This is a genomic window from Streptomyces endophyticus (assembly GCF_035798155.1).
GTDB lineage: Bacteria > Actinomycetota > Actinomycetes > Streptomycetales > Streptomycetaceae > Streptomyces > Streptomyces endophyticus.
On record NZ_JAOZYC010000108.1, the window covers coordinates 1 to 54,804 of the forward strand.

Here is a 54,804-nt window from a genome sequence, read left to right on the forward strand (position 1 = left end):
GCGGGCATCGCGATCGCCTCCGCCGGGCCCGGCCGGGAGCTGGCGCTCGGCGCGATCGAGGAGGTGCTGCTCCTGGCCACCGGGTCCACCGCCGCCGCGGGCCGGGCCGCCGCGGCGCCGCACGATCCACGCATGCGACAGGCCGACGCGATCATCGCCGCGGACCCCGGCGGCCCGCACACGGTCCGCTCCCTCGCGCGCCAAGTCACCCTGTCGCCCTCACGGTTCGCGCACCTCTACGCCGAGCAGACCGGCCGTACGCCGATGCAGGCCGTGCGCGCCGCGCGCCTCGGCCACGCGCAGCGGCTCCTGGACGCCACCGACCTGGACATCGGCCAGGTCGCGCGGGCCTCGGGCTTCGCGAGCCCCTTCCACTTCAGCCGGGCCTTCCGGGAGCGCTTCGGGGTGCCGCCGAGCGGGTACCGGGCGGGCGCTTCGGTGACACTGCCCGAGTGAACCGGCCCGCCTCGCCGCCCCTCACACCGACGCCCCCGCCCGCAGCCCCTCCAGCACCGCCTCCTCCACCGACCGTGGACTCACGCAGTCGCCGATCGGCACAGCGCCCGGGTGGTCCGTGAGGTCCGTGACGGGGGTGTGGCCCTGGGCCAGGACGACGGCCGCGATGTCGTCGAGGACCACGGGCTCCTCCGTGAGGGTGTGCTGGAGGTAGGCCGTGTCGTTGTCGGCGCCGTAGAGGCGGACGTTGGGGACGACCTCGATCTTCGCGCGCACCGCCGCCGTGAGCATGGCCGCGCGCACGTACTGCTGCAGGTGCTCGCCCGCGGCGAAGCCCGTGACGCCCAGGGTCACACGGCGGCCCTGCTGGGCCAGGAGGAGTGCCACGCCCAGGCCGACCCAGTCGCCGCGCCAGTCCGCGACGAGGATGCGGCCGCGCGGGGTGCGGGCCCCCTGGATGACCTGCCAGGCGTCGAGGACGACCGGGTCGTCCAGGCGCTCCAGTTCGGGGCGCAGTGGTGTCGCGCCGGTCGCCAGGATCACCGCGTCGGGGGCGGCGTCGGCCAGGAGTGCGTGGTCGACGCGGGTGTCGGTGACGATGCGGGCCCCGGCACGCCGTGCCTCGCCCTCCAGGTTGGTGGCCGCTCCCCCGAACTCCGCCCGGCCGGGCAGTTCCTGGGCGAGCAGGACCTGGCCGCCGGGGCGTCGGCCGGCCTCGTACAGGGTCACGTCGTGTCCGCGCCCCGCCGCGACCGCCGCCGCCTTCAGGCCCGCCGGGCCGCCTCCGACGACCACGACGCGCTTGCGCCGGGTGATCAGCGGCAGGGTGCCGAAGCGCAACTCGCGACCGGTTTCCGGGTGTTGGATGCAGGAGATGGGGTGGCCCGACTGGAAGTGGCCGATGCAGGCCTGGTTGCAGCCGATGCAGGCGCGGATCTCCTCGGTGTCACCGCGTTCGGCCTTGCCGGGCATGCGGGGGTCGCAGATCAGGGCGCGGGTCATGGCGCAGGCGTCGGCCTGGCCCTTGGCGATGATGGTGTCCGCTTCCTGGGGCTGGTTGATGCGGCCCGCGACCATGACCGGCACGCCCACCACCTCCCGTACGCGGGCGGCCATCGGTGCGGTGTAGCCGGCCGCATGGGCCATGGGCGGCGCGATGTGCTGGGCTGCCGACAGTGTCGCCGAGCTCCCGGCGCACACGGACACGTAGTCGACGAGTCCTTCCGCGTCGAGCCGGGCGGCGACGTCGCACACCAGCTCCGGGGTGAGCCCGTCGTGGGCGAGTTCGTCGCCGGAGATGCGCAGGCCGATGACGAAGTCGTCGGCGGCGTGCCGGCGTGCGGCCGCGAGGGATTCGCGCAGGAAGCGCAGTCGGGCGTCCGCGCTGCCGCCGTAGCCGTCGGTGCGCTGGTTGACCTGCGGGTTGAGGAACTGGGCGGGCAAGTAGCCGTGGCTCGCGACGACTTCGACGCCGTCAAGGCCCGCGGCGCGCAACCGGCGTGCCGCCTCCCCGTAGCCCTCGATCACCTCGGTGATCTCCTCGCCGGTCATCGCGCGCGGCATCACATGGAAGCGCTCGCTGGGCACGGCCGAGGGTGCCCAGGCGACGGGTGCGCTGCCGTCGGGTGACTCCAGGATCTCGCGGCCCGGGTGGAAGATCTGGCCGAAGACGGTGGCGCCGTGCCGGTGCGCGGCCTCGGCGAGGCGGGCGTATCCCTCGACGCACGCGTCGTCGTCGGCCATGAGGACGTGTGAGGTGTAGTGCGCGCTCTCGTGCACGCCGCCGACCTGTACGACGATCAGGCCCACGCCGCCCTCGGCGCGCGCCGCGTGGTAGGCGACGAGCTCGTCGGTGACCTTGCCGTCGCGGACCAGGACGGTGTCGTGCCCGGATGACACGACACGGTTCTTCACCCGTACGCCTCCGATCCGCAGCGGGCTGAACAGATGCGGGAACTGCGACTGCGACTCCATGCGGCTTCTCCGTCCCGGCGCACCGCGGCGCGCTCCAACTACCTTGCTGTTACGCCCTGTTCACTGCTCACCGCGTCCGGACGCCGAACAGCGCGCGGGCCGTGCCGAGCAGCAGATCCGCGTACCGCTGCGGCGTCATGCCGCCCCCGGCCGCCACTGCCATGTCGCAGCCGTCGACCAGCGCGGCGACGGAGGCGATCACCGTATCCACGGGGAGCACGGGCACGAAGTACCCCTGGGCGACGCCGTCTTCGACGATGCCGGTCAGCAGCGCGAGCCACTCCTCGTGCACGGACCGCACCCCGTCGCGCAGCCCGGGGTGACGGGCGGCGCTCGCGCAGAACTCCGTCCATGTCGCACACCGGCGCTCCAACTCCGGGTCGCCGGTGAGGGCTTGGACGAGCAGCTCGAAGCGGTGCCACGGGTCCGGTTCGTCCGCCGCCGAGGCGCGCCAGCGGGCGATCAGCTGCTCGATGGACCACTCGAAGGCCTCACGGAACAGCTCGTCGCGCGTGTCGAAGTGATGTTGCAGCGCGCCGATGGAGACACCCGCGGCGCGGGCGACATCCCGCAACCGGGCGGCGTCCAGGCCGCGTTCGGCCAGCACGCGGGCCGCCGCCCGCAACACATCCTCACGGTCGACCACAGGCCCTCCCCGACGTTCACGAATATCACTGTGCCCCACACCTTGCCACAGAATAATAACGCATTATTGTGAGCTGCCGCACAGTCCTCGCCTCCCCAACTTCCCTCAGAGGTGGTCCTCTTGGACGGGCACAACGCTTCAGAGTCGCTGCGCAAGACGCTCACCTGGCGCGACGGTTTCGCGATCGCCCTCGTCATCCCGAACGGCCTGCTCCTGACGGTGGGCTACGCGATCGGCGCGATCGGAGCGTGGACGGCGATCGCCATCTGGGTGGGCGGCGCGCTCGTCGGCCTGCTGCAGAACATGCTGTTCTCCGAGACCGCCGCGATGTTCCCCGGCATGTCCGGTGGTGTCAGCCGGTACGCGATCGAGGGCTGGAAGCGCTACTTCGCCCCGCTGGGGGCCGTGGCCTCCTTCGGCTACTGGATCGGCTGGTCGTTCAGCATCGCCGTGAACGGCGCGGCCATCGGCACCCTCGTCACCACGCAGTGGCTGCCCGGCCTGCCGTCGTTCCCGCTGCTGGGCCACGAGGTCGGCGGCACCGAGATGATCGCGGTCCTCGCCATCGCCGCCGGCTGGGCCTGCAACTACTTCGGGGCGCGCCTGACCGCCGTCACCAGCAAGGTGGTCAGCGCGGTGGTCCTGTGCGGTCTGGTCGTGGTCGTCGCGGCTCCGCTCGTGCGCTCGGCGAGCTGGGACGTCGACCGGCTGACGTGGTTCCACGGCGGGTCCTGGATGACCATCGTGGTCTGGTACTACGTGACGTGCTGGACGACGTACGGGACGGAGATCTGCGCCTCCTTCGCGCCGGAGTACCGCGACACCGTGCGCGACACCGCCAAGGCGCTGCGCGCCACCTCGCTCGTGTCCCTGGGGCTGTTCCTCGTCGTGCCGCTCGCGATGACGGGGTCGGTCGGCGAGAAGGCCATCGCGGCCGACCCGGTGGGCGCCTTCGCGCTCGCCTTCGAGAAGGCGCTGGGTGGCATGGCCCCTCTCGGGGTGGGCATTCTCGTGGTCTCGATGTTCCTGGGCATGGTCGCCACGACGGCCGACGGCGGGCGCGCGCTGTACGGGCTCGCCCGCGAGGGCATGACGCTGCGCCAGTTGGACCGGCTCAACCGCTGGGGCGTGCCCGGTCGCGCGCTCACGCTGGACGCCGTGGTCAACGCCGCGATCGTGCTGCTGCTCGGCGAGCCCCTGAGCATCCTGCTGGCCAGCAACTTCGGCTATCTGACGGCCGTCACGCTCGCCATCGCCGCGTTCCTGCTGCTGCGCCGCGACCGCCCGAACTGGACCCGGCCGATCCGCCGGCGGCGTGCCTGGATCCCCGTGGCGTGGGGGCTGCTCGCTCTGAACGTCTTCGTGGTCGCCATCGGTGTGACACATCCCTCGCTCGCGGGGTACGGCGGGATCGGGGACACGCTGGTCGGTGTCGCCATCCTCCTCATCTCCGTGGGTCTGTACGGGTATCGCTGCCTGGTGCAGGACCGTCGCCCCATCGCCTGGCGCATCGAGACGCCGGACATGCCGGTGTCGCGCACAGACGAACCGATTCGCACCAAGTGACCCGACACATCACACATGCCGGGTCGGGTAACTCACAGTAGGACGGGGCGAGTTGTGCGCGGCGCGCACCGGGCGGGCACACGGCGACCACAGCGCCTACGATGTTCGGCCGTGCCCCGCACCCGATTGTGAAGGACCCGCATGGCGCCCCCGCCCCGAGGCCCCGCCGGAAAGCGGCGCAAGCCGCGCACCTCGCCCGCCGCGTGGCTGTCCGCGCGCGCGTCCGGCGGCAGGGAGCGTACGCGAGGCGCCCTGGCCGGCCGCCGCACCGGTGCGTTCGTGGCCGGTGGCGCGGTACTGGTCGCGGCCACGGTGGGCGGCGTCCTGCTGGCCACGGGCGGCGACGAACCGGCGTCGCTGACCGCCCGCTACCAGGGCACGGCCACCTCGCAGAGCGCCTTCACCGGCCGCTACGTGATCCACAACGGCAGCGAATCCGCGTCCTCCGACTGGAAGTTGTCCTTCACGCTGCCGAAGAACGCAACCCTCTCCTCGCTGTCGCACGCCCACTACGCGGTGCAGGGCCGGCATGTGACCGCCGAGGCCCGCCGGGGCGACGCCCCGCTCGCCGCCGGGGAGTCGGTCACCCTCACCCTCAAGGCCCGCTCGACGTCCGGCGCGCGCCCCACCGACTGCTCCGTCGACGGCGCCCCGTGCACGATCGGCGCGATCCCCGCTCCGAGCCCCGGCAAGGACACCCCGCCGCCGAAGAAGCACACACCAAAGCCGAAACCGACACACTCCACGGCCCCGCCGAGGCCGGTCTCGTTCGCCCCGTACGTCGACACCTCCCTCTCCCCCGCCTTCGACCTGACGCGGGCCGCCCACCGTACGGGCGTGAAGAACTACACCCTCGCCTTCGTGAAGCCCAAGGGCGACTGCACCCCGCAGTGGGGCAAGTCGACGCTCGACAGCGACCCGGTCGCCGCCAGGATCGGGGCACTGCGCTCCGCGGGCGGCGACGTACGTGTCTCCTTCGGCGGGCAGAGCGGCAACGAACTCGCCCGCACCTGCACGTCGGCGTCACGACTCACCTCCGCGTACGAGCAGGTCATCGACCGCTACAAGCTGACCAAGGTCGACTTCGACATCGAGGGCGACGCGTTGACCGACCGCGCGAGCGTGGACCGGCGCAACCGGGTCGTCGCGGCGCTGCAGCGCCAACACCCCGGCCTGGACGTGTCGTTCACGCTGCCGGCACTGCCCCGCGGCATCACCGCCGACGGCCTCACCCTGCTGCGCAACGCCAAGAAGCATGGCGTCGACATCGGCTCCGTCAACGCCATGGCCATGAACTTCGGCTCCTCCCCCGCGCCCCACCCGCGCGGCCGGATGGGCAAGTACGCCATCGACACCGCCGAGTCCACCCATGCCCAGCTGAAGGCCATCATCGGCGGCTCGGACAGCGCGGTGTGGAACCGCGTCGCCGTCACCCCGATGATCGGTGTCAACGACATCGACGAAGAGGTCTTCACGCTCTCCGACGCCGCCGAGCTCGGCACGTTCGCCAAGTCCAAGGGCATGGCCTGGCTCTCCCTGTGGTCGGCGACCCGCGACCGGGCGTGCCCCGACGGCCCGGGCGGCCCGGCGGCGGCGACGTGCAGCGGGGTGGGCCAGTCGGCCGACGGGTTCATGAAGGCGTTCACGGCACACACTCGCTGACGAAGCCGCCGCTCGCTCTCGGTCCGGCGGCTCGCGCGCTGTCGACCGGGGCGTACCCGCCCGAAGTCGCCCTACTTGATGGACCCCCCGGTGATCCCCGCGGCGATGTACTTCTGGGCGAGGACGAGCAGCACGGCGGCCGGGATCGCCGACAGGACGGACGCGGCCATGACGGAGCCCCAGTCGCCGACGTGCGCGCCGATGTACTGGTAGATGCCGAGCGTGACGGGCTTGACCTCGTCGGTGGTGTTCAGCGTGAGCGCGAACATGAAGTCGCTCCACGCGTACAGGAAGGAGAAGAGGCCGGCCGTGATCAGGGAGTTGCGGCTCATCGGCAGCACGACCTGGACGAAGGTGCGCAGCTTGCCCGCGCCGTCGGCCTCGGCCGCCTCGATGACCTCCTTCGGGATCGACACCATGAAGGAGCGCATGAGGACGATGGCGAAAGGGATGCCGAGCGAGGCGTCGGCGAGCATCAGGCCGAAGTAGGAGTTGACCAGGCCGAGATCGACGTACGCGCTGTACAGGGCGTTGGCGATGACGATGCCCGGCACCATCTGCGTGATGAGGGTGCCGAAGACGATGGTGCGGCTGCCGCGCAGCCGGAACTGGGCGAGCCCGTACGCGGCGGGCGCGGCGACGGCCAGGCAGATGGCGACGGCGCCGAGCGCGACCGCGAGCGAGGTGAGCAGGTGGCCGCCCTGCTCGCTGATCGCGGAGGTGAAGCCGGACAGGTCCAACGAGTCCGGCACGGGCGAGACTTCGAGCAGACCCGACTCCGGCTGCAGCGCCGTGTTGATCATCCAGTACAGCGGGAACAGCATCACGCCGAGGATGACGATCCCGGCGACGGTGGCGCCCCAGCGGCGCCCGGACGTGGTGGTGGCGTCGGCCATGCCGGTCACTTCCCCTCGGAGCGGTTGGCCCGCAGGTAGAACACCGCGAAGACGGCGGAGATGAGGATGAGGACGTTGCCGACGACGGCGCCCGCGCCGAAGTCGAGCTGGACGAAGGAGTTCTGGTACGTGAGGGTGCCGAGCGTCTGGGTGGAGTCCGCGGGGCCGCCGTCGGTGAGGGCGAGGATCAGGTCGAGGATCTTGACCGTCGACATGAAGCCCAGGACGAGCACGACCGTGATGACGGGCTTGAGCAGCGGCAGTGTGATCGAGCGGAAGGTGCGCCAGGCGGACGCGCCGTCCAGGGAGGACGCCTCGTACAGCTCCTTGGGGATCTCCTGGAGTCCGCCGTAGAGGATCACCATGTTGAACGGGATGCCGATCCAGATGTTCACCATGATCACGGAGAACAGGGCCATGCCGGGGCTGGTCAGCCAGGGGGTGTGGCCTCCGAGTCCGATCACTTCGGCGAAGGAGTTGAGGACGCCCGTGTCCTGGTCGAGGATGCGGCGCCACACGATGCCCGAGACGACCATGGGGACAAGCCAGGGCAGCAGGATCAGCGAGCGCAGGAACCCGTTCAGCGGGAACCGCTTGGTGAAGAAGGCGGCGAGGGCCAGGCCGATGCCGAACTGGCCGATCAGCGAGCCGATCGTGAAGACGATGGTGTGCCACAGCGCCTTGCCGAAGAGGTCGTCGTGGAAGACCTTGCTCCAGTTGTCGGCACCGTTGAAGGGGGACTTGCCGTCGAAGAACGTGGACGGCGAGAAGTCCTGGAAGCTCATCACGACGTTGCGGACGAGCGGGTAGCCGAAGAACAGCAGCATGAAGACGACGGCGGGGGCGATGAATCCCCACTGGCCCAGTCTGCGGCGGCGGCGCGCGCGTGCCGGGTCGGTCCTCTTCTGAACTGCCGTGCGCTGGACGGCGGGTGCGGTGGCCGTGGTGGTCGACATGGTGGTGAGTCCCCCTCAGTTCCCGCTCGTGGCGCGGCTCTGCGCCTTCTTCAGCGCGGCCTCGCTGGACTGCCCGGTCAGCGCCGACTGGAAGGCGCTCTGGAGGGCGAGCGACACGGACGACCAGCGCGCTCCGACCTTCGCGGTGCGGGAGCGGGCGGTGGCCACCTGGTCGGCGAGCGCGTCGAGTTCGGGCACTTCCTTGCGCCAGGTCGCGGCGGCCTTCTCGTTGGCCGGGACCATCCAGCTGTTGCGGGCGTAGGTGATCTGCTCGCGCTCGGAGGACATACATCGGATGATCTTTGCCGCGGTCTTCTGGCGCCCGGTGTCCTCGGTCTTGGGGACGGTGAGGACGGCGCCGCCGAGTGGGCCGACGGATGCGTCGCCCGTGTTCGGGACCGGGATCTGGGCGATGCCCCAGTGCAGGTTCTTCTTGGTGTTCAGCGTCTCCACCTGCCACGGGCCGTTGATCATCATCGCGGCGTTGCCTGCCATGAACTGGTCGTTGACGTCGGCCTGCGTCCAGTTGACGGTCGACCTGGACAGCGAGCGGTCCTTGATGAGGCCCTTCCAGTAGTCGAGGGCGCCCGCGACCTTCGGCCCGGCGAGGTCCGTCTCGTCGCCGCCGTTGGACCACATGAACGGCGCGAACTGGAAGACACCGTCCTCCGCGCCGCCCGCGCTCAGCGCGATGCCGTACTGGCTGCCCCGGGTGAGCTTCTTGGCGCTCTGCCGCATCTCGTCCCAGGTGGTGGGTACGTCGAGCCCGGCCTTCTTCAGGATGTCCTTGTTGTAGAAGAGGGCGAGGGTGTTCACCGTGCGTGCGGCCCCGTAGTACGTCCCCTTGTACGAGCCGAAGTCGACGATGCCCTTCGGGATGTCCTTCGTGGACAGGTCCAGGGAGCGCAGGTCGACCAGGCCGCCCGCCTCCGCGAACGTCGGCATCTCGGAGGCGTCGAACTGGATGACGTCGGGGAGCGACTTCGACGAGGCCATGCGCAGCGACTTCTGCATGACCTGTGCGGCGGGCACGCTCTGCTGCTCGATGGTGAGGCCCAGCTCTGCGCTGCAGCGCTTCAGCGTGGCGGCGTCCCAGCCGTGGTAGGAGGCGTCGGTCGAGGAGTTGAGAACGGTGAAGACACCGGGGTCGCGTCCCGCGCCGCAGCCGGTGAGCGCCGCACCGGCGACGAGTGCGGAACAGGCGGTGAGTGCCGCGGTGGTGCTTCGGCCGCGGCGGCCGCGCCGGGGGCGCGGCACGTCCGGTGGAAGTGCTGCTGTCACGGTGGATACCCAAGCCTTGAAGGGGTGGCCGGCCCCGGCGGAACTCCCGTGTCCCGGCGAGGTGTTCGCATCGCGCGCTGCGGCTCCGGCCCGCGCCGCACGCGCAGAGCGCGTTTTTGTTTTCCGCCATGACTAATACGTCATCAAGCGCTTCGACACCAGACCTTGCGGCCGACTTCATTACTCGTGCACAGCCTGCTACACCACGCTGTGATCGAATCGAAGCGCTTCGATGATTCCGGGTCTCGACCTCTTGATCTTTCGATGCGCGTGAGCTCAAATGCGGTGTAGAGGCGCCTTGCCCCCGCACATTGCCCACCCCGAGGAAGATGATGAAGTTCACCGACGGCTTCTGGCTGATGCGCGACGGGGTCGAGGCCTCGTACGCCACCGAGGTCCGTGACGTCCGCGTCGACGCCGACCGCTTCACCGCGTTCGCGGCGGCCCAGCGGATCGAGCGGCGCGGCGACACCCTCAACTCCCCCTTGCTGACCGTCGATTGCTTCACCCCCGCCGAGGGCGTCATCGGGGTCCGCGTCACCCACCACGCGGGAAAGCGGCGCCTGGGTCCCGACTTCCTGCTGCCCGGAGAGGACGCCGGCACGGGTGCGGTGCGCCGCGACGGCACCCGGGTCGAACTGTCCAGCGGGCCGCTGTCCGTGTGCCTCGACGAGGCGGCGCCCTGGCAGTTGTCCTTCCGTGATGCCGACGGCCGCGAGGTCACTTCCTCGGGCCGCAAGGGCACCGCCTTCTTCCACACGGGCGACGGGGCGCACCACATGGCCGCGCAGCTGTCACTCGGCGTCGGCGAGCAGGTCTACGGCCTCGGCGAGCGCTTCACCCCGTTCGTCAGGAACGGCCAGGTCGTCGACATGTGGCAGGCCGACGGCGGCACGAGCAGCGAACAGGCCTACAAGAACGTCCCGTTCAGCCTGCACGTCTCCCCCGCGGGCGCCTACGGCGTGTTCGTCGCGCACCCGGGAAGGGTCAGTTACGAGATCGGCTCCGAGTCGGTCGGCCAGATGCAGTTCAGCGTCGAGGACCAGTCGGTCGAGTACTACGTCGTCGCCGGCCCCACCCCCAAGGACGTGCTGCGCCGCTACACCGCGCTCACCGGCCGCCCGGCGCTGCCGCCCGCGTGGTCCTTCGGCCTGTGGCTGACGACGTCGTTCACCACCCAGTACGACGAGGAGACGGTGACGTCGTTCGTCGACGGGATGGCGGAGCGCGACATCCCGCTGAGCGTCTTCCACTTCGACTGTTTCTGGATGCGCGAGTACCAGTGGTCGGACTTCGAGTGGGACCCGGCGGTCTTCCCCGATCCGGAGGGCATGCTGGCCCGCCTCAAGGAACGCGGCCTGCGCGTCTCCGTGTGGATCAACCCGTACATCGCCCAGAAGTCGGCGCTGTTCGAAGAGGCCGCCGCGCAGGGCTACTTGGTGAAGCGGGCCAACGGCGACATCTGGCAGTGGGACCTGTGGCAGGCGGGCATGGCGCTCGTGGACTTCACGAACCCGGAGGCCTGCGCCTGGTTCCGCGCGAAGCTCAAGGTGCTGCTCGACCAGGGTGTCGACTGCTTCAAGACGGACTTCGGCGAGCGCATCCCCACCGACGTCGTCTGGCACGACGGCTCCGACCCGGAGCGCATGCACAACTACTACACGCACCTGTACAACCAGGTCGTCTTCGACCTGCTGGAGAAGGAGCGCGGCCGCGGCGAGTCCGTCCTCTTCGCCCGTTCGGCAACGGCGGGCGGGCAGCAGTTTCCTGTGCACTGGGGCGGCGACTGCTTCTCCTCGTTCGGCGCGATGGCGGAGTCGCTGCGCGGCGGCCTGTCCCTCTCCCTGTCCGGCTTCGGCTTCTGGTCCCACGACATCGGCGGCTTCGAGGGCACCCCCGACGCGGCGGTCTTCAAGCGCTGGCTGGCCTTCGGTCTCCTCTCCTCCCACAGCCGCCTGCACGGCTCGTCCTCGTACCGGGTGCCGTGGGAGTTCGGCGACGAAGCGGTCAACGTGGCGAGGAGCTTCACCCGCCTCAAGCACCGTCTGATGCCGTATCTGTACGGTGCCGCGGCCGAGGCGCACACGACGGGCGTGCCGCTGATGCGCCCGATGCTGCTCGACTTCCCCGACGACCCCACGGCGCGCGCCCTCGACCGCCAGTACATGCTCGGCCCCGACCTCCTGGTGGCGCCGGTGTTCTCCGCGGACGGCGACGTCGAGTTCTACGTCCCCGAGGGCACGTGGACCCATCTCCTCACCGGCGAGCGGGTCGAGGGCCCGGCCTGGCGGCGCGAACGGCACGGCTTCGACAGCCTGCCGCTGTACGTACGTCCTGGCGCGGTCCTGCCGATGGGCGCGGACGCCTCACGCCCGGACGGCGACTGGCTCACGGGGCTCACGCTGCTGGCCACCCCGGACGCGCAGGATGTGACGGTGACGGTGCCCGATCTGCACGGAGGCGTGGCCGCGACGTACCGGGTGGTGCGGGACGGCGCGCGCGGGGAGGCGACGGTCGCGGAGGGGCACGGTGGCGGCGAGGTGACGGTGCGGAACCTCTGACGCCCGGCGGGGGCCTGCCTAGGGCCTGTCGTCAAACTCCCGTCGTCGCCCGAAGGGCGGCGCCGCGGCGTCTGGTGCGTGCGATCGCAAGGCGCCGGAAGGTTCTAGTAGCGGAGCTACTCGGACTTTTCGGCAACGCCGCGAGCGTGCGTGCCAGACGTCGCGGCGCAGACGGGAGTTTGACGACAGGCCCTAGTGCAGCGCCAGGAACGGTGCCGACGCCAGGAGGAAGGCCACCATGGCGTACTTCAGGCGTCGGGCCGGGAGGGCGTGGGCGATGCGCCAGCCGATGAGTACGCCGGCCAGCTCCGGGATGCCCACCAGGGCCGCGAGCCGCCAGTCGACGGATCCGTGCAGCACATACGCCACCGTGCCCACGCTCGCGATCACGATCGACTGGGCCTGGGCCGCGGCCAGCGACGACAGGACCGGCAGCCCGGCCACCACGAGCAGTGGCACGCTCAGCATGGGGCCGCCGAGCCCGAAGAGGCCCGCCACGACCGCGACCACGAAGCCGATCAGGACGGTGCGGCCCAGCGGGATGTGCGCGCGCTCGGCGCCGTCCGGTGCGCGCCGGTCGCGCACCCACACCAGGATGCCGGTCACGACGACCGCGCAGGCCAGCAGGATCCCGAAGCCGCGTCCCGCGACCAGGGTGTTGCACAGCACGCCCAGCGGCGCTCCCACGAGGGCGACGCCCGCGAGTGCGGCGGCGCAGCGCCGGGTTCCGGGGTCGCGGAGCTGGCCCGAGCGCGCGTACGCCGCCGTGCCGAGCAGGCCCGTGGCGACGTGGGTGACGATCGCGGTGCCCGCCACGCCCGCGGGCGTGAGGCCCGAGAACAGGAACAGGCCGATCGTGGGCAGCACTCCGCCGGGTCCGATGGCGGTGATCCCGATGCCGCCGAGCAGCCCGGCCACCGCCAGGAGGACGAGGTGTGTCGTGTCCAGATTCATGTTCGCTCCCGCCGGCGCTGCCGGTCTCTTGGTCGTTCGCTTCGCATGTACCGCTCCTTCAGTCCCTCGGCAGGACGGCCCGCAGGGCGAACCGGTCCGCGCGCACCCGCAGTGACTCGGCGTCGACCGGGCGGCCGTCCGCGAGCCGGGTCAGCCGGTCGATGGTGAAGAGCGCGGCGCCCTCCGCCACGTCCAGCAGGCGCGCGGTGTCCGGGTCCGCGGTGACGGCGTGCACGGTCACCTCGGCGCTGCCGAGCCGCGTACCGCTGGTCTCCTCGATGAGCGCGAACAGATCGCGGCCCGCGAGGTGGCGGTCGAGCAGCGGGCGGCCGATGTCGGGGGCGAGCCAGGTCGAGTCCAGGGAGAGCGGCTCCGCGTCGAGGGATCTCAGGCGCTCGATGTAGACCGCCTCGGAGCGCTCAGGGAGGCCGAGGCGCTGGGTGATCGCGGGTGGGGCGTGCGGCACGACACGTGCCTCGCGCACCTCGTTGGTGACCGTGCCGTACGCCGTCAACTCCTCGGCGAGACCGACCAGTCGGGCGAGGCCGTGCCCGGCCTTCTGCCCGGTCACCAGGGTGCCGATGCCGCGCCGCCGGGTGACGACACCCTCGTCCCGCAGCATGTTCAGCGCCTCACGTACGACGTTGCGGGTGGCGCCGAGGGACCGGCCGAGGGTGCGCTCGTCCGGCAGCACCTCCTCGTACGCGCCGTCGACGATGCGCTGGCGCAGCACGTCGGCGACGCGGCGTGCCCGGTCGGCCCGCGATCCGTCACGGTCTTCCATGCCCGTCCCTTCTCCGTGGTGCATGTGACGGCAGACCGTACGCCCTGTGATGTTTCGCGGGTGTTACGCCACCCCGTCCGACCTGCACAAACGCCTGACCTGCAAGGGAGCGGCAGCCCTCGGCGGCAACGCCGGTCGCCGGCGTCACACCCACCACGCGCCCGCCGGCCCGGCCACCGCCGCGCACACCGGGCGGCCCCGCACCGCGCCGACGCATCAACTCCCGCATGGAATACCCTGGTTGACGCATGATCCACGGCGACCCATCGACCTTTCGGAGCGACTCGTGCCCCAGGACCGTCCGCTGATCGACAGCGAAGCACCGCACTCGGCCCGCATCTGGAACTACTGGCTCGGCGGCAAGGACTGCTACGAGGTCGACCGCCAGGTCGGCGACGCCATTCAGCAGGTCAACGCGGAGATCGTGCACGTGGCCCGGGCCCAGCGCGCCTTCCTCGCCCGTACCGTCTCCCACCTCGTACGGGACGTGGGCATCGACCAGTTCCTCGACATCGGCACCGGACTGCCCACCATCGACAACACCCACGACGTGGCGCAGCGCCACGACCCGACGGCGCGCATCGTGTACGTCGACCACGACCCGGTCGTGCTGCGGCACGCGGAGGCCCTGCTGACCAGCACTCCGCAGGGAGCCACCGACTACATCGAGGCCGATCTGACCGACCCCGCCGACATCCTCCGGCAGGCCGCGGACACGCTGGACTTCAGCCGTCCCGTCGCCCTGATGCTGCTCGGGGTCGTCGCCCATGTCACCGACGACCGCGCCTACACGATCGTCGAGGAGCTCAAGAGCGCGCTGCCCGGCGGCAGTCACCTGGTCCTGTGCGACAGCACCGAGGTGTACCACCCCGAGGCCACCCGTGCGATGGTCGAGCAGTGGAACAGCACGAGTGACAACCCGCGGACCAATCGCACGCCCGAGCAGATCGGCCGCTTCTTCGAGGGACTTGAGCTGGTCGAACCGGGTCTGACCTCGGTTTCTCAGTGGCGCCCCGAGAGTGACGCGGGCGAACTCCCGGACCCCGTCAGCAGCTTCGGTGGCATCGGGCGCAAGCCCTAGTCGGCGTCAACACGCCAACTCCCGTACCGTAAAAGGAGACCGATCTGTGCTGACGTGCCACGCAATGGGCACCCGGGTGAGTAGCATCCGGCCCTACAGCACACACGTACACACCGACGGATCACTCCTTGCCACGAAAGCGAGCCACCATGTCGGACACCACGCCCCGGACCGAACTCAAGTCCCGTTACGCGGACCGGATCCAGGACGACATCGCGCACAACGAGAGCGAACTGAAGCGGATCAGCGAGGAAATCTCCTCTCTGCAGGCCGAGTTGGGCACCCTCGAGGAGAACCGCACGCTGCTGGAGAGCATGCTGAAGTCCCTCGGCAGCGGCGGCGTCCTGCCGCCCCTCCCGGCGCCTGCCGCCGAGAAGACGGCCGGCAAGGCGGCGGGCAAGGTTCCGCGCCAGAAGGCACGGGACACGACGGCCGCGAAGCCCGCGCAGGCCAAGAAGACCCGCGAGACGCCCGCCGCCCCCGCGAAGGCGGCCAAGTCCGCGAAGCCCGCCAAGGCCGCGGCAGCCACCAAGCCCGCCGCCCCCGCCGCCGAGAAGACCGAGCCGCAGGGCTCCACGCTGGTCGAGCTCATCGTGTCCCAGCTGGGCTCCGAGACCAGCCCGCGCTCGGCCGCCGAGATCACCTCGACGCTGCAAAAGACGCACCCCAAGCGGGAGTTCAGCACCAAGGTCGTCCGCAACACGCTGGAGGCCCTGGTCGCCAAGGCCCGCGCCGAGCGCACCCGGCAGCAGCGCTCGGTGTTCTACGTCGCCCTGCCCGGTACCGGCACGCCCGCGAAGGCAGCCGCGGACACCAAGACCGGGGCTGACAAGGCGGTGGACAGCAAGGCGGGAGCCAAGGACGGCGCCGCGTGACACCCCGCCCGGCACCTGCGCGATGAGTTTCGTTCGCCGTGGCAGTCTCACAGTTGTCGATCACGTAGGAGGAACCCCGTGAAACAGCAACTGCTGAAGGTCCAGAATTTCAACGTGTCCGCGGACGGTTTCGGCGCTGGTCAGGGCCAGAGCCTGGAGCGGCCGTTCGGTCACGCCGACCCGGGGCAGATGTTCGCCTGGGCCGGGGCCACGGCGAGCTGGCCCACTCGCACGGACCCGGGAGGCTCCCGCGGGATCGACGACTATCTGACGCGGGACTTCTCCCACAACATCGGCGCCGAGATCATGGGGCGCGGGAAGTTCGGGCCCCAGCACGGGCCCTGGCAGGACCACGAGTGGCGCGGGTGGTGGGGCGAGGAGCCGCCGTTCCACACCCCGGTGTTCGTCATGACCCACCACACGCGCCCGTCGATCACACTCTCGGACACCACGTTCCACTTCGTCGACGCCGACCCGGGCACCGTCCTCAAGCAGGCCAGGGTGGCAGCTGAGGGCAAGGACATCCGGCTGGGCGGCGGGGCCACCGTCGTCCGCGAGTTCCTTGAGGCGGACCTCGTCGACACGCTGCACGTGGCGGTCGCGGACGGCGTCACGCTCGGCTCGGGATCCAAGCTCTGGGACTCCCCCGACGAGCTCCTCGACCGCTTCCACCTCGATGTCGTGCCGAGCCCGACGGGCGCGGTGCGGCACCACTTGTTCTGGCGGAAGTGACGCGCGGCGCGCGTGGAGTCACGTACTCAGTTGCCTCGCGCGTGGAAGGGTTCCGGCTCGATCAGGACACACCGCGTTCCGGTGTAGATGGTGGGCATGCAGCGGTTGCAGTGGATGCACAGTGAGTGCGTGGGCCGGTCCGCGGCGCGGTCCTCGGCGAAGCGGTTGACGAGGTCGGGTTCGCGCAGCAGCGCGCGGCCCATCGCGACGAACTCGAAGCCCTCGGTCATGGCCTGTTCGGCGGTCTCGCGGTCCGCGATGCCGCCGAGCAGGATCAGCGGCAGTTTCAGCGCGGCCCTGAACTGGCGGGCCGAGGGGAGCAGGAACGCCTCCTCGTAGGGGTAGGCGCGGATGAACTTCCTTCCGAAGCGCTCGATGCCGAACCGCTGGGGCTGGGGGAACGTCGCCGCGAACTGGCGCACGGGCGCGCCGCCGCGGAACAGGTACATCGGGTTCAGCAGGGAGCTGCCCGCGGTGAGTTCGAGGGCGTCGACGCTGCCGTCGGCCTCCAGCCAGGCGGCGGTGCGCAGGCTCTCGTCGAGCCAGATGCCGCCGGACACACCGTCGTCCATGTTGAGCTTGGCGGTGATCGCGATCTCGTCGCCGACCTCGTCGCGGACCGCGCGCGCCACGCCCCGGGCGACCTTGGCGCGGTTGGCGAGGGTGCCGCCGTACTCGTCCTTGCGCTTGTTGAGCTTCGGGCTGAGGAAGGAGCTGGCGAAGTAGTTGTGGCCGAGGTGGATCTCCACCGCGTCGAATCCGGCCTCGACGGCGGTGCGGGCCGCGCGGGCGTGGTCGCGGGTGACGCGCGCGATGTCCTCGCGGGTGGCCGGGCGGGCGAAGCGGAAGGACTGCAGGTTCAGGAAGCGGCTGGGCGCGAGCGCGGGCAGCCCGTTGGAGACGGGGTCGGCGACGGGTCCCGCGTGGCCGATCTGCGCGGAGATCGCGGCGCCCGTCGCGTGCACGGCCTCGGTGAGTCGGCGCAGGCCGGGTACGGCCTCGGGCCGCATGTGGATCTGGTCGCGTTCGGTACGTCCCTCGGGGGCGACGGCGCAGTACGCGACGGTGGTCATGCCGACGCCGCCGGCCGCGGGTCGCCGGTGGTACTCGATGAGTCGGTCGCTGACCAGCGCGTCCCGGGTGACACCTTCGAAGGTGGCCGCCTTGATCACGCGGTTGCGCAGGGTGAGGGGGCCGAGGCGCGCGGGGGCGAGCAGGTCGGGTGCGGGGCCGGTGGTGTCGCGGGTGGAGTCTGCTGTGCTCATGGCTGTGCAACTCCTCAACTGTCGGTTCACGGACGGGCGTTCAGGCCCGCCGAGACGAAGGCGATGACCGTGTCCGCCGGAGGGCGGGGCGTGCCGCCCAGCTCGGCGGTGGCCAACTGCGGCTCCCCGTAGAGCTGGAGCAGGAGGTCGAACGTCATGCGCAGTCGGTGCCCGGCCTCCGCCCGGGAGAGGTCGGGCCGTGCGGCGCACAGCAGCTCGCGCCACGGCCGGCGCCCGAACCATCGGTCGTCGAACGGGAGTTGACGGCGGCTCAGGACAACGCGGGCGAGCAGATGCAGCAGCATGCGGCCGTGCGGGGTCCGGGCCAGTTCGTCGAGCGGCCGCACGAGTACGTCGACGAACTCCTCGACGCGCGGTGCCCTCCCGTCGGCCGTCCCGCGCTCCACGTCGGCGAGCGGCTGCGCCCACAGCGGGCCGAGGCGGCTCTGCAGCAGCGCGGCGACCAGGTCTTCCTTGGTGCCGAAGTGGTAGTTGACCGCGGCCGGGTTCATGCCCGCCGCCGCGTTGACCGCGCGGACCGACACCTGCTCGTACCCCTTGGCGAGGAAGAGCCGTTCGGCGGCGTCGAGCAGTGCCGCCCGTGTGGTGTTGGTGGGCATGGGCACAGGACAGCACGGCGCGGCACACTTTTCAATCAGTGATGGAATACCAGGTGCAGACGGTCGATCGTGCCGAACAGACACGTCGAAACTGTTAGAACTCCGGATGATCGGGGACGCAGTGGACATGGAGATCGGATACACCTTGATGACCGAGCAGGCGGGGCCCCGCGAGCTGGTGGGCCACGCGGTCGGGGCCGAGGAGGCGGGCTTCGACTTCTCGGTGACCAGCGACCACTACTTCCCCTGGCTGCGTTCCCAGGGCCACTCCCCATATGCCTGGAGCGTGCTCGGAGCCGTCGCGCAGGCGACGTCGCGGCTGCCGCTGATGACGTACGTGACCTGCCCGACCTTCCGCTACCACCCCGCGGTGGTGGCCCAGAAGGCGGCGACCGTACAGCTGCTGTCCGAAGGGCGGTTCCGCCTCGGGCTCGGCTCCGGGGAGAACCTCAACGAACACGTGGTGGGCCGCGGCTGGCCGGCGGTGGACGTGCGGCACGAGATGCTGGAGGAGGCCGTCACGATCATCAGCGCCCTGTTCGAGGGCGGGCACGTCACCCACCACGGCACGTACTACGACGTCGACTCGGCGCGCCTGTGGGACCTGCCCGGGACCACCCCGCCGATCGGTATCGCCGTATCGGGCGAGCGGTCCTGCGAGCTGGCGGGCCGGCTCGCCGACCTGCTCATCGCCACCGAGCCCAAGGCGGAGCTGCTGACCGCCTTCGACCGGCACGGCGGCGAGGGCAAGCCCCGCATCGGGCAGCTGCCGGTCTCCTACGACCCCGACCGCGGGGCCGCCGTCGCCCGTGCGCACGATCAGTTCCGCTGGTTCGGCGGCGGTTGGAAGGTCAACTCCGAGCTTCCGCACCCCGGCTCGTTCGAGGGCGCGACCCGGTTCGTGCGGCCAGAGGACGTCGCGGAGTCGATCCCCTGCGGCGCCGACGTGGACGCGTTCGTGCAGGCCGCGCGCCCCTTCGCCGATGCCGGGTTCACCGGTCTCGCCCTGGTCCAGATCGGCGGCGACCAGCAGCACGGTTTCCTGGAGTGGTCTGCCAGGAAACTGCTGCCCGCCCTGCGCGAAACCTTCGGATGACCGGGCGATGACCGAGCGCACACCGGCACCCGCACCGTCGACCGAGGGCTCGGCGCTCGTCGTGATCGACATGATCAACACGTACGACCACGACGACGCGGAGCTCCTGCTGCCCGCGTCCCGCGCCGTCGTCCCCGCGGTCGTGGAACTGCTCGACCGGGCGCGCACGGCCGGCGTTCCGGTGATCTACGTCAACGACAACTTCGGCGAATGGCGCTCGCACCACGGCGAGTTGGTGGACACGGCGCTGGCCGGGCCGCACGCCGATCTGGTGGAACCGCTACGGCCCGACGGAGACTCCCTCTTCGTCGTCAAGGCCCGCCACTCGATCTTCTACGAGACCCCGCTCTCGTATCTGCTGTGGGAGCTGGGCGTCGGACACATCGTGCTGTGCGGCCAGGTCACCGAGCAGTGCGTGCTCTACTCCGCGCTCGACGCGCACATCCGTCATCTGCGGACCACGGTGCCGCACGACGCGGTGGCGGCCATCCATCCGGAACTCGCGCACGCCGCGCTGGAGATGATGCGGCGCAACATGGGCGCACACATCGTGGCGGCCTCGGACGTGACGTTCGAGGACCGGGCCTGAGCGCGGGGTGAGCGCCCTCATCGACGGCGTGCGCGCGTGCGCCGAGGGTCAGCGCACGAGGGCGTACACGACCCAGCCGAGGAGGAACAGCACCACGATCCCGGTCAAGATCGCGGTGCCCTTCCCCGGCCCCGCCGCGCGCAACTCCCGCTCGAGCTCCTTCTCCTTGATGAAGGCCTTGGTGTCTTCCTCGGTGCGTGTGCGCACCCATCCGTTTCCAGGACCGAACATTCCCCGTGCCTCCCCGTTTTGACTGAATCTTGCTTCTTACCGAATGAGGCGCGGGCAAACGTCCGCTCGTCCGCTTCAGGTCCCGGCGCCGCGCAGTTGGGCCAGTGACGCCGCGTTCAGCGGGCGCGGCGCGGAGTCCGTGCCGGTGCCGACGAGGACGACCGTGCACGCGCAGGCGTGGGTGAGGGCGGTGGTGAAGCTGCCGTCGGCGAACTGGGTGAGCGGGCCGCGCGGCGAGTTCCCGACGGCTACGACGCGGGCGCCGACGTCCGCCGCGTGCCGGGCCAGCGCGCGGCCGGCGGCGGCGTGGTCCCCGACGCTGTTCAGCACCTGTCCGGTGGCGGCCGCCCCCTGACCCGCGAGCCGGTCGAGATGGTCCTTCACGGCGGCGCGGGCCTGCGCCAGGTCCTCGGCGTCGGCGGCCTGGTCGTCGACCACGGCGGTCTGCCGGACGTGCACGACCTCCAGCGGGCTGGAGGTGTCCCGGGCGAGGCGCGCGGCCGCGTCGACGATGGCGGGCGCCCGGTCGTGGTCGCCGACGGCGACGACGACGCGCGGCTCGCCGCTCGGGGCCACGGCTCCCACGGGCGTGAGCGACGGCTGCACCGGCTCGCCCTCGTCCAGGTTCGCCTCGGCCTGCCGCAGCAGCCGGTGCCCGCTGGCGAGGACCGGGATGGCCAGGATGAAGGTGAGCGCGGCCAGGTAGAAGGGCACGCTCAGGTCCATGGCGTCGGCCAGCTTGCCCGCGGCGTACGGTGCGAGGCCGCCGCCGATGAACCGCAGGAAGCCGTACGCGGACGAGGCGACGGGCCGTTCCACGGGCGAGACCAGCATGACGGCCTGCGTGGTGAGCGTGTTGTTGATGCCGATGAAGGCGCCGCTGACGATGACCGCGACGATCACCACGGTCGGCGTCGAGACCCCGGCGGCGATGACCGCCATCACGACGCCGAGGCAGAACAGATTCGCGTACAGGACGGCCGCGGTGCCGTAGCGCGCCTGGAGGCGCGGCGCGAAGTACACGCTGAACAGGGCGACCAGGAGCCCCCAGCCGGTGAAGACGAGGCCGAGTTCGTGGGCGTCGAGCTCCATGGGGTACGGCGCGTACCCGAGCATCGTGAAGAAGCCCCAGTTGTAGAGCAGCGCCATGATGCCCATGGTCAGCAGGCCGCGGTGGCGCAGCGCCTTGAGCGGGGCGAGCGGTGACGTGATCTTTTTGGGCCTGGGCAGATCGGGGACGAGGGCGATGGTGGCGATCAGCGCGATGGCCATCAGGACGGCGACGCCGAAGAACGGCCCGCGCCAGCTGATCGCCCCCAACTCGCCGCCGAGCAGCGGCCCGACGGCGATCCCGAGGCCGAGCGCGGTCTCGTAGAGGATGATCGCGCCGCCGAATCCGCCGCTCGCCGACGCGACGATGACGGCCAGGGAGGTGGCGATGAACAGCGCGTTGCCGAGACCCCAGCCGGCGCGGAAGCCCACGATGCCGTTGATGGAGCCGGTGGCTCCGGCGAGCGCCGAGAAGACGACGATGACGCTCAGGCCTATGACGAGGGTGCGCTTGGCGCCGAAGCGGCTGGAGAACCAGCCGACGACGAGCATCGCGACCGCGGTGACGATCAGATAGCTGCTGAACAGCAGGGACACCTGGCTCGGTGTGGCATGCAGGCTGTCGGCCAGAGCGGGCAGGATCGGGTCCACGAGACCGATGCCCATGAACGAGATGACGCAGGCGAACGCGACGGCCCAGACGGCCTTGGGCTGCTTGAAGGGGCTCGTGGTCTTCGACTCCCGCTTATGCATGCAGCCATCATGTATTTACGTGTACACGGAAACAAGATGCCTGCGGGCGCCACTCCCCCGCAGGGAGTGACGCCCGCACGGTGAACGCTCAGGCGGCCCGCTTCGGCAGCTTCCAGTTCGGCCGCGGGAAGTGGCAGGTGTACCCCTCGGGGTACCGCTCCAGATAGTCCTGGTGCTCCGGCTCGGCCTCCCAGAAGTCGCCGACCGGCTCCACCTCGGTCACGACCTTCCCGGGCCACAGGCCGCTCGCCTCGACGTCCGCGATGGTGTCAAGGGCGACCTGGCGCTGCGCATCGTCCACGTAGTAGATCGCGGACCGGTAGCTGCGCCCCAGGTCGTTGCCCTGGCGGTCCTTCGTGGTCGGGTCGTGGACCTGGAAGAAGAACTCCAGCAGGTCCCGGTAGGTGACCACCGAGGGGTCATAGACGATCTCGATGGCCTCGGCGTGGTCGCCGTGGTTACGGTATGTGGCGTTCGGCGTGTCACCGCCGGAGTACCCCACACGCGTCGACAGCACGCCCGGCCGCACGCGGATCAGGTCCTGCATTCCCCAGAAGCAGCCGCCTGCCAGCACTGCCCTCTCGGTTACCTCCGACATACGTCACTCCCTGTGCTACCTGATGACACGACGAGCAGATCCAACAGGTCCAACAGACCGCGACCCACAGATCTTCCAGTTTAGGCCGAGCTCCTCAAGCGAAGCTATCGACCCCCATAAGGCAGCCTTATGTGCCCATAGACCGGACCCGCCTACTTTCTAAGGCTTGCCTTACTTTAGGCTTCCCCTCAAGCACTCGTGGCCCGACCAGCACGTACGGACCACGGGAACCACTCGAAGGGAACCTGAACCATGCCTCGCCCCCTGAGGGTCGCCATCGTCGGAGCCGGCCCCGCCGGCATCTACGCCGCCGACGCCCTGCTCAAGTCCGAAACGGCCTCCGAGCCGGGGGTGTCCATCGACCTCTTCGAGCGCATGCCGGCCCCGTTCGGTCTGATCCGCTACGGCGTCGCGCCGGACCACCCGCGCATCAAGGGCATCGTGAAGGCCCTCCACCAGGTGCTCGACAAGCCGCAGATCCGCCTGTTCGGCAACGTCGACTACCCGCGCGACATCGACCTCGACGACCTGCGTGCCTTCTACGACGCGATCGTCTTCTCCACCGGCGCCACGGCCGACCGGGCGCTCGACATCCCGGGCATCGAGCTCGACGGCTCCTACGGCGCCGCGGACTTCGTGTCCTGGTACGACGGCCACCCCGACGTCCCGCGCACCTGGCCGCTGGAGGCCGAGAAGGTCGCGGTCCTCGGTGTCGGCAACGTCGCGCTCGACGTCGCGCGCGTGCTGGCGAAGACGGCGGACGAGCTGCTGCCGACCGAGATCCCGGCCAACGTCCACGAGGGCCTGAAGGCGAACAAGGCCCTGGAGGTCCACGTCTTCGGCCGTCGCGGCCCCGCGCAGGCGAAGTTCAGCCCGATGGAGCTGCGCGAGCTCGACCACTCCCCGTCCATCGAGGTCATCGTGAACCCCGAGGACATCGACTACGACGAGGGCTCGATCGCCGCCCGCCGCAGCGAGAAGCAGACCGACATGGTCGCCAAGACGCTGGAGAACTGGGCGATCCGCGACGAGGGCGACCGCCCGCACAAGCTGTTCCTGCACTTCTTCGAGTCGCCGACCGAGATCCTCGGCGAGGACGGCCGCGTCGTCGGGCTGCGCACCGAGCGCACCGAGCTGGACGGCACCGGCAACGTCAAGGGCACCGGCAAGTTCACCGACTGGGACCTCGGCGCCGTCTACCGCGCGGTGGGCTACCTCTCCGACGAACTGCCCAAGCTGCCCTGGGACATCAAGTCCGGCACCGTCCCGGACGAGGGCGGTCGCGTCATCCAGGAGAGCGGCGAGCACCTGCAGTCGACGTACGTGACCGGCTGGATCCGGCGCGGCCCCGTGGGCCTCATCGGGCACACCAAGGGCGACGCCAACGAGGCGATCGCCAACCTGCTCGCCGACCACGCCGAGGGCCGTCTGCAGACGCCGATCTCCCCCACCCCGGAGGCCGTCGAGGAGTTCCTCGGTGAGCGCGGCATCCGGTACACGACCTGGGACGGCTGGTACAAGCTGGACGCCGCGGAGAAGGCGCTCGGCGAACCGCACGGCCGCGAGCGCGTGAAGATCGTTGAGCGCGCGGAGATGCTGGACGCCAGCGAGGCGTGACATCGCGCCGCCGGCGAGGCGTGGGATGACGGGTGAGGGCCCGGCCGAGTCCGGCCGGGCCCTCACCCGTACCCGCGCGTTCGAGGCATGACAGGCGGCGGGATAAAGTGGCCGACTGGTAGATGTAAAAACCACTCACCTTGTCCGCCGTGGAGGCGCCGTGCCTCAGATCACCGTCGACTACTCGCCCGGGCTCGCCGACACCCTCGACCGGGCCGCCCTCGCCACCGCGCTGCACGCCCTGGTCGTGGAGGGCTCCGGTTCGCGCGGCACCGGCAAGACGTTCTTCCGCGCCGCCACGGAGACGTACGTCGTCGGCAGCGAGCACGACGACGTGCCGGTCGTGCACGTAGAGGTGGCGCTGCTGCCGGGGCGCAGCGAGCGGACCATGACACGGCTGTCGCAGCGGATTCTGGCGCTGCTCCTGGAGCACGTGGGCGCGGGCTCCGGTGCCGACGTGGTGTGCTCGGTCGAGGTGCGCCCTCTCGCGGCGTACAGCCTGTACCCGACCCGCCGTGAGTTCAGCGCCACGACGGGCTCCCGTCCCGAGCGCCGCGGGTGTACACCGGCCGCCTAACGCGGCTTCCGTGCCACCTTCCTGATGTCGAACGACACCGTCTTCTTCCCGGTGCCGTCGACCACGGACCACGTGTGGCCCGCCGCGAGGACGAGTTCGTCGCGGCCGTCGCCGTCGAGGTCGACTGCGTCCACGAGGCGGCCCGACAGGCGCGGCAGCCGGTCCCACGGCTCGGAGCCGAGGCCGGGCGCGGAGCCGCCGCGCAGGACGTCGACGCGGTCGTTCCCGCCCACGCGGTCGTCGTCGCTGCGCACGGCGAGGTCGTCGCAGCCGTCGCCATTGATGTCCGCGGACTTCAGGTCGATGCCGAAGCCGCCCTTGCGGGTCCCGCCGTCGATGACGACCGGGGCGTCGGGCGCTTTTGCGTAACGGATCGTCACCTTGCCCTTGCGATCGCGCGGTGCGAACTCGTCGTCCATCGGGACACCGCTGTCGCCGAGGGCGATGTCGGGCCTGCCGTCGCCGTCGAAGTCGCCGACGGCGACGTTCTCGCCCGTCGGCAACCGTTCGGCATGCGCGGCGAGGCCGCCGGCGGTGTCGGCTCCGCCGGCCAGCAGCTTGGGGTGTTCTGGTTCGCCCTCGTCGTACATCAGCAGATCGGTGGCCCGGTCGCCGGTCATGTCCGCCGCGATCAGCCGCAGGCCGGTGACGGCGTCGGCGTCGTCCGTGTACGGGTCGGCGCGTTCGGTGATCCGCGCGGGCTTGCCGGTGCGGGTGAACGGGCCCTTCAGGACCACGAGGTGACGCTCGTGCAGACCGGTGCGGTAGGTGGCCAGGTCGACGTGGCCGTCGCCGTCGAAGTCCCCGGCCACCGGCGGGTCCTCGTAGGCGTCGTTGCCCTTGTAGATGTGTACCGGCTGGCCCTTGCCCATGTGTGGCAGCGGGATGCGCGCGGCCCGGCGGCCGGGGTCCGGGCCGTGGGCGCCGCCCCACTGCACATGGGCGCTGCCGCCCGCCACGAGGTCCAGGTGGCCGTCGCCGTCCAGGTCCGCGACGACCGGAGCCGTCTGATAGAAGGTCATGGCGTCGTGTTCGGGCAGGTCGAAGTCCGTGGGCGTGAACACCGAACGGGCCGCGGTCCGCGGGCCGTGCGCGGAACCGGGCAGCAGGGCGACCCGGCCGGTCTCGTACACGTCCCCGTTGCTCGCCGGTACGCCGAGCGCCAGGTCGCGGTGGCCGTCGCCGTCGAGGTCGGGGGCGGGTGTGCCCGAACTCTTCGCGGTCGTGGTCGACGCCGCGCAGGCGCTGTCCGGGATCGGCGGGTAGCCCTCCTGGTGGCGGGCGCCCGTGGCGGTGCCCAGGAGCAGCACGCCGGCGAGGAGGCCCATGCCTCCTCGCCTGCGCCGTGTCCTGCGCGGATGTGCGGCCGTCTTGCATGTCATGGGGCCACTAGAACCGATGCGGTCGCCCCGTTTCCAGCGCCGAGATCGCTCCGTTATCCCCGCCCACGTGCCTCAACTCCCGCAGCCGGTTTGCTGCTTCAGCCGAGGCGCTCCTTCAGCCGCGCCACGTTGGCCGCCACGTCGCCGCGTGTGAGGTCGCTGCCGATGCTCACCGTGAAGGCACCCGCGTCGAGCCACTTGTCGGCGTCGTCCACGCTCACGCCGCCCGTCGCCATGATCCGGGCGCCGGGCAGCACGGAGAGCACCGACTTGAGGTAGGCGATGCCTCCGACGTGGGCGGGGAACAGCTTGGCGACGCCCCGGTCCGCCGCGATCCGCAGCTCGCTCGGGGTGAGGCCGCCCTCGACCAGGAGCCGGCCCGCGGCGTCGGCGACGGGCCGCACCTCGGGCACCTGGAACGGACTCACCAGGAAGTTCGCACCGGCCGCCAGGGCGCGTTCGGCGATCTCGGGCGAGGTGACGGTGCCGAGGCCGAGGGTCACCTCGGGGAACTCCTTCGCCCAGGCCGCGACCAGGTCCTCCCAGCCGGGTGTGGTGGCGGTGAACTCGAAGGCGGTGAGGCCGCAGTCCACGAGGGTGCGGGCCACCGCGTCGGCGGTGTCGGCGTCGGCCTCGCGCACGGTCGGGGTGACGCGCGCGGTGCGCAGGGCGTCGATGACATCGGCGTACATGGTGGGCTCCGGTCGGGTACGGGCTGTGGTCATGCCGGGGCCGCGATCTCGGCGAGGGCGTCGAGGGTGGACTCGGCGTCGGCCCCGCGGGCGCGCAGCACGATGGCGTCGCCGCAGCGGATGTTGAGCGTCATCAGGGACAGGACGCTGCGGGCGGGGACCTCGTGACCGTCGTCGCGCGCGACGGTCACATCGGCGGAGGCGCGGGAGGCGATCTGGGCGAAGGCGGTCGCGGGGCGGGCGTGCAGGCCCGCCTCCTCGGTCACCACCAGGCGGCGTTCGACGACGGTCATCGGTTGTTCTCTCCGTCCAGCAGTGCGGTCAGCCGGTCCACCAGCTGTTCTTCTTCGTCGGGGTTCATGGGGCGCGGGTCGATCGCGAGGCGTCCGGTGACGGCGTGATGGCCCCTCAGGTACACGCCGGACGCGGCGAGTTCGGCGGCGAGTTCGGACGCGTCGCGGCCCGCCGCCTCGGGGTCCACGGTGAGTTCGGTGCGGTGGATGTCACGGCCCGCCTCGTCGCTGACGACCCGAGTGGTGAGGCCCGGCAGGTCCGCGAGGCGCGCGGCGAGCTTCTCCATACGGGGCCGGTGTCCGCCGCTGGGGGCGCTGCCGTATTCGCGCAGTGCCTGGACGAGGCCGAAGAGGGTCTCCTTGCCGACCTTCATCGGGCGGGCGATGCCGCCGTACTGGGCGCGGCAGGCCGCCATATGCGCGGCGCTGCCGCAGATCATCCCGGAGGTGGGTCCGCCCACGGCCTTGCCGCCGCTGTAGATGACGAGGTCGGCGCCGGTGGCGGGCCAGCGGCGCAGTTCGCCCTCGGCCGCGGCGTCGACGATGACCGGGAGGTCGTGGGCGCGGGCCACCTCGACGGTCTGCGCCAGGGAGACCATGCCCTTCTGCACGGCGTGGTGGGACTGGACGTACAGCAGAGCCGCGGTGCGCGGGCCGATCGCGCCGGCCAGGTGGTCGGCGGTCACCTTGTTCGCGGAGCCGACCTCGACGGGGCGGCCGCCACCGAGCGCGACCATCTGCCGTACGGGCGCGCCGAAGTGGACGGAGTGGCCGCGCGGCAGGATCACCTCGCAGGGCGCGTCGCCCGCGTCGGGCAGGGCTTCGATGCGGGACAGGTCGGTGCCCGCGATGACGGCGGCGACCGCGATGGCGATGCCGGAGGCGGCCCCCGTGGTGGGGCAGCCGTCCTCGGTGCCGGTGGCCCGGCCGATCTCGCGGCCGACGGCGGCCATCAGGTCGTCCATGACGACGTGGTGGCGGGCGGCCTCGCCCATCGCGGTGACGACGCCGTCACTGAGGACACTGCCGCCGAGGGCCGTCATCTTGCCGCTGGCGTTGATGGCGGGCGGGGTGCCGAGGTCGTGGTGGAGAGATTGCACGGTGTTTCCTCAAGCTGTAATTGGCCCGGGAGGGCGGTCACTTGCCGGGGATCGGGAAGAACAGCCCCGCGATCATCGCTCCGATGATGGCGCCGCCGGTCAGCGGCTTCTGCCACTTGTAGAAGAGCGCGGCCCCGACGGTCGAGCCGATGCCGACGGGCAGCGACGCGGTGGCGGCGGAGATGATGACGAGCGGGCCCAGATAGCGGCCCGCGGAGTTGCCCGCGCCCATCATCACGTCGGCGCCGAACGTGGAGGTGCCGCCCGTCGAGTTCACGGTGGCGCGCCGGATCGCCAAGATGGCGGCGCCGATGAGACCGCCGAAGAGGGCGCCCACCGGGATGGCGAGCCAGAAGTGCTCCAGCGGGGCGGTGAATCCGGCGCCGAGCAGCATGGCGGGGATGCCGATGCCGACGCCGGTCTGGAGGGAGCCGCCGATGTCGAGGATGCCGACCATGGGCCCCTCGATGACGCGGGCGAACAGAAATCCCGCGCCGAAGGCGGCCGCGGCGCCGTAACTGCCGTTCTCCATACCGGCCTTGAGCATGGAGGCGACCGCGACGTCGCTGAACACGCCGGTCCCGTAGACGTAGTAGAGGTGGGTACCGGTGAAGATGCCCGCGGCCAGGCAGGCCACGAAGACCGGGAAGGCCCATTCCGAGAGCCAGAAGCTGCCCTCGCCCGGAACCTTGGTGAGGAAGCCGCCCTTGGCCTTCTCCTCGCCGGAGCCGGAGTTCTGTGCTGGTATGCCGCCGGTGGCGGCGGTTGATGTGTCGGTCATGGCGCTGCCTGCCTCACTCGGGCTTGGTGCCGGTCACGTCGTGGAAGTGCGTGAGCCAGTGCGGGATGTCGACGTTCAGCTGCTGGAGCAGGGTGAGATCGGCTCCGCGCAGGACGGTGCTGACCGCGAACAGCCCGAGCACCACGCCGGCGAGGGCCTTGGTGACCTTCGTCCAGCCCAGGTCGTCGACGCCCTTGCCGATGACGATGCCGAGCACGATGCCGGGCACCGCGTTGCCCATCACGAGGTGGCCGAGGCCGCCGAGGACGGTGCCCCAGGCTCCTGCGCGCTTGCCGGCGTCGACGGCGGCCATCCAGAAGATGATCGGCATGACGGGGTTGATCAGCCACTCCGACGCGGGCCCGAGCACCTTGGCCGCGACGTCCTGCAAGGAGTGCGGGATCGAGGCGGCGGTCGTGTTGAGGAGTGTCACCAGGACCATGCCGACGGCGGTGCCGGTGATGGCCATGCGCCGGGGGTTGTGCAGGGTCTCGGCGAGCCTGCGGTTCTTGATCATCGCGACCGACGCGGTCCAGTGCGGCACGATGCGGTGGTCCACGTCGGAGGTGAGCGCACCGGTGCCGACCGCGCTCGACCAGGCGTTGAACAGGAATCCGAGGCCGAAGGAGAAGTGGGCGACCGGGTCGTTCTGACAGGCGTTCAGCTCGCCGAGCGTGCGGAAGGCGCCCATGCCCTGGACCTTCGGCGCGTGGAACATGCGGGCCACGCCCGCGGAGGCACCGAAGCCGATGAGTCCGCCGATGACGAGGGACTCCAGCAGGACGGTGAGGGTCTCGTTCATCGGGTCACCTCATGTGCAGGGCGTGCTGGACCGGCGAGAGCCGCTCCTCGCGCACCGTGAAGTCGACGGTTTCCAGGTCGAGGGAGGCCACCTGCACCTCGACGCGCAGGGTGAGTTCGAAGCGCTGCCGGGTGCGGGGGAAGAGCAGCCCGAGGAAGCGTTCCGTCCAGCGGTGCTCCACGGCCGAGACGACCTCGAGTTCGAGGGGCTCGACGCGGAAGCACACACCGTCGGTCTTCTTGTCGACCGCCGACTGCACCTGCCCGATGGCGGTGGCGAACGCCTTGTCCCTGGTGGGCCCGGAGCCGGTGAGCCGCAGGGTGTGGCGGATCTGCTTCACGAGGCGTCCTTCGCCAGCTTCTTGAGGAGCGCCTCGGTGACCTTGAAGCCCAGTTCCTCGCTGTCGAGGAAGCCGAAGCCGAGGACGGTGCGGCCCTGTTCCACGGCGGTCACCCCGGCCTGCGCCGAGCGCATGCCGAACTCGATGTCGTGGCCGTACTTGGCCTTGGCGGTGACCGCTCCCGCGCCGCCGCTGCCGCAGAAGGAGATGCCGAGCACGGCGCCCTCCGCGTCCATCACGTCGCCGACCTTCATGTCGGCGCCGGGACCCGCGATGAGGACGGGCTCGCCGCCCGCGGCGCGTACGCCGTCGGCGACGGCCTGGCCCTTGCCGAGCCGGTGTCCGATCACGATCTTGACTGTCATGGCGGTGCTCCTTGGTGTGTGGGGTCAGGCCGAGGTCCTGTCCTTGAACTCCCGTCGTCGCCCGAAGGGCGGCCACGCGGCGTCTGGTGCGTGCGATCGCAAGGCGGCGGAAGCTCCTAGTAGCGGAGCTACTCGGAGTTTTCGGCAACGCCGCGAGCGTGCGTGCCAGACGCCGCGTGGCAGACGGGAGTTCAAGGACAGGGCCTCGGGATGGACTGGGCTTGGAGCTGTGCCGCCGCCTCGAAGTGCAGGGCGAGCAGCAGGACTTCGGTGTCCCCCGCGAGGAATTCGCGCGGGGCGCAGTAGGCGTCGACGAGGGTGCGGGCGGCCGCCATGCGGTCGGCCGGCAGTTCGGCGGCGAGTTCCGGGTCGAGCGGGTCCAGGTGTTCGGCCGTGCCCACCCGGCGGACGAAGGCGAGCGCGTGCACGGCGAGGGCGAGCACCCGTGTCTCGTCGAAGTCGATCCCGGCGACCTGCGCGTGGGCCCGCGCGAGCGGCAGGAACTCCGCCAGGTCGGCCCGGTCCTCGTCGGTGACGGGGTGCGAGGTGTCCTGGACGGCCGTCGCGAGCCGTTCGATCAGGGGCGTGCTCATTCACGGGCCTCTCGGTGTTTCGGTGGAGCGGTCGGTGGGTGGGACTCAGCCGGTGGAGGCCTTGGGGGTGTGGACGCGTCCGGCGCGCACCGTCAGGGCCGCCTCCAGGTGGGTGCGGGTGGTACGTGTGTCGCCGCCGGCGTCGGTCAGGGTGAGCGGGCCTTCGGTGAGGCGCAGCAGCGTCAGATCGGCGGCGGTTCCGAGGCGCAGGGTCCCCAACTCGTCGTCCAGGCCGAGCACTTGCGCCGGGTGAAGGGTGGCGCGGCGGATCACCTGGTGCGGCGAGAGGCCGAGCGTGAGCAGTTTGTTGAGCGTGGTGACCAGCGAGTGCACCGGCCCCGCGACATTGCCCACGTGCACGTCGGTGCTGATGGTGTGCGGGGAGAAGCCCGCGGCGAGGGCCCGTTCGGCGGTCGCGAAGCTGAGGCTCGCGCTGCCGTGACCGACATCGAGGTGCACCCCGCGCGCCACGGCCCGGCGCGCCGCGTCCTCGCTGCCGAACAGGCCGCCGGGCTTGCCGTGGAAGGCGTGCGTGACGACGTCGCCCTCGCCGAGCAGGTCCAGTACGTCGGCGAGGCGGGGCGGCTCGTTGCCGACGTGCACCATCACAGGACGGCCCACCCGCGCGGCGACCCGCTTCGCGGCCCTCAGCGGCGCGAGGCCGCTGTCACCGAGGACCGAGGAGCTCATCCGCACCTTGATGCCGCGCACCCGGTCGGGGTGCTCGCGCAGCAGCTTCTCGGTGGCCACCTCGTCGATGTCGCCGGGTCCGCCCGCGAGTTCGGTGCGGCCGTGGACGAGGCCGTGCCGGGAGATGTTCAGCCAGCTCAGGACGCGGGTCTCGGCGGCGTTGACAACGTTGCCCGCGAAGTCGTCCCAGTGGTCGCTGCCGCAGCTTCCCGCGTCCACCAGGGTGGTGACTCCCTGCTCGACGCCGACCGTGTCGGCGGGCACACCGAGCGAGGTGCGGGGCGCGTAGACGTGGGAGTGGAGGTCGATCAGGCCGGGCGCCACGAGCAGCCCCGTGGCGTCCACGCGCTCCTCTGCGTCCAGCGTGCCGGGCTCCCCGGTCGCGACGATCCGGCCGCCCCGCACGGCAAGGTCACCGGCGAAGGGCTCCGGGCGCAGGGGGTCGGCCAACAGCCCGCCCGAGACGACGAGATCGAATCGTTGCGGACCTGCGGTAGGAGCTGCGTGCACGGCCATGGACGGCGACCTTTCCCGGCATGAGAGTAGTGCGTACGACGACGGGCGCAGCGGGGCGCGGTTTGGGCGCAACACCGTTGCTGGACACCCGAGTCGAGGACCCGGGTACGTTCCGTGGAGTAGAATGGCGTTCCGCTCGGCGGATCGAGTGGAAACATAGCCCGCGTCTCCTCGGAGGGTCAATGGAAGCGAGCAAGCCCGCGAATTCCGTCGTCAAGGCGCTTCGAGTGCTGCACGCGGTGGCGCGTGCGGACGGACCGCACCGGCTCGGCGACATCGCGGAGCGCTCCGGCGTCTCCAAGGCCAGCACGCACCGGGTCCTCGCCACCCTCGTCGAGGAGGGGTACGCCGCCGCCGACGGCGAGGGCCGCTACGGCTGCGGCAACCAACTGCGCGCGATGGCCGCGCAGGTACTGGCCGACGACGCCGTCGGCATCGACGCCGTACTGCGCGCGCTGCAGCAGCGGCTCGGACAGGCCGTGCACCTGGCGGTGCCGAGCGGGGACCACGCCACGTACACGCACAAGGTCGACCCGGGCCACGCCTACCGGATCGCCACCGACGTCGGCGCGCCGCTGCCGCTGCACGCGACCGCCGCGGGCAAGGCCCTGCTGGCCCAGCTGCCGGCCGAGGAGGCCGCCGCCGTCCTCGACCGCACCGGACTGCCCGCCCGCACCCCGCACACGCACACCGATCGGGCGGCCCTCGTCGAGGAGTTGGCCGCGATCCGCGATTCCGGCTATGCCACCGACTACGAAGAGTCGGACGCGTCGATCTGCTCGATCGCGGCCCCGGTCCTCGACGCGGACGGCACCCCCGTCGGCGCCGTCTCGGTCTCCTCGCTCACCTTCCTCGTCACCGAGGAGCAACTGGCCGGATTCGCCCCGGCCGTGCGACAGGCGGCACAGGACGTGTCCCGCCGCCTGTGACCGGGCCTGCGGGCACACACCAGGGCCCCTCCGCACCTGGTGTGGAGGGGCCCGTCCCGGTGGTGTCACCACCCGGTGTCACCGCACGGTTCAGACGGCGCATCCGCACTGACCACAACACCCCAGCCAGCGGCGCAGGGTGGCGTGCACGGTGTCCGGGAGCGCGCTGAGCAGCTCGATGGCCTCCGTGTCGCCGGGCGAGGGCGCGACGCCCGACGCGGTGAGCACGGCGTGCAGTTCGAGGCGGCGCATGTCCTTCGGACCCACCCGGCAGGGCAGCCGGTGCGCCGGGTTCGGCGGGGCCAGCAGCCAGTCGTCGGCCCAGTCGGTGGCGTAGGTCTGCTCTTCGTCCAGCCCGGTCGTGATGGTGTGCATGCCGGCCTTCTTCGTGGCGTACGCCGTTGTCTGAAGGCAGAGAGCACCGGGGGCCGTGCGCCGGTTGCGGTTGGGGCCGAGGATCACACGAAGGGCTCAATGCGCGGGTTATCACGCATTCCCGGTCTCCCCGGGCCGGTCCCTCTCGTCGAGGAACTGCTCCAACTCCCGGTCCATCGCGCCCTGATCAGCCTCCGCCCCGAACGGTACGAGGGCGTGACTGCGCTCCAGATAGGTGAGCAGCGCCCGGTGCCCCATCACGAAGCGGACCGGCCCGCCGACACGCGTGCCGCGGATCTCGATCTCCACGCCCAGCGGCTCGCCCTCCTGCACCACGGGCCGCACGGTGACGTCACCGACGCCCGCCGCGCCGCTGAGTCCCGCGGAGAGCAGATCGCGGGACAGCGTCCAGTTCCCGCCGCGCGCCACGCTCCCGGGGACGACGACCCGGACGACCAGAGGGTCGTCCGCGCTGTACCGCAACTCAACTTCGCACGCGAACCGTTCGCCGTCCGGGTAGGCGAGAACTCCCGTCGCCAGCGCCTCCAAGCGCCCATGCGTGTGCCGTTCGTCAGGGCTCACCCTGACTCACCTCATCCCTGCTGTCGCACCTGCGCGGGAGCCCTCACCACTCCTTGCCCCACCCCCGGCGGCACTGCCCGGTATGCGGGGTCGCCCGGCCCGTCACCGCTCCCGCCGGACTGTGCTGTCGCCCGACATGGGCGACATTCCAAACCTTAGGCCAAGGGGCATACACCGAGTGGCATATGCGCGAATGGCCCAACGGCCTTCACAACCAGTTCGAGACGAGAGACCGGCACCGCAGGAACGTTCGACCGCAGCGCTTCCCCGCGACGTCGCTCAGACGTCGTCCTCCCCCGCGGGCAAGTGGGTGTCACCGTCCGACCAGTGGTTGATCCACCCACAAGCACCGCACGCGTAGCGGCCGTTGATACCCGCCACCACGGTTCCGCAGCCACCGCACTGCTTCTCGGTGACCTGCTGCCCGGAGAGGAAGGCGGCAGCGGCCACCGCCGTCTCCACGTTCTGGTCATGCGACACGTCCATAAGGCGCCCCTACCCAGCTGGCACCGACTCAACATCCCTGGGGCACATTCTGTTCGGTACGGGTTACCGTCCGGTATACGTGAACGGCACACGCGTCCACGGTCGCGCGTGCACTGTCGAGCCCTGGGAGGCCCCCATGCCCACGTCCGCCCGGATCCAAGCCGGATCCGTCGTCGAGGGCTTCACCCTGCCCGACGAGACGGGGGCTCCGACCTCGCTGTCCTCCCTGCTCTCCGAGGGGCCGGTCGTGCTCTTCTTCTACCCGGCCGCGCTCACCCCCGGCTGCACCGCGGAGGCCTGCCACTTCCGGGATCTGGCGGCGGAGTTCGCGGCGGTCGGCGCGCGCCCGGTGGGCATCAGCTCCGACGCCGTCGAACGCCAGCAAGAGTTCACGCAGCGGCACACGCTCGGGTTCCCGCTGCTGTCGGACCCTCAGGGCGAGGTGCGCGGCCGGTTCGGGGTGGCGCGCGGCTTCGCCCCGCTGCCGACCAAGCGCGCCACGTTCGTGATCGGCACCGACCGGCAGGTGCTCGAGGTGGTCCGCAGCGAGTTCAGGATGAGCGCGCATGCAGACCGGGCCCTCGAGGCGCTGCGTACGAAGGCGGGCTGAGGCCCCGGGCTAGCGCCGTCCGCGGACCAGCAGGTACACGAAGTACGGCGTGCCGACGACGGCCGTCATCAGGCCCGCGCCCAGTTGGGCCGGGGCGATGACGGAGCGGCCCAGCAGGTCCGCGACACAGACGAGGGCGGCACCCAGGAGCATCGCGACGGGCACGACGCGCACGTGCTTGCGTCCCACCAGGGCGCGGGCCGCGTGCGGCGCGACGAGACCGACGAAGCCGATCGTGCCCGCGGCGGCCACCGCCGTCGCGCTGAGCAGCACGCTGAGCACCAGGAAGCCGAGGCGTCCGCGCGCGAGGTCGAGGCCGAGGAGGCGGGGCGTGTCCGCGTCGAGGGAGACGAGGTCGAGCTCCTTGCGTCGGGCGACCGCGATGACCGCGGCGACGACGAGCACGGCCGCGACCGGCAGCACGTCCGGGAAGCCGCGCCCGTAGGTCGAACCGGACAGCCACACCAGGGCCTTGGTCGCGCTGAACCGGTCGGTGAGCACGATCAGGAGGCTGATCAGGGCCGCCGTCCCCGACGCCGTGCCGACGCCGACCAGGACGAGCCGGCTCTGCTGGAAGCCGCCCTTGGCCGCGAGGCCGAACACGATCGCCGAGGTGACCGCGGCGCCCGCGAACGCCGCTCCGGCGATGGTCCACGAACCGGCGCCGGGCACCGTGGTGACCAGCAGGACGGCGCCGAGCGCGGCGCCGCCGGAGACGCCGAGGACGCCGGGTTCGGCGAGCGGGTTGCGGGTCACGGACTGCACGAGCGTGCCGGACAGGGCGAGCGCCGCACCCGCGCACAGGGCGGCCAGGACGCGCGGAACCCGGGTGTCGAGGACGAACGTGATGGCCTGACCGGCCTGCCCGCGCGTCCAGTTGGCGACGTCACCGAGGAGCAGGGTGCTGTCGCCGAGGAGGACGCCCGCGACGGCCGTGCCGGCCAGCACCGCCGCCAGGGCGACCACGGTGACCGCGAAGACCTTGCGGCTCGGGATGCGCAGCCGGTCCGGCGGCGCGGCGGCGTCCCCGTCCCGAAGGCGCAGCGCCATCACGACCAGGAACACCGCGCCGACGACGCTGGTGACGACGCCCGTCGGCACGGTGACCGCCACCTGGGCGGAGGTCACGGCGCGCAGCAGTACGTCGGAGCCGAGCACGAGCGCGGCGCCGACGAGGCCCGCGACGGGGATGCGCACCCGGTGCCGTACGAGCGCACGCACCCGGCGGGCCACCGGCCTGACCAGGGCGGGGGCGCACAGGCCCACGAAGCCGATCGGCCCGGCCAGGGTGACGGCGGCCGCCGAGATGAGGGCGGCGAGCACGACGGCGGTGACGCGGGTGCCGCGCACCGGGATGCCGAGGCCGCGCGCCGCGTCGTCCCCGAGGGCCAGCCCGTCGACGCGGCGGGCGAGCAGGATCAGGCCGATGAGCGCGGCGACCACGATGGGCGCCATGCGGGCCACACCGGCGAAGCCGTTCTGGGCGATGCTGCCCTGGTTCCACTGGTAGAGGCCCTCGGTCTGTTCGGGGAACAGGAGGATCAGCGACTCGGTGACGGCGTTGAGGCCGAGGGCGAGGGCGCTGCCCGCGAGGACCAGGCGGACGGTGGTGGCGGCGCGCCCGGCGAGGCCGAGCACGACGGCGGCCGCGGCGAGTCCGCCGACGAAGGCGACCGCGGAGGACGCGAACACGGAGGCGGTCGCGCCGGTGGCCGCGAGCACGCCGAGCGCGAGGTACGAACCGGCGTTGACGGCGAGGGTGTCGGGCGAGGCGAGCACGTTGCGGCTGACCGCCTGCAGCACGGCGCCGGCCGCGCCGAGCGCCACGCCGACGAGCAGTCCCGCCACCATGCGGGGCAGCCGGGAGGCGACGACCACGGAGGCGTCGCCCGCCTCGGCCTGCCCGGTGAGGGCCTGCCACACCTGGCGCGCGCCGACGTCGGCCGTGCCGTAGGTGATGTCGACGACGGCGAGCACGGCGACGAGCAGCACGAGCCCGGCCGTCACCCCGACGGCGCCGAACGACGGCGCCGCCAGGGTGCGGGGAGGTGCGGTGACGGCCACGTGCCTACTTCTTCGTCAGGGCGGCGACGACGCCGTCGATGTACTGCTCCATCGACTTCGGTCCGCCGAACAGCCAGATCCCGTCGGGCAGTCGGTGCACGTCGCCGGCCTTCACGAAGGGCAGCGAGGTCCACACGGAGTTGTCGGCGAGGTCCTTGGTGAACACGTCGGACCCGCCGGCCTTCTTGTTGCCGATGTACGTGAACTGCGTGTCCTTGCCGAGCTTGGTGAGGCCCTCGACGTCGGTGGTGGCCAGGCCGTAGTCCTTGTCGCCCTTGACCGTCCAGGCGTTCTTCAGGCCGAGGTCCTCGTTGACGGAGCCGAGCAGGGAGGCGTCGGTGAAGGCGCGTACGGAGACCTGGTTGGAGGCGGCGTAGCCGTCGGCGGCGGCGATCTTCGAGCCGTCGGCGCCCGCGTCCTTGAGCGCCTTCTTGCCCTCGGCGAGCTTCGACTCGTAGGACTTCTTGGCGGCCTTGGCCTCGTCCTCCTTGCCGGTGGCCTTCGCGAGGGTGTCGAGGGTGTCGAACACCGTGCCGACCTGGTCGGCGCCGTCGGCCGACTTCACCTGGAGGACCGGGGCGATCTTCTTCATCTGCTTGACCGCGGACGCCGACAGGTCGGTGGTGGCGACGATGAGGTCGGGGGTCAGGCCCGCAATGCTGTCCATGCTGGGCTCGCCCCGAGTGCCGATGTCCTTGGGCGAGTTGGTGAGCGGCGCGGCGGTGTCCCAGGCCTTGTAGCCCTTGACGTCGGCGACACCGGCGGGGTCGACGCCGAGCGTGACGAGGGACTCGACGACGTTCCACTCGGTGCCGACGACCTTGGTGGCCGGGCCGTCCAGGCTCACCTTGGAGCCGTTCGCACCGGTCAGGGTGATCTTCTCGGACTTGGCGTCGGAGCCGGACTTCGCGGGCTCGGAGGTGCCACAGGCGGACAGGACGAGGGCCGCGGCGGCGGCGGTCGCCACGGCGATCAGGGGGCGTCTCATGAGGTGCTCTGGAGCCTTTCGCTTCTGCTGTGGTGACGGCCTATCGCGCGGGTGCGCAGCCGTCCGGTGAAGGGGTCGGTGTCGACGTCGACGCGGATGCCGTACGTCTCGGTGAGGCGCTCGGAGCGCAGGACGTCCTCGGGGGCGCCGTCGGCGATGACGCGGCCCTCGCTGAGCAGCGCGATCCGGTCGGCGACGGCGGCGGCCTGGTCGAGGTCGTGCAGGACGACGCCGACGGCGATGCCGCCGTCGTCGGCCAGGTCCCGCATGAGGTCGAGGAGTTCGATCTGGTAGCGCAGGTCGAGGTAGGTGGTCGGCTCGTCGAGGAGCAGCACACCGGTCTGCTGGGCGAGGCAGCTCGCCAGCCACACGCGCTGCAGCTGCCCGCCGGAGAGCTGGTCGACGCCGCGGTCCGCGAGTGTCTCGACCCCGGTCGTCGCGAGGACCCGCCCGACGACCTCGGCGCCGTCGGCGTCGGCCTGCCCCCACCGTCCGCGGTAGGGGTAGCGGCCGAACTCGACGACGTCGCGCACGGTGAGCCCGCCCGGCGTGGGCCGGCTCTGCGTCAACAGGGCGACGCGGCGGGCGAACTGGCGGGCGGTGAGGTCGAAGCCGTCGGCGGCGTCGGCTGTTCCCGCGTCCAGGCTCAGCGTGCCGTGCCGGGGCTTCTGCAGCCGGGCGATGGTCCGCAACAGCGTCGACTTGCCGCTGCCGTTGGGGCCGACGAGGGCGGTCACTTCGCCGGGCTTGAGGACGAGGGCCGCGTCGTGCACGACGTCGACTCCGTCGTACGACACGGTCACATGCTCGGCCGACAGTTCGTGACCGCGCGGACGAGGGGCGCTACCTGCGCGTTCACCAGATCTCACGCTCCGAAGGTTAGCCTAACCTTACTCGTCGTGGAACCCCGGGGGCCGCCTGCCGATCGGCGCCGACCATGAATGGATCCGGCATGCGGGGTAGTCCGTCAGTGCAGCTCATCCAGCTCGAAGTCCGAGAGGAGACACGCACCATGGCTCTGCGGAGCAACCCGAAGTACACCGTCCCCGGCCTCGACGTGGCCGAGGCGGGCGAGCTCATCGACATCCTGCAGCTGCGCCTGCACGCCCTCAACGATCTGCACCTCACGCTCAAGCACATCCACTGGAACGTCGTAGGACCGCACTTCATCGCCGTGCACGAGATGATCGACCCGCAGGTCGAGAAGGTCAGGGGGATGGCGGACGAGGTCGCGGAGCGCGCCGCGGCGCTCGGCGGCGTCAGCCACGGCACACCCGGCGTGCTCGTGGCCGCGCGGACCTGGGAGGACTACAGCGTCGGCCGGGCGGACGCCCTCGCCCACCTCGGCGCCCTCGACGTCGTCTACACCGGCCTCATCGAGGACGTCCGCAAGGCGGTCGAGCGGACCGGCAGGGTCGACCCGGCCACGCAGGACCTGCTGATCGGACAGTTGCGCGACCTCGAGAAGTTCCAGTGGTTCGTCCGCGCCCACCTGGAGACGGCGGGCGGCGCCCTGCGCACCGGTGACGCCGGCACCGAGACGGAGGCGGCACGGCAGGCCGTCCGGTGAGGCCCACGGGCCCGATCGTGTGACTGCGCCCCGGTGGTGCACCCCGCGCACCACCGGGTGCGTCTACGGTGGGGGTTCGTCAATTGTTGAGTCGACGCGGCACATCGCCGCGCCGACCGTGAGGAGCTCTCATGTCCGACGAAGAGCCGCAGCGGTCAAGCATGTTGGGCGTCGAGATGCGACAGGTGTCGCTGGACGACGGCACGGTGATGACGATCGTGTGCGACGCGGGCCTGTCCGAGGCGGATGTGCGCTCACGGGCGACGCGGATCGCGGAGGACAACCGGCGGCAGTAGAGCCGGCCGCGGGAGCGGGACCGCCGCCTTTTACCCCAGAGGCCTTTTGCCCCAGAGGCAAGCACAATGCCAGGGCTTCAACATTCTGTTTATGATCACCGGGCCCCCGCTCCACCTGCCCGGAGATCGCATGTCCACGCCCCCGTCCGCCGTCCCCCGCCCTCATCCCCTGCACGCCCTGCGGGCCACCGTCTTCGCGATCGGCGCCCTGCTAGTGCTCGTCGCGGTCGGCGTGCTGCTGCGGCAGCCGCTTCTGATACCGCCGCTCGCCGCGAGCGCCGCCCTGGTGCACGGCGCGCCCGGACTGCCGATCTCGCAGCCGCGCAATCTCGTCGGGGGCCAGCTGATCTCCGCCGCCATCGGGTTCGGGACGCTCGCGGTGACGGGGAGCAACGGATGGGGCGCGGCCGTCGCCGCCGGGCTCTCGCTCGGCGCGATGATGCTCACCCACCTCTCCCACTCCCCCGCGGCCGCCACCTCGGTGATCGTGGTGCTGCAGGCCCCGCACCCCGTCCCCTTCCTCTCGCTGCTCGCGCTCGGCACCGGGCTGCTGGTCGTGGTCGGGCTGCTGCCGGGCCGGATCGGCGGACACCCGGTCCGTTACCCGTTGAGCTGGTGAGCGGGCGTCCGTAGCTGTTAATGTTCTTGGACCTTTCGCGTCTCGAGGAGAAGAACATGGCGGTGGACGACGACATCTCCGGGTGAATACCCGGCTCTGACAGGCCAGCGGCCGGTGCGTGGATGCATCGCCGGTGTGGCCTCACAGTCGTCCCCTTTCCCTGTTCCGGGCAGCCGTATCGGCCTGCCCGTCTCCCACGCGAGGTCTCTTCCGTGTCCGACGCTTCGGTCGTCTGCTCGAACCTGTCCTTCTCCTGGCCCGACGACACCCCGGTGTTCGACGGCCTGTCCTTCTCCGTGCCGTCCGGCCGCACCGGGCTCGTGGCCCCGAACGGCGCGGGCAAGAGCACGCTGCTCAAGCTGATCGCCGGTGAGCTGAGGCCCACCGGCGGCTCGGTGACCGTGCACGGTGTGCTCGGCCATCTCCCCCAGAACCTGCCGCTGGCCGGCTCGCTCACCGTGGCCGAGGTGCTCGGTGTCGCCGAGATCGTCCGGGCCCTGGACGCCGTCGAGTCGGGGGATGTGGGCGAGGAGCACTTCACCGTCATCGGCGACGACTGGGACATCGAGGAGCGCACCCGCGCCGAGCTCGACTCCCTCGGCCTCGGCGCCCTCGGTCTCGACCGGCGTCTCGACACCCTCAGCGGCGGCCAGATCGTCTCCCTGGGCCTGGCCGCCCAGCTGCTGCGCCGGCCCGATGTGCTGCTCCTCGACGAGCCGACCAACAACCTCGACCTCGACGCCCGCCGCCACCTCTACGACGTCCTGGAGCGCTGGAACGGCTGCCTGCTGCTGGTCAGCCACGACCGCGCGCTCCTGGACCGTATGGAGCGGATCGCCGAACTGCACCACGGTGAACTGCGCTGGTACGGAGGCAACTTCACCGCGTACGAGGAGGCGGTGACCGCGGAGCAGGACGTCGCCGAGAAGAACGTCCGCAACGCCGAGCAGGAGGTGAAGCGCGAGAAGCGGGAGATGCAGCAGGCCCGTGAGCGCGCCGAGCGCCGCGCGAGCAACGCCGCGCGCAACCTGAAGAGCGCCGGGCTGCCGAAGATCTTCGCCGGGACCATGAAGCGGGGCGCCCAGGAGTCCGCGGGCCGGGCCGGGCAGACGCACGCGGCCCGTGTCGGCGAGGCGAAGGCGCGCCTCGACGAGGCGGAGCGCTCCGTGCGCGACGATCCGCGCCTCGTTCTCGATCTGCCCGGCACCTTGGTGCCCGCCGGACGCACCCTCGTCCTCGCCGAGCACGCGCAGGTCCGCCGGGGCGAGCAGGACCTGTTCGCGGCCGAGGGCGTCGACTTCTCGGTGCGGGGCCCCGAGCGCATCGCGCTGACGGGCCCCAACGGGGCGGGAAAGACCACCCTGTTGCGGCTCGTGAACGGTGATCTCCAGCCGAGCGGCGGCAGCGTGAACCGGGCCGACGGCCGGATCGCCTATCTGTCGCAGCGTCTGGACCTGCTCGACCCCGAGCGCACCGTCGCGGAGAACTTCGCCGCGTTCGCGCCGGGGCGCCCCGAGGCGGAGCGGATGAATCTGCTGGCCCGCTTCCTGTTCCGCGGCCCGCGCGCCCAGCTGCCGGTCGGGGTGCTGTCCGGCGGGGAGCTGCTGCGGGCCACCCTGGCCTGCGTGCTGTGCGCGGAGACGGCCCCGCAGCTGCTGCTCCTCGACGAGCCGACGAACAACCTCGACCTGGTCGGCGTCGGCCAGCTGGAGAGCGCGCTCGCCTCCTACCAGGGCGCGTTCATGGTGGTCAGCCACGACGAGCGGTTCCTCGCGCGGATCGGAGTGGAGCGCGGGCTGCGGCTCGCGGGCGGGGAGCTGACCGAGGTGGGGGCGCCCGAGATGTGATCCGTCGGCGTGACGACATGGCCCGCTCCGAGGCGTACGCCCGGCGGGCCCCACGGCTCCTCACGTCGAACGGACACACCTCATGCCCCAGCCCGCTCTCATCGCCCACGATCTGACCCGTACCCTCGGCACCCGTCGCGTTCTCGATGGTGTGTCACTCACCGCCGCTCCCGGCCGCCGGATCGGCCTGATCGGCGAGAACGGGGTCGGCAAGTCGACCCTGCTGCGCCTGCTCGCCGGCGTCGACACCCCCGACTCCGGCAGCGTCGTACGCCCGCCCGACCTCGGCTTCCTCCAACAGGAGGCGCCGTACGACGCCACGACGACGATCGCGGACGTGCTGGACGACGCGCTGCGCGAGACCCGCGCCGAACTCGCCGAGCTCGACCGTCTCGGCGATGAACTCGCCCTGACACCGGAGGACTCCGGCACCTACGCCGAACTGCTCGACACCTACGGCCAGTTGCTCGAGCGCGCCCGGGAGCACGAGGCATGGGACGCGGACCGGCGCGCCGAGATCACCCTCGCCGGTCTCGGCCTCGGGGCGTTCGCGCACACCCGGACGCTGGGTTCGCTCTCCGGCGGCCAACGGGGGCGGCTCGCCCTGGCCGCGCTGCTCGTGCGCCGCCCCGCCGCGCTGCTGCTCGACGAGCCGACGAACCATCTCGACGACGACGCCGCGCTGTTCGTGGAGGAACAGGTGCGGGCGCTGCCCGGCGTCGTCGTCCTCGCCAGCCACGACCGGGCGTTCCTCGACGCCGTCTGCACGGACCTCGTCGACCTCGACCCGGCGGTGGACGGCCCCGTGCGGTTCGGCGGCAACTACAGCGCCTACCGCGCCGAGAAGCAGGCCGAGCGGGAGCGGTGGGAGCGGCGGTTCGCCGAGGAGCAGGAGGAGTTGGCGGCGCTGCGGCACGCGGCCGGTGTCTCGGCACGCCGTGTCGCCCCGGACCGCCCTCCGCGCGACAACGAGAAGATGGGGTACGGCGTCCGCGCCAACCGGGTGCAGAGCCAGATCTCCCGCAGGGTCCGCAATGCCGTCCGCCGCCTTGAGGAGTTGGAACGCACGCAGGTCGCCGCGCCTCCACCGCCGCTGCGCTTCCGGCCCGACCGGCTCGCCGACATGCCGGTCGATGACATGTCCCTCGATGGCATCGGCGAGCCGCTCGTGTCCCTGCGGGCGGTTGATGTCCCCGGGCGGCTGACCCTGGACAGGCTCGACGTGACACCCGAGGACCGCCTGCTGGTCACCGGAGCCAACGGCACGGGGAAGTCGACCCTGTTGGCGGTCCTCGCCGGGCAGCTGACCGTGCGCGGGACACGGCGGCGGGCGGGCCTGTCCGTGGGGCTGCTCGCCCAGGACTCCGTGTTCGCGCGGCCCGAGCGGACCGCACGGGACACCTACGTCCAGGAGCTCGGGTTCGCGCGGGCCGAGGCGGTGCCGCCGGCCGGGCTCGGTCTGCTGCGCCCGGCCGACCTCGACAAACCCGTGGGTCAGCTGTCGGTCGGTCAGCGGCGCCGGCTCGCGCTCGCCCTGCTGGTGGCGAACCCGCCCGAGCTGCTGCTGCTCGACGAGCCGACGAACCATCTGTCCCCCACGCTGTGCGACGAGTTGGAGGACGCGCTGGGCGCGGGTCCCGGTGCCATCGTCGTCGCCTGCCACGACCGCTGGCTGCGCGAACGCTGGAAGGGCCGCGAGATCCGGCTCGGCCGGGGCGCACTCGACGACTGATCGGAGGCGCCTACCAGCGGTTGCGGTGCAGCACCTCCGCGACCGGCCTGCGGCGTACCGGGCCGAAGCGGCCGAGCGGCCACCCGATCGGGATGGCGGCGAACGTCCGCATGTCGTCGGGGATGCCGAGCGCGGCCTTCCACTCGTCCTCCAGCATCAGGTGCCAGATGGTGATGTTGGCGGCGAGGCCGAGGCCGCGCGCGGCGAGCAGCAGGTTCTGTACGCCGGGGTAGACGCAGGAGCCCTCCGCCAGGGCGGCGAAGCGCTCCTGCGTGCTCGCCAGCGCGGCGGCCGCCGTGGGGCCGAGCGCGGCGACCGAGGCCCGCAGCCCCTCCCCGTCGACGCGCGACGGCGGGAACTGGTAGCAGGGGATGACGAGCGCCGGTGTCTCGGCGAAGTGGTCGCGCTGGTACTCGATGGCGGCGACCATGCGCCCGTACGCCGCCTCGTCCATGCCCTCGGGCGCGTGCTTGCCGGTGGTCGCCAAGTAGGCGTCCACACAGCGCGTCCACAAAGGTGCCAGTTCCGCCATAACTGCCGGATCGGTGACCACGACGTACTCGTAGCGCTGCATATTGCCGCCACTGGGTCCCCACACGGCTGCCTGAATCAGCCTTTCCAGCAGCTCGTCGGGAACGGGTTCCGGGCGCAGCCTGCGCATGGCGCGCATCGTGGCCATGGTGGCGAACAGGGCTGTGTCGTCGGCGATTTGGGGTGTCTCGGTACCTGTGGTGGCTTGGGTCATGATCGCGAGTCTAGGGGTGTCATTCGCGCCAAAACACCCCCATGTTTCACCCATCCTTCGAGCCGAAACACCCAGTTAACCCACGAGCCACCTTTGCAGAGTTAACCTGGCTCTTGACCAGCAGTTGACCGTACGTTGGCGATCTCTTGGTGAGAGATACGCGAGGGGGGAACATGTCCCGAGGTGGGAGTAAGCGCACGGCGATGGCCTTTGTCATCGCCCTGCTGCTGTCGCTCCCCCTGCTCGCGTCCGGACATTCGTTCGCGTCCGCACACGCCCCGGTCGCGGCGCCCGCCGACGCGAAGGCCTGCCACGGCGACGGGACGGCGCCCCAGGGGCCCGCCGAAGCGGTCCGTACGCGTGACCGCCACCGCGCGGCGTCGGGCTCGTCCCAACTTCCCTGCCCCTTCGCCGAGTCACCCGCGCCGGACAACACCGCCGTGTCGGCGACCGCGCCGCACGCCTCGTACGTCCGACCGGACAGATCCATCGACGAGCTGACAGCGGCGTCCCTCCAGGTCTTCCGCTGCTGATTCCCGACAGTTGTTCCCACCTGTCCTGCCCGTCCGACGCGCCCTGCCGGCGCGCCAGGAGGAATCACCACACATGCAGCCCCTCATCGACAACGCCCGCACCTTTGGCCAGCGCCCTGAGGAGTTCGCCAGTCACGCCGACGGCCAGTCCCCGCAGGTCCTCTTCATCACCTGCTCCGACTCTCGCGTCGTGCCGGCCCTGATCACAGGCGCGCGCCCCGGTGAGCTCTTCGAGCTCCGCACCGCGGGCAACATCGTGCCCCCGTACACCAGCGGCAGCCCCAGCGGGGAGACCGCCACCATCGAGTACGCCGTGGAAGTCCTCGGCGTCCAGGACATCGTCGTGTGCGGGCACTCGCACTGCGGGGCGATCGGCGCGCTGGTGCGCGGCGACGACCTCGCGGCCGTGCCCGCCGTCCGGGACTGGCTCGCGCACGCCGCGGACGAGCCCGGCGCGTGCGATCCGGCCGACGTCACGGTCGGCCCGGCCGTCCAACAGCACGTCCTCGCCCAGCTGCTGCGGCTGCGCTCCTACCCGTGTGTGGAGCGCCGGCTCGCCGACGGCCGCCTCACGCTGCGCGGCTGGTACTACGAGGTGCACACCGGCGGCGTCCGCGAACACCGCGTCGACACCGACGCGTTCGAGACCCTGTGAGCGCCACCATGACTGAAACCACCCCCCACACCCCAACCCCCAAGTTCCCTCATCTCAAGGCGGACTTCACCGCCTCGCTCGTCGTGTTCCTGGTGGCACTTCCGCTGTGCGTCGGCGTGGCCGTCGCCTCCGGTGTGCCCGCCGAACTCGGCCTCATCACCGGCATCGTCGGCGGCATCGTCACCGGCCTGATGCGCGGCAGCAGCCTCCAAGTCTCCGGCCCTGCCGCCGGGTTGACCGTGCTCGTGTACGAAGCGGTGCGCGAGTTCGGTCTGCCGGTCCTCGGTGTCATCGTGCTGGCGACCGGTCTCCTTCAGATCGCCATGGGCGCTCTGAAGGTGGGCCGCTACTTCCGGGCCATCTCGGTCTCGGTCGTCGAGGGCATGCTCGCCGGCATCGGCCTGGTGCTCATCGCGGGCCAGATGTACTCGGTACTGGACTCCAAGGCCCCGGAATCCGGGATCGGCAAGATAGCGGGGCTCCCGGGGGCGTTCCTCGACGCGCTCGGCAGTACGAGCGCGCTGGCCTCGCTCGCCCTGGGCGCCGGGACCGTCGCGGTCCTGGTGTTCTGGAAGTACCTGCCGCCCAAGGCGCGCGTCATTCCCGGGCCGCTCGCCGCGGTGGGCCTGGCCATGCTGGCGGCGTTCGTGTTCGACGCGCCCGTCACCATGGTCGAGGTCAACGGCCTGCTCGGCTCGATCCAGCCGCCGCCCCTCGACGCGTTCGGTGAACTCGCCTCGGTCGGTGTGCTCGGCACGCTCGTGGCGTTCACGCTGATCGCCTCGGCGGAGTCGCTGTTCAGCGCGGCGGCCGTGGACCGGATGCACGACGGTCCGCGCACCTCGTACGACAAGGAGCTCCTGGCTCAGGGCGCGGGCAACGCGGTGTGCGGCGTGCTCGGCGCGCTGCCGATGACCGCGGTGATCGTGCGCAGCTCGGCCAATGTGCAGGCGGGCGCCAAGACGAAGGCCTCGCGCGTCATGCACGGCGTATGGCTGTTGCTGTTCGCCGCGCTGCTGCCCGCGCTGCTCGCCTTCATCCCGATCCCGGCCCTCGCGGGCGTGCTGGTGCACGCCGGGGCGAAGCTGGTGCCCGTCCGGGCGCTGGTGCAGCTCTGGCGCGACCATCGCGGTGAGGCGCTGATCCTGGTGGTCACCGCGGTGTCGATCGTGGCGGTCAGCATGTTCGAGGGTGTGCTCATCGGTCTCGCCCTGTCGGTCGTGAAGACCGCCTGGGAGGCCTCGCACATCAAGCTGGAGATCATAGACAAGGGCGCGGGCCCGGTGCAGGCACACCTGTCCGGCAATGCGACGTTCCTGAAGCTGCCGAAGATCCTCGACAGCCTGGAGGCACTCCCGCAGGACCGCCCCGTCGAACTGAACCTGACCGGACTCCACCACCTGGACCATGCGTGCCGCACGGCCCTGGAGAACTGGGCGGAACGGCACAGCTCGGCGGAGACGGAGCCGGTGAAGGTGACATCGGCCTGATCCTGCTTCGGCTGGGCCCCGACTCCCGTGCACCGCACGGGAGTCGGGGCCTTCGCGCGTCGGTCAGTCGATGACCGCCGCGACCGCCTCGACCTCGACCAGCTGGTCGGAGTAGCCGAGCACGGTGACACCCATCAGGGTGCTGGGCACGTCGTGGTCACCGAAGGTGTCACGCACCACCTGCCATGCCGTGACCAGGTCCTCCTGCCGCGTCGACGCGACGAGGACGCGGGTGCTGATGACGTCCTCCAAAGCGGCGCCGGCCGCGTCGAGGGCGACGCGCATGTTCGCGACGCACTGCGCTGTCTGACCGGCGTAGTCGCCGACGGCGACGGTCGAGCCGTCCTTCGCCAACGGGCAGGAACCGGCGAGGAAGACGAGCCGCGCCTCGGCCGGCGCGGTGGCCGCGTAGGCGTACTCGGCGACGTCCGAGAGGGTGTCGGAACGGATCAGGGTGACGGCGCGGGGCACGGGGTTCCCTTCGGACGGACGGGTGCGGTAGTCCGTCATCGTGGCACGGCGCCCGCCCGTACGTTCAGCGCTGTGAAGGGAGTTGGGCACACGTGGACGTGGCCGGCTCTCCCGAGAGGCGGTCGGTGAGCCAGTTGATGGCCGGGCCCTGGTCGGTGAGCAGCGGGGCGAAGTGGTTGATCAGGGCGCGGCCGACGTCCGGGATGTTCACCGCCTTGTACGTGACCTGGGCGCCGCGGCCGCACCAGTCGACGGCCAACTGTCGTGCCTGGCCGTGCGGGACGAGATTGTCGCTGACGCCGGTGGCGACGCGGACCGGGCTCTGCGGCTCGATGGCGCCGATGCGCTGCTGGGCGAGGAACTCCTGGAGGCGCGGCTCGGCCTTGATGATGTCTTCGAGGGTCTGGCCGTCCTTGGTCCAGGTCGAGCTCTTCTGGGACGAGTAGCCGAGGATGGCGTCGCCGACGCACGCCGTGGAGAGGTCCTTCAGGGCGGCCCGGCCCTTGTCGTTGAGGTGCTTGTCGGCGATCGCCCGAAGCTGCGGGTCGGACTGCAGGAACCCGTTGAGCGACCAGCCGAGCGCGCCGACGAGGTCGGTGCCGTCGATGGCCTTGGTGGTCGCGGTCAGGTCGGCGGGCGGCGCCCCCGCGTACGTGCCGGAGAGGGTGACATCGGGCGCGTAGGTGGGCTGGAGTTCGGCGGCCGCGGCGGTGGCGCCGCCGCCCTGGCTGTAGCCGAAGAGGCCGACCCGCGAACCGCTGGTGACGGTGGCGTCCTTGAGGGCGCGGGCGGCGCGCACGGCGTCGAGAACGGCGTGGGCCTCGTCGAGCCGGTTCACGTAGGTGTGCAGGCGGTCGGTGGTGCCCAGGCCGATGTAGTCGGTGACGACGACGGCGACGCCCTTGACGAGGAGCCGGTAGATCGCCAGGTCCTCGTAACCGGCGACCAGCGTCTGTCCGTTGAACCGGATCGGGTGCTCAAGTCCCATCGACGCGGCGCACTGGTCACCCTGCCCCTGCGTGCCGGGGGCGAGCGCCACGAGCGGACGGGGGCCGGAGCCGCGCCACTTGGCGCTGGGCTCGATGTAGGCACCCGTGGACGCGGCGGGCTTCCCGTTGGAGTCGGTCGTCTTGTACATGATGCGGGTCGCCCTGCCCGGCAGCGGTCCGTGCAGGCCGGGCAGGCTGAGGGCGAGCGGGAGGCCCTCGCTGCGGATCAACGAGCCGTTGGCGCCGGGGAGTTCGGCCGGCGGGTTGTAGAACGCGGGGATCGTGACACCGCGCGAGACCGTGTCGCCGGAGCTGTCCGATCCGGTGGCCGCCACGGCGGGCACGGCCTGGGCGCCGACACACGCGGCGACGGTGACGGCGGCGGCCAGCAGGCGGGTGGGGGCGGCGGGCATGGCGAACCTCCGGGCTACGGGCGGAGGTCGACCCCCGCCTGGCGGCTGTCGGCCGGAAATTCGGGCAGGCCGACGGCGCGGTCGGGGCGGTCGTCCCACCGCCACCACGCGCCTTGCCGGACGCTATCCACATCACCGTTACCGCGGGTAGCACCAAGAAGGTTACGTTTCAGTAATTTAAGGCTGCACCGTGATCCCGAGGAGGTCGCGGACCGTGCGGACGACGCCGTTCTCGGTGTTGGCCGGGGCGCGCAGCCGGGCGCGCTCGAGGACGTCCGGGTGGGCGTTGGCCATGGCGTAGGACCAGTGGGCGGTGTCCAGCATCTCCAGGTCGTTGCGGTAGTCGCCGAACACCGCGGTCTGCGCGGGCGTGACACCCAGGGTGTCCTGGAGCCTGCGGACGGCGGCGCCCTTGTTCGCGGCCGGGTTCATGACGTCGATCCAGTGCCGGCTGGAGACGACGACCTGGTGCGAGTCGGTGAGCGGGGCGAGGAGCGGGGCGGTGGTGTCCTGCGCGTTGCCGAAGTCGAAGAGCGCGACCTTGACGAAGTCGTCCTCGACGGCGGTGGCGTCGGCGACGATCTCGTGGGCGGCGTAGTACTTGCGGACCTGCGTCATGAACGCCTCGTCGGAGCGCTCCACGTAGGCGGACCGCTTCCCGCAGACGACGACGCCCGCGTCGGCCCCGCCCGCGTCGACGAGGGCGCGCATCTCCTTGACGATCCACTCGACGACGGCCGGCTCCAGCGGGTCGGAGCTGACCTCGGCGCCGCCGTGCACGACGTACGCGCCGTTCTCGGCGACGTAGACCATGCCGCCGTCGTCCACGGCGTCGAACTGGGCGGCGAGCGTGGCGTACTGCCGTCCGCTGGCGGGGCAGAAGGCGATGCCGCGGCGGTTCATCTCGGCCAGCAGCGGCCAGAGGGAGTCGGGGATGTTCCCGTCGCCGTCCAGGAGTGTGCCGTCCATGTCGGTGACGACCAGGCGGATGTCGGGCGGGGTGGCGGCGGCCGCCTGGTGGTGCTGGGTGCTCACGGTGGTTCCTGGTTCGGTGGTGCGGGCTGCCGGCCGCAGGGCGCGGGGCGCAGCACCTCCAGTCTAGGAGGCTCCCTGCTCTGACCGGCGAACACTCTTGATCATGCCCACGCCCGCGCCGTACGGTTCCGGCACTCACCCCGCGCGGGTCCAACCCAACCTGGAGCACGCCATGCCCCGATTCACGCTGGATGGCACCGTTTTGCGGTACGACGATCTCGGCCCGGCGGACGGCGTCGCGATCGTGCTGATCCACGGGCATCCGTTCAACCGGACCCTGTGGGCCACCCAGGCCGAGGCGCTCGCGGCGGCCGGGTACCGGGTGCTCACGCCCGATCTGCGCGGGTACGGCGAGAGCGATGTCACTCCGGGGCAGGTGCTGCTGTCCCGCTTCGCGGACGACATCGCCGGGCTCCTGGACGAGCTGGGCATCGACACCGCCGTGGTCGGCGGTGTGTCCATGGGCGGCCAGATCGCCATGGAGTTCCATCTGCGCCACCCGGACCGCATCCACGCGCTCGTCCTGTCCGACACCTCGGCGCCGGCGGAGACCCCCGAGGGCAAGCTGTACCGCAACCGGCTCGCCCTGCGGCTGCTCGCCGAGGGCATGGGCAGGTACGCGGACGAGGTCATCGACAAGATGCTCGCGCGCTACAACGTGGCCGCGCTGCCGGAGGTCGCGGCGCATGTGCTCGGCATGATGCAGGTCACCGACCCGCGCGGGGCGGCGGCGGCGCTGCGCGGGCGGGCCGAGCGCCCCGACTATCGCGACAGCCTCGCGGCGGCCCGGGTGCCCGCGCTCGTCGTGGTCGGCGTGGACGACGTGTACACGCCGGTCTCGGACGCCGAGGAGATCGTGAAGCTGATGCCGGACTCGGTGCTGCGGGTGATCGACGGCGCCGGACACCTGCCGAGCGTCGAGCAGCCCCAGGCGTTCAACGGCGTGCTTCTGGACTTCCTCCGCGACCGCTGCCCGACCGGGTAGGGCGGGATCGTGACCCGCTCCGCGAGCGACCGGCTGCTCGACGCGCTCGGCGCCTTCGACCAGGACCACCCCTCACTGACGCTGACCCAGCTCGCGCACCGCGCCGATCTTCCGCTGCCCACCGCGCACCGGATCGTCGGCGCGCTCTCCCACTGGGGCGCCCTGGAGCGCGACGAGGAGGGGAACTACCACGTGGGTCTGCGCCTGTGGGAGATCGCGGCGCTCGCCCCGCGCGGTCTCGGCCTGCGCCAGGCCGCCCTGCCGTTCCTGGAGGACCTGTACGAGGCCACGCACGAGAACGTGCACCTCGCCGTGCGCGACGGCCGGGAGGTCGTCTACATCGAGCGCCTGTCGGGCCGTTCGGCGGTGGGCGTGCACTCGCGGGTCGGCGCGCGCTGGCCGCTGCACGCGACAGGCGTGGGTCTGGTGCTGCTCGCGCACGGCGGCCCCGAGCTGCAGGACAGCTACCCCGAGGGCGGGCTCGAGGCGTTCACCCCCTACACCGTCACGGACCCGGTCCGGCTGCGCCGCATGCTGGCCGAAGTGCGGCGCGGCGGCGGCGCGGTGAGCGACCGTCAGATCACCGACGACGCACTGTCGGTGGCGGCGCCGGTACGCGGGCCACGCGGGGATGTCGTCGCCGCGGTCTCCGTCGTCGTACCGGTCGAGGGCGCGCGGACACCTGCGCTGATTCCGGCGGTGCAGCTGGCCGGACGCGGCATATCGCGCGCTCTGGGCTGGCAACCCGCCGCGACCGCACCCCCGGCTTCCGTCTGACGGAAGTGGCGTTGTGGGGCTGTGGTCCGGGTCACCACTGTGGTCGGTGACGCGCGGCGACGGTGCCGCGCGGTGACCGGAGGGACCCCCGTCATGACCGCCTACTCGGCCTTCGCCCGTAACCAGTGGTACGTCGCCGCGTGGTCGAAGGAGGTGGGCCGGGAGCTGCTCGGCCGCACCATCCTCGGTGAGCCGATCGCCTTCTACCGCACCGAGGCCGGGGAGCCGGTCGCGCTCGCGGACCGCTGTGTGCACCGCCGCTACCCGCTGTCGGCGAGCGGGCTCGACGGGGACCGGGTGGTGTGCGGGTACCACGGGTTCACCTATGACACGACGGGCACGTGTGTGTTCGTGCCGGGGCAGAAGCGGGTGCCGCGGACCGCGCGGGTGAGCTCGTACCCGGTCGCCGAGGTCGACGGGATGGTGTGGGTGTGGGTCGGTGACCCGGAGGGGGCCGACACGGGCGCGATCCCGCGCGCCCCGCACCTGGTCGCGGACGACTTCGTGACCGTGGAGGGCATGGAGCCGATCGACGCCGACTTCATGCTCCTCGTCGACAACCTGATGGACCTGTCCCACGAGACGTATCTGCACGGCGGTTACATCGGCACGCCCGAGGTCGCCGAGACACCCATCGCCACGGAGGTCGACGAGGAGTCCGGGGTCGTGCGAGTGTCACGGCACATGAAGGACGCCGAGTGCCCGCCGTTCTACGCCCGTTCCACCGGCATCGAGGGCCGCATCGAAAGGCGCCAGGACATCGAGTACCACGCGCCGTGCCTGTATCTGCTGCACAGCACGATCAGCCCGTCGGGTCAGGAGACCCCCGCGTTCCGCACGGAGATCACGTACGCGATCACCCCGTCCTCGCCCGGCAAGGTGTACGACTTCTGGGCGGTGTCACGGAACTTCGCGACCGAGGACGAGGAAGTCACCACGTTCCTGCGGGACTTCAACCACACGGTCGTCATGCAGGACGTGGACGCGCTGAATCTGCTGCAGCGCACCCTGGACACCGAGCCCGAGGGCTACCAGGAGCTCAGCATCAACATCGACACGGGCGGCCTGGCGGCGCGCCGCATCCTCACGAAGCTGGCCGCCGGATGACACGGCCCGTCTTCCGCATCGAATGGCTCCCCGGCACCGACCTCCTCGACGGCCTCTGCCACTGCGGCGAGCAGCACACCAGCGAGGATCCGGTCGCCATGTGGGAGTGGATGCTCGCCCACCCGGACCATCCGCAGACCCCCGAACCGAAGGACCGCACCCCGTGAGCGAGCCGCTCGACCCTCTCGACACGTACGACCTCGTCGTCGCCGAACGCCGCCAGGAGGCCGAAGGTGTCGTCTCCCTGCTCCTGCGCCGCCCGGACGGCGCGGCGCTGCCCGCGTGGGAGGCGGGCGCCCACATCGACCTGATCCTCTCCGAGGCCGAGGGCCTTGAACGGCAGTACTCGCTGTGCGGCGGCGACGCGCACTCCTGGCGGATCGCCGTGCTGCGCGAGCGCGACGGGCGGGGCGGCTCGGCGCATGTGCACGGCGAGCTTCAGGAAGGCGCGGCGGTACGGGCCCGTGGGCCGCGCAACCACTTCCGGCTCGAACCGGCGCCCGCATACCGGTTCGTCGCGGGCGGCATCGGCATCACGCCGATCGTGCCGATGCTGGCCGCGGCGGCCGACCACGGGGCTCAGTGGTCCCTGCACTACGGGGGCCGCTCCCGCGCGACCATGGCGTTCGCCGAGGAGTTGACCGCCCGGCACCCCGGCGGCGGGATCGAACTCGCCGAGGGTCTGCTCGACCTCCCCGCGGTCCTCGCGGATCTGCGCCCCGGTGAACTCGTCTACGCCTGCGGCCCCGAGCCGCTGCTCGCCGCCGTCGAGGAGCTGGTGCCGGCCGAGGCGCTGCGCACGGAGCGGTTCACCCCGACGGTGACCGACACCAGCGGCGACACGACCTTCGAGGTCGAACTCGCCGCCTGCGGCCGGACGTTGAAGGTCCCGGCGGACCGGACGATCCTCGCCACGTTGCAAGAGGCCGGGATCCAGGTGCTGTACTCCTGCACCGAGGGCACGTGCGGCACCTGCGAGACGGATGTCCTCGCCGGCGAGGTCGACCACCGTGACAGCGTGCTCACGGCCGCCGAACGGGACGCCAACGAGACGATGATGGTGTGTGTCTCGCGGGCGAGGGGCGAGCGGCTCACGCTGGACCTGTGACCGCCGCATCCGATACGGCCTCGT

The 54,804-nt window shown here is 71.3% G+C and carries 59 protein-coding genes (1 of these 59 only partly in view); 26 read left to right on the forward strand and 33 right to left on the reverse strand.

All coding sequences use genetic code 11. The annotated features are described in order from the left end of the window. Positions 1–456, forward strand: a 456-nt coding sequence (locus tag OKJ99_RS16140; protein ID WP_326016913.1) for an AraC family transcriptional regulator, incomplete at its 5' end; no start/stop codon positions are given. A 21-nt stretch (positions 457–477) separates the two neighbouring features. On the opposite strand, the gene OKJ99_RS16145 is transcribed toward OKJ99_RS16140, so the two are convergent. Both OKJ99_RS16145 and OKJ99_RS16150 read right to left on the reverse strand, forming a co-directional pair. Further along, complete coding sequence (locus OKJ99_RS16145; RefSeq protein ID WP_326016914.1) at positions 478–2,430, reverse strand: oxidoreductase; 1,953 nt, start codon at positions 2,428–2,430, stop codon at positions 478–480. 67 nt (positions 2,431–2,497) lie between these two features. Next, positions 2,498–3,076 (reverse strand): TetR/AcrR family transcriptional regulator, encoded by a 579-nt coding sequence (locus OKJ99_RS16150; RefSeq protein ID WP_326016915.1) that lies wholly within the window; start codon positions 3,074–3,076, stop codon positions 2,498–2,500. Between the two features lie 120 nt (positions 3,077–3,196). Between OKJ99_RS16150 and OKJ99_RS16155 the strand changes: the two genes are divergently transcribed. Beyond that, entirely contained in the window at positions 3,197–4,642 is a 1,446-nt protein-coding gene (locus OKJ99_RS16155; protein WP_326016916.1) for an APC family permease, read from the forward strand. A gap of 141 nt (positions 4,643–4,783) precedes the next feature. Next, complete coding sequence (locus OKJ99_RS16160) at positions 4,784–6,304, forward strand: cellulose binding domain-containing protein (protein ID WP_326016917.1); 1,521 nt, start codon at positions 4,784–4,786, stop codon at positions 6,302–6,304. 71 nt (positions 6,305–6,375) lie between these two features. Here the strand turns inward: OKJ99_RS16160 and OKJ99_RS16165 are convergent, their stop codons facing one another. Genes OKJ99_RS16165 through OKJ99_RS16175 form a run of 3 tightly spaced genes read right to left on the reverse strand, consistent with a single transcriptional unit; the run spans position 6,376 to position 9,413 of the window. Continuing rightward, a complete protein-coding gene (locus OKJ99_RS16165) occupies positions 6,376–7,200 on the reverse strand; it encodes a carbohydrate ABC transporter permease (protein WP_326016918.1) in 825 nt (274 codons plus the stop codon). 5 nt (positions 7,201–7,205) lie between these two features. Further along, positions 7,206–8,156 carry a carbohydrate ABC transporter permease gene (locus OKJ99_RS16170; RefSeq protein WP_326016919.1) on the reverse strand — a complete coding sequence of 317 codons (951 nt, stop codon included), beginning with the start codon at positions 8,154–8,156 and terminating at the stop codon, positions 7,206–7,208. 15 nt (positions 8,157–8,171) lie between these two features. Then, positions 8,172–9,413 (reverse strand): ABC transporter substrate-binding protein, encoded by a 1,242-nt coding sequence (locus OKJ99_RS16175; RefSeq protein WP_326017025.1) that lies wholly within the window; start codon positions 9,411–9,413, stop codon positions 8,172–8,174. A gap of 356 nt (positions 9,414–9,769) precedes the next feature. Here OKJ99_RS16175 and yicI point away from each other — a divergent pair, with 356 nt between their 5' ends. Beyond that, positions 9,770–11,998, forward strand: a complete 2,229-nt coding sequence (yicI, locus tag OKJ99_RS16180; protein ID WP_326016920.1) for an alpha-xylosidase — start codon at positions 9,770–9,772, stop codon at positions 11,996–11,998. 192 nt (positions 11,999–12,190) lie between these two features. Here yicI and OKJ99_RS16185 read toward each other — a convergent pair whose 3' ends face one another. Next, on the reverse strand, positions 12,191–12,952 hold the full coding sequence (locus OKJ99_RS16185; RefSeq protein ID WP_326016921.1) for a sulfite exporter TauE/SafE family protein: 762 nt from the start codon (positions 12,950–12,952) through the stop codon (positions 12,191–12,193). 58 nt (positions 12,953–13,010) lie between these two features. Then, complete coding sequence (locus OKJ99_RS16190; RefSeq protein ID WP_326016922.1) at positions 13,011–13,736, reverse strand: GntR family transcriptional regulator; 726 nt, start codon at positions 13,734–13,736, stop codon at positions 13,011–13,013. Between the two features lie 286 nt (positions 13,737–14,022). On the opposite strand from OKJ99_RS16190, the gene OKJ99_RS16195 reads away from it, so the two are divergent. From OKJ99_RS16195 to OKJ99_RS16205, 3 genes are all read left to right on the forward strand, one after another. Continuing rightward, positions 14,023–14,817, forward strand: coding sequence for an SAM-dependent methyltransferase (locus OKJ99_RS16195; protein ID WP_326016923.1), 795 nt, complete (start codon positions 14,023–14,025; stop codon positions 14,815–14,817). Between the two features lie 149 nt (positions 14,818–14,966). Next, entirely contained in the window at positions 14,967–15,692 is a 726-nt protein-coding gene (locus tag OKJ99_RS16200; RefSeq protein WP_326016924.1) for a hypothetical protein, read from the forward strand. A gap of 78 nt (positions 15,693–15,770) precedes the next feature. Beyond that, positions 15,771–16,424 carry a dihydrofolate reductase family protein gene (locus OKJ99_RS16205; RefSeq protein WP_326016925.1) on the forward strand — a complete coding sequence of 218 codons (654 nt, stop codon included), beginning with the start codon at positions 15,771–15,773 and terminating at the stop codon, positions 16,422–16,424. Between the two features lie 26 nt (positions 16,425–16,450). Here OKJ99_RS16205 and OKJ99_RS16210 read toward each other — a convergent pair whose 3' ends face one another. Together OKJ99_RS16210 and OKJ99_RS16215 are read right to left on the reverse strand one after the other, a co-directional pair. Beyond that, positions 16,451–17,689 (reverse strand): NADH:flavin oxidoreductase, encoded by a 1,239-nt coding sequence (locus tag OKJ99_RS16210; protein ID WP_326016926.1) that lies wholly within the window; start codon positions 17,687–17,689, stop codon positions 16,451–16,453. A gap of 26 nt (positions 17,690–17,715) precedes the next feature. Next, entirely contained in the window at positions 17,716–18,309 is a 594-nt protein-coding gene (locus OKJ99_RS16215) for a TetR/AcrR family transcriptional regulator (protein WP_326016927.1), read from the reverse strand. Between the two features lie 127 nt (positions 18,310–18,436). Between OKJ99_RS16215 and OKJ99_RS16220 the strand changes: the two genes are divergently transcribed. Both OKJ99_RS16220 and OKJ99_RS16225 read left to right on the forward strand, forming a co-directional pair. Next, complete coding sequence (locus OKJ99_RS16220) at positions 18,437–19,405, forward strand: LLM class F420-dependent oxidoreductase (RefSeq protein ID WP_326016928.1); 969 nt, start codon at positions 18,437–18,439, stop codon at positions 19,403–19,405. Positions 19,406–19,412: 7 nt separating this feature from the next. Beyond that, a complete protein-coding gene (locus tag OKJ99_RS16225) occupies positions 19,413–19,994 on the forward strand; it encodes an isochorismatase family cysteine hydrolase (protein WP_326016929.1) in 582 nt (193 codons plus the stop codon). A gap of 48 nt (positions 19,995–20,042) precedes the next feature. On the opposite strand, the gene OKJ99_RS16230 is transcribed toward OKJ99_RS16225, so the two are convergent. From OKJ99_RS16230 to msrA, 3 genes are all read right to left on the reverse strand, one after another. Beyond that, entirely contained in the window at positions 20,043–20,201 is a 159-nt protein-coding gene (locus OKJ99_RS16230) for a hypothetical protein (protein WP_326016930.1), read from the reverse strand. A 99-nt stretch (positions 20,202–20,300) separates the two neighbouring features. Beyond that, positions 20,301–22,028, reverse strand: a complete 1,728-nt coding sequence (locus OKJ99_RS16235) for an MFS transporter (RefSeq protein WP_326016931.1) — start codon at positions 22,026–22,028, stop codon at positions 20,301–20,303. Between the two features lie 88 nt (positions 22,029–22,116). Then, the gene (gene msrA / locus OKJ99_RS16240) at positions 22,117–22,626 is read right to left on the reverse strand and encodes a peptide-methionine (S)-S-oxide reductase MsrA (RefSeq protein ID WP_326016932.1); all 510 of its coding nucleotides are present in this window, start codon (positions 22,624–22,626) and stop codon (positions 22,117–22,119) included. A 252-nt stretch (positions 22,627–22,878) separates the two neighbouring features. Between msrA and OKJ99_RS16245 the strand changes: the two genes are divergently transcribed. Together OKJ99_RS16245 and OKJ99_RS16250 are read left to right on the forward strand one after the other, a co-directional pair. Continuing rightward, on the forward strand, positions 22,879–24,243 hold the full coding sequence (locus OKJ99_RS16245; RefSeq protein ID WP_326016933.1) for an FAD-dependent oxidoreductase: 1,365 nt from the start codon (positions 22,879–22,881) through the stop codon (positions 24,241–24,243). Between the two features lie 160 nt (positions 24,244–24,403). Next, the gene (locus OKJ99_RS16250) at positions 24,404–24,820 is read left to right on the forward strand and encodes a 5-carboxymethyl-2-hydroxymuconate delta isomerase (protein WP_326016934.1); all 417 of its coding nucleotides are present in this window, start codon (positions 24,404–24,406) and stop codon (positions 24,818–24,820) included. On the opposite strand, the gene OKJ99_RS16255 is transcribed toward OKJ99_RS16250, so the two are convergent. The 10 genes from OKJ99_RS16255 to OKJ99_RS16300 all read right to left on the reverse strand — a co-directional run bounded on the left by OKJ99_RS16255 (position 24,817) and on the right by OKJ99_RS16300 (position 32,374). Next, complete coding sequence (locus OKJ99_RS16255) at positions 24,817–26,148, reverse strand: FG-GAP repeat domain-containing protein (RefSeq protein ID WP_326016935.1); 1,332 nt, start codon at positions 26,146–26,148, stop codon at positions 24,817–24,819. The two genes, OKJ99_RS16250 and OKJ99_RS16255, sit on opposite strands and share 4 nt — an antisense overlap. A gap of 152 nt (positions 26,149–26,300) precedes the next feature. Then, positions 26,301–26,927 (reverse strand): bifunctional 4-hydroxy-2-oxoglutarate aldolase/2-dehydro-3-deoxy-phosphogluconate aldolase, encoded by a 627-nt coding sequence (locus tag OKJ99_RS16260; RefSeq protein WP_326016936.1) that lies wholly within the window; start codon positions 26,925–26,927, stop codon positions 26,301–26,303. Then, positions 26,924–27,187: an HPr family phosphocarrier protein gene (locus tag OKJ99_RS16265; protein WP_326016937.1), complete on the reverse strand. Its 264-nt coding sequence runs from the start codon at positions 27,185–27,187 to the stop codon at positions 26,924–26,926. Before OKJ99_RS16265 ends, OKJ99_RS16260 begins: the two co-directional genes overlap by 4 nt. After that, positions 27,184–28,287, reverse strand: coding sequence for a DgaE family pyridoxal phosphate-dependent ammonia lyase (locus OKJ99_RS16270; RefSeq protein WP_326016938.1), 1,104 nt, complete (start codon positions 28,285–28,287; stop codon positions 27,184–27,186). The genes OKJ99_RS16265 and OKJ99_RS16270 overlap by 4 nt, the downstream gene beginning before the upstream one ends. Before the next feature lie 37 nt (positions 28,288–28,324). Beyond that, positions 28,325–29,068: a DUF4310 family protein gene (locus OKJ99_RS16275; protein WP_326016939.1), complete on the reverse strand. Its 744-nt coding sequence runs from the start codon at positions 29,066–29,068 to the stop codon at positions 28,325–28,327. A 13-nt stretch (positions 29,069–29,081) separates the two neighbouring features. Further along, on the reverse strand, positions 29,082–29,870 hold the full coding sequence (locus OKJ99_RS16280) for a DUF4311 domain-containing protein (RefSeq protein WP_326016940.1): 789 nt from the start codon (positions 29,868–29,870) through the stop codon (positions 29,082–29,084). 4 nt (positions 29,871–29,874) lie between these two features. Beyond that, on the reverse strand, positions 29,875–30,210 hold the full coding sequence (locus tag OKJ99_RS16285) for a DUF4312 family protein (protein ID WP_326016941.1): 336 nt from the start codon (positions 30,208–30,210) through the stop codon (positions 29,875–29,877). Next, positions 30,207–30,575, reverse strand: coding sequence for an SFCGS family glycine-rich protein (locus OKJ99_RS16290; protein ID WP_326016942.1), 369 nt, complete (start codon positions 30,573–30,575; stop codon positions 30,207–30,209). The genes OKJ99_RS16285 and OKJ99_RS16290 overlap by 4 nt, the downstream gene beginning before the upstream one ends. Positions 30,576–30,766: 191 nt before the next feature. After that, a complete protein-coding gene (locus tag OKJ99_RS16295) occupies positions 30,767–31,168 on the reverse strand; it encodes a hypothetical protein (RefSeq protein ID WP_326016943.1) in 402 nt (133 codons plus the stop codon). Positions 31,169–31,213: 45 nt separating this feature from the next. Further along, on the reverse strand, positions 31,214–32,374 hold the full coding sequence (locus OKJ99_RS16300) for an amidohydrolase/deacetylase family metallohydrolase (protein WP_326016944.1): 1,161 nt from the start codon (positions 32,372–32,374) through the stop codon (positions 31,214–31,216). 182 nt (positions 32,375–32,556) lie between these two features. On the opposite strand from OKJ99_RS16300, the gene OKJ99_RS16305 reads away from it, so the two are divergent. Further along, on the forward strand, positions 32,557–33,303 hold the full coding sequence (locus tag OKJ99_RS16305; RefSeq protein WP_326016945.1) for an IclR family transcriptional regulator: 747 nt from the start codon (positions 32,557–32,559) through the stop codon (positions 33,301–33,303). 90 nt (positions 33,304–33,393) lie between these two features. Here OKJ99_RS16305 and OKJ99_RS16310 read toward each other — a convergent pair whose 3' ends face one another. The 3 genes from OKJ99_RS16310 to OKJ99_RS16320 form a co-directional block, all read right to left on the reverse strand. Further along, positions 33,394–33,678 carry a hypothetical protein gene (locus tag OKJ99_RS16310; RefSeq protein ID WP_326016946.1) on the reverse strand — a complete coding sequence of 95 codons (285 nt, stop codon included), beginning with the start codon at positions 33,676–33,678 and terminating at the stop codon, positions 33,394–33,396. A gap of 111 nt (positions 33,679–33,789) precedes the next feature. Further along, on the reverse strand, positions 33,790–34,260 hold the full coding sequence (locus OKJ99_RS16315) for an SsgA family sporulation/cell division regulator (RefSeq protein WP_326016947.1): 471 nt from the start codon (positions 34,258–34,260) through the stop codon (positions 33,790–33,792). 279 nt (positions 34,261–34,539) lie between these two features. Continuing rightward, on the reverse strand, positions 34,540–34,746 hold the full coding sequence (locus OKJ99_RS16320) for a hypothetical protein (RefSeq protein WP_326016948.1): 207 nt from the start codon (positions 34,744–34,746) through the stop codon (positions 34,540–34,542). A gap of 136 nt (positions 34,747–34,882) precedes the next feature. Between OKJ99_RS16320 and OKJ99_RS16325 the strand changes: the two genes are divergently transcribed. After that, complete coding sequence (locus OKJ99_RS16325; RefSeq protein ID WP_326016949.1) at positions 34,883–35,356, forward strand: peroxiredoxin; 474 nt, start codon at positions 34,883–34,885, stop codon at positions 35,354–35,356. 9 nt (positions 35,357–35,365) lie between these two features. Here the strand turns inward: OKJ99_RS16325 and OKJ99_RS16330 are convergent, their stop codons facing one another. Genes OKJ99_RS16330 through OKJ99_RS16340 form a run of 3 tightly spaced genes read right to left on the reverse strand, consistent with a single transcriptional unit; the run spans position 35,366 to position 39,277 of the window. After that, positions 35,366–37,420, reverse strand: coding sequence for an iron ABC transporter permease (locus tag OKJ99_RS16330; RefSeq protein ID WP_326016950.1), 2,055 nt, complete (start codon positions 37,418–37,420; stop codon positions 35,366–35,368). A 4-nt stretch (positions 37,421–37,424) separates the two neighbouring features. Continuing rightward, on the reverse strand, positions 37,425–38,408 hold the full coding sequence (locus OKJ99_RS16335; protein ID WP_326016951.1) for an iron-siderophore ABC transporter substrate-binding protein: 984 nt from the start codon (positions 38,406–38,408) through the stop codon (positions 37,425–37,427). Then, complete coding sequence (locus OKJ99_RS16340; protein ID WP_326016952.1) at positions 38,405–39,277, reverse strand: ABC transporter ATP-binding protein; 873 nt, start codon at positions 39,275–39,277, stop codon at positions 38,405–38,407. Before OKJ99_RS16340 ends, OKJ99_RS16335 begins: the two co-directional genes overlap by 4 nt. 143 nt (positions 39,278–39,420) lie before the next feature. Between OKJ99_RS16340 and OKJ99_RS16345 the strand changes: the two genes are divergently transcribed. The 5 genes from OKJ99_RS16345 to OKJ99_RS16365 all read left to right on the forward strand — a co-directional run bounded on the left by OKJ99_RS16345 (position 39,421) and on the right by OKJ99_RS16365 (position 44,472). After that, complete coding sequence (locus OKJ99_RS16345; RefSeq protein WP_326016953.1) at positions 39,421–39,978, forward strand: Dps family protein; 558 nt, start codon at positions 39,421–39,423, stop codon at positions 39,976–39,978. A 131-nt stretch (positions 39,979–40,109) separates the two neighbouring features. Continuing rightward, complete coding sequence (locus OKJ99_RS16350) at positions 40,110–40,274, forward strand: hypothetical protein (RefSeq protein WP_326016954.1); 165 nt, start codon at positions 40,110–40,112, stop codon at positions 40,272–40,274. Between the two features lie 130 nt (positions 40,275–40,404). Continuing rightward, positions 40,405–40,893, forward strand: coding sequence for an HPP family protein (locus tag OKJ99_RS16355; RefSeq protein ID WP_326016955.1), 489 nt, complete (start codon positions 40,405–40,407; stop codon positions 40,891–40,893). A gap of 212 nt (positions 40,894–41,105) precedes the next feature. Then, the gene (locus OKJ99_RS16360; protein WP_326016956.1) at positions 41,106–42,740 is read left to right on the forward strand and encodes an ABC-F family ATP-binding cassette domain-containing protein; all 1,635 of its coding nucleotides are present in this window, start codon (positions 41,106–41,108) and stop codon (positions 42,738–42,740) included. An 82-nt stretch (positions 42,741–42,822) separates the two neighbouring features. Continuing rightward, entirely contained in the window at positions 42,823–44,472 is a 1,650-nt protein-coding gene (locus OKJ99_RS16365) for an ABC-F family ATP-binding cassette domain-containing protein (protein ID WP_326016957.1), read from the forward strand. Between the two features lie 10 nt (positions 44,473–44,482). On the opposite strand, the gene OKJ99_RS16370 is transcribed toward OKJ99_RS16365, so the two are convergent. Next, entirely contained in the window at positions 44,483–45,217 is a 735-nt protein-coding gene (locus OKJ99_RS16370) for a nitroreductase family protein (protein WP_326016958.1), read from the reverse strand. Positions 45,218–45,420: 203 nt separating this feature from the next. Between OKJ99_RS16370 and OKJ99_RS16375 the strand changes: the two genes are divergently transcribed. From OKJ99_RS16375 to OKJ99_RS16385, 3 genes are all read left to right on the forward strand, one after another. Beyond that, positions 45,421–45,750, forward strand: coding sequence for a hypothetical protein (locus OKJ99_RS16375; protein WP_326016959.1), 330 nt, complete (start codon positions 45,421–45,423; stop codon positions 45,748–45,750). Between the two features lie 73 nt (positions 45,751–45,823). Then, the gene (locus tag OKJ99_RS16380) at positions 45,824–46,405 is read left to right on the forward strand and encodes a carbonic anhydrase (protein ID WP_326016960.1); all 582 of its coding nucleotides are present in this window, start codon (positions 45,824–45,826) and stop codon (positions 46,403–46,405) included. A gap of 8 nt (positions 46,406–46,413) precedes the next feature. Then, a complete protein-coding gene (locus tag OKJ99_RS16385; RefSeq protein WP_326016961.1) occupies positions 46,414–47,895 on the forward strand; it encodes a SulP family inorganic anion transporter in 1,482 nt (493 codons plus the stop codon). Between the two features lie 63 nt (positions 47,896–47,958). Here the strand turns inward: OKJ99_RS16385 and OKJ99_RS16390 are convergent, their stop codons facing one another. The 3 genes from OKJ99_RS16390 to OKJ99_RS16400 form a co-directional block, all read right to left on the reverse strand. Then, entirely contained in the window at positions 47,959–48,366 is a 408-nt protein-coding gene (locus OKJ99_RS16390) for a RidA family protein (RefSeq protein WP_326016962.1), read from the reverse strand. Between the two features lie 64 nt (positions 48,367–48,430). Next, a complete protein-coding gene (locus tag OKJ99_RS16395; RefSeq protein WP_326016963.1) occupies positions 48,431–49,768 on the reverse strand; it encodes a lipase family protein in 1,338 nt (445 codons plus the stop codon). A 177-nt stretch (positions 49,769–49,945) separates the two neighbouring features. Further along, positions 49,946–50,803, reverse strand: coding sequence for a Cof-type HAD-IIB family hydrolase (locus OKJ99_RS16400; protein WP_326016964.1), 858 nt, complete (start codon positions 50,801–50,803; stop codon positions 49,946–49,948). Between the two features lie 172 nt (positions 50,804–50,975). Between OKJ99_RS16400 and OKJ99_RS16405 the strand changes: the two genes are divergently transcribed. The 5 genes from OKJ99_RS16405 to OKJ99_RS16425 all read left to right on the forward strand — a co-directional run bounded on the left by OKJ99_RS16405 (position 50,976) and on the right by OKJ99_RS16425 (position 54,780). After that, complete coding sequence (locus OKJ99_RS16405; protein WP_326017027.1) at positions 50,976–51,788, forward strand: alpha/beta fold hydrolase; 813 nt, start codon at positions 50,976–50,978, stop codon at positions 51,786–51,788. Positions 51,789–51,794: 6 nt separating this feature from the next. After that, complete coding sequence (locus OKJ99_RS16410) at positions 51,795–52,565, forward strand: IclR family transcriptional regulator (protein WP_326017029.1); 771 nt, start codon at positions 51,795–51,797, stop codon at positions 52,563–52,565. Positions 52,566–52,658: 93 nt separating this feature from the next. Further along, entirely contained in the window at positions 52,659–53,672 is a 1,014-nt protein-coding gene (locus OKJ99_RS16415) for an aromatic ring-hydroxylating dioxygenase subunit alpha (RefSeq protein WP_326016965.1), read from the forward strand. Beyond that, the gene (locus tag OKJ99_RS16420; protein WP_326016966.1) at positions 53,669–53,839 is read left to right on the forward strand and encodes a hypothetical protein; all 171 of its coding nucleotides are present in this window, start codon (positions 53,669–53,671) and stop codon (positions 53,837–53,839) included. Before OKJ99_RS16415 ends, OKJ99_RS16420 begins: the two co-directional genes overlap by 4 nt. Further along, a complete protein-coding gene (locus tag OKJ99_RS16425; protein WP_326016967.1) occupies positions 53,836–54,780 on the forward strand; it encodes a PDR/VanB family oxidoreductase in 945 nt (314 codons plus the stop codon). Before OKJ99_RS16420 ends, OKJ99_RS16425 begins: the two co-directional genes overlap by 4 nt. On the opposite strand, the gene OKJ99_RS16430 is transcribed toward OKJ99_RS16425, so the two are convergent. Continuing rightward, positions 54,764–54,804 carry the 3' portion of an MFS transporter gene (locus OKJ99_RS16430; protein WP_326016968.1) on the reverse strand. The gene runs 1,522 nt beyond the window's last position, so only the last 41 of its 1,563 coding nucleotides appear in the window; its start codon lies off the right edge, out of view; it ends in the stop codon at positions 54,764–54,766. The two genes, OKJ99_RS16425 and OKJ99_RS16430, sit on opposite strands and share 17 nt — an antisense overlap.

Excerpts from the sequence above, each read along its gene's own strand:
- OKJ99_RS16145 (WP_326016914.1), bottom strand. The coding sequence starts at position 2,430 with ATGGAGTCGCAGTCGCAGTTCCCGCATCTGTTCAGCCCGCTGCGGATC.
- OKJ99_RS16160 (WP_326016917.1), top strand. The coding sequence starts at position 4,784 with ATGGCGCCCCCGCCCCGAGGCCCCGCCGGAAAGCGGCGCAAGCCGCGC.
- OKJ99_RS16165 (WP_326016918.1), bottom strand. The coding sequence starts at position 7,200 with ATGGCCGACGCCACCACCACGTCCGGGCGCCGCTGGGGCGCCACCGTC.
- OKJ99_RS16170 (WP_326016919.1), bottom strand. The coding sequence starts at position 8,156 with ATGTCGACCACCACGGCCACCGCACCCGCCGTCCAGCGCACGGCAGTT.
- yicI (WP_326016920.1), top strand. The coding sequence starts at position 9,770 with ATGAAGTTCACCGACGGCTTCTGGCTGATGCGCGACGGGGTCGAGGCC.
- OKJ99_RS16185 (WP_326016921.1), bottom strand. The coding sequence starts at position 12,952 with ATGAATCTGGACACGACACACCTCGTCCTCCTGGCGGTGGCCGGGCTG.
- OKJ99_RS16190 (WP_326016922.1), bottom strand. The coding sequence starts at position 13,736 with ATGGAAGACCGTGACGGATCGCGGGCCGACCGGGCACGCCGCGTCGCC.
- OKJ99_RS16200 (WP_326016924.1), top strand. The coding sequence starts at position 14,967 with ATGTCGGACACCACGCCCCGGACCGAACTCAAGTCCCGTTACGCGGAC.
- OKJ99_RS16210 (WP_326016926.1), bottom strand. The coding sequence starts at position 17,689 with ATGAGCACAGCAGACTCCACCCGCGACACCACCGGCCCCGCACCCGAC.
- OKJ99_RS16215 (WP_326016927.1), bottom strand. The coding sequence starts at position 18,309 with ATGCCCACCAACACCACACGGGCGGCACTGCTCGACGCCGCCGAACGG.
- OKJ99_RS16220 (WP_326016928.1), top strand. The coding sequence starts at position 18,437 with ATGGAGATCGGATACACCTTGATGACCGAGCAGGCGGGGCCCCGCGAG.
- OKJ99_RS16225 (WP_326016929.1), top strand. The coding sequence starts at position 19,413 with ATGACCGAGCGCACACCGGCACCCGCACCGTCGACCGAGGGCTCGGCG.
- OKJ99_RS16235 (WP_326016931.1), bottom strand. The coding sequence starts at position 22,028 with ATGCATAAGCGGGAGTCGAAGACCACGAGCCCCTTCAAGCAGCCCAAG.
- msrA (WP_326016932.1), bottom strand. The coding sequence starts at position 22,626 with ATGTCGGAGGTAACCGAGAGGGCAGTGCTGGCAGGCGGCTGCTTCTGG.
- OKJ99_RS16245 (WP_326016933.1), top strand. The coding sequence starts at position 22,879 with ATGCCTCGCCCCCTGAGGGTCGCCATCGTCGGAGCCGGCCCCGCCGGC.
- OKJ99_RS16255 (WP_326016935.1), bottom strand. The coding sequence starts at position 26,148 with ATGGGCCTCCTCGCCGGCGTGCTGCTCCTGGGCACCGCCACGGGCGCC.
- OKJ99_RS16260 (WP_326016936.1), bottom strand. The coding sequence starts at position 26,927 with ATGACCACAGCCCGTACCCGACCGGAGCCCACCATGTACGCCGATGTC.
- OKJ99_RS16265 (WP_326016937.1), bottom strand. The coding sequence starts at position 27,187 with ATGACCGTCGTCGAACGCCGCCTGGTGGTGACCGAGGAGGCGGGCCTG.
- OKJ99_RS16275 (WP_326016939.1), bottom strand. The coding sequence starts at position 29,068 with ATGACCGACACATCAACCGCCGCCACCGGCGGCATACCAGCACAGAAC.
- OKJ99_RS16280 (WP_326016940.1), bottom strand. The coding sequence starts at position 29,870 with ATGAACGAGACCCTCACCGTCCTGCTGGAGTCCCTCGTCATCGGCGGA.
- OKJ99_RS16290 (WP_326016942.1), bottom strand. The coding sequence starts at position 30,575 with ATGACAGTCAAGATCGTGATCGGACACCGGCTCGGCAAGGGCCAGGCC.
- OKJ99_RS16295 (WP_326016943.1), bottom strand. The coding sequence starts at position 31,168 with ATGAGCACGCCCCTGATCGAACGGCTCGCGACGGCCGTCCAGGACACC.
- OKJ99_RS16300 (WP_326016944.1), bottom strand. The coding sequence starts at position 32,374 with ATGGCCGTGCACGCAGCTCCTACCGCAGGTCCGCAACGATTCGATCTC.
- OKJ99_RS16305 (WP_326016945.1), top strand. The coding sequence starts at position 32,557 with ATGGAAGCGAGCAAGCCCGCGAATTCCGTCGTCAAGGCGCTTCGAGTG.
- OKJ99_RS16310 (WP_326016946.1), bottom strand. The coding sequence starts at position 33,678 with ATGCACACCATCACGACCGGGCTGGACGAAGAGCAGACCTACGCCACC.
- OKJ99_RS16320 (WP_326016948.1), bottom strand. The coding sequence starts at position 34,746 with ATGGACGTGTCGCATGACCAGAACGTGGAGACGGCGGTGGCCGCTGCC.
- OKJ99_RS16325 (WP_326016949.1), top strand. The coding sequence starts at position 34,883 with ATGCCCACGTCCGCCCGGATCCAAGCCGGATCCGTCGTCGAGGGCTTC.
- OKJ99_RS16335 (WP_326016951.1), bottom strand. The coding sequence starts at position 38,408 with ATGAGACGCCCCCTGATCGCCGTGGCGACCGCCGCCGCCGCGGCCCTC.
- OKJ99_RS16345 (WP_326016953.1), top strand. The coding sequence starts at position 39,421 with ATGGCTCTGCGGAGCAACCCGAAGTACACCGTCCCCGGCCTCGACGTG.
- OKJ99_RS16350 (WP_326016954.1), top strand. The coding sequence starts at position 40,110 with ATGTCCGACGAAGAGCCGCAGCGGTCAAGCATGTTGGGCGTCGAGATG.
- OKJ99_RS16355 (WP_326016955.1), top strand. The coding sequence starts at position 40,405 with ATGTCCACGCCCCCGTCCGCCGTCCCCCGCCCTCATCCCCTGCACGCC.
- OKJ99_RS16365 (WP_326016957.1), top strand. The coding sequence starts at position 42,823 with ATGCCCCAGCCCGCTCTCATCGCCCACGATCTGACCCGTACCCTCGGC.
- OKJ99_RS16370 (WP_326016958.1), bottom strand. The coding sequence starts at position 45,217 with ATGACCCAAGCCACCACAGGTACCGAGACACCCCAAATCGCCGACGAC.
- OKJ99_RS16375 (WP_326016959.1), top strand. The coding sequence starts at position 45,421 with ATGGCCTTTGTCATCGCCCTGCTGCTGTCGCTCCCCCTGCTCGCGTCC.
- OKJ99_RS16380 (WP_326016960.1), top strand. The coding sequence starts at position 45,824 with ATGCAGCCCCTCATCGACAACGCCCGCACCTTTGGCCAGCGCCCTGAG.
- OKJ99_RS16385 (WP_326016961.1), top strand. The coding sequence starts at position 46,414 with ATGACTGAAACCACCCCCCACACCCCAACCCCCAAGTTCCCTCATCTC.
- OKJ99_RS16395 (WP_326016963.1), bottom strand. The coding sequence starts at position 49,768 with ATGCCCGCCGCCCCCACCCGCCTGCTGGCCGCCGCCGTCACCGTCGCC.
- OKJ99_RS16405 (WP_326017027.1), top strand. The coding sequence starts at position 50,976 with ATGCCCCGATTCACGCTGGATGGCACCGTTTTGCGGTACGACGATCTC.
- OKJ99_RS16415 (WP_326016965.1), top strand. The coding sequence starts at position 52,659 with ATGACCGCCTACTCGGCCTTCGCCCGTAACCAGTGGTACGTCGCCGCG.
- OKJ99_RS16420 (WP_326016966.1), top strand. The coding sequence starts at position 53,669 with ATGACACGGCCCGTCTTCCGCATCGAATGGCTCCCCGGCACCGACCTC.